34 protein-coding genes are annotated in these 45,738 nt (G+C 70.9%); 15 read left to right on the forward strand and 19 right to left on the reverse strand.

Annotated features, from left to right (window positions below; all coding sequences use genetic code 11):
* Positions 1 to 132: 132 nt before the first annotated feature.
* Complete coding sequence (locus Acy02nite_RS33045) at positions 133 to 1,104, reverse strand: Acg family FMN-binding oxidoreductase (protein ID WP_203749507.1); 972 nt, start codon at positions 1,102 to 1,104, stop codon at positions 133 to 135.
* Positions 1,105 to 1,260: 156 nt separating this feature from the next.
* Between Acy02nite_RS33045 and Acy02nite_RS33050 the strand changes: the two genes are divergently transcribed.
* A complete protein-coding gene (locus tag Acy02nite_RS33050) occupies positions 1,261 to 1,935 on the forward strand; it encodes an adenosylcobinamide amidohydrolase (RefSeq protein ID WP_203749625.1) in 675 nt (224 codons plus the stop codon).
* Positions 1,936 to 1,997: 62 nt separating this feature from the next.
* Here the strand turns inward: Acy02nite_RS33050 and Acy02nite_RS33055 are convergent, their stop codons facing one another.
* Entirely contained in the window at positions 1,998 to 2,582 is a 585-nt protein-coding gene (locus Acy02nite_RS33055) for a DUF1684 domain-containing protein (RefSeq protein WP_203749510.1), read from the reverse strand.
* Positions 2,583 to 2,755: 173 nt separating this feature from the next.
* Between Acy02nite_RS33055 and Acy02nite_RS33060 the strand changes: the two genes are divergently transcribed.
* Entirely contained in the window at positions 2,756 to 3,733 is a 978-nt protein-coding gene (locus Acy02nite_RS33060; protein WP_203749513.1) for a class I SAM-dependent methyltransferase, read from the forward strand.
* A 7-nt stretch (positions 3,734 to 3,740) separates the two neighbouring features.
* On the opposite strand, the gene Acy02nite_RS33065 is transcribed toward Acy02nite_RS33060, so the two are convergent.
* From Acy02nite_RS33065 to Acy02nite_RS33085, 5 genes are all read right to left on the reverse strand, one after another.
* Positions 3,741 to 4,820, reverse strand: coding sequence for a sensor histidine kinase (locus Acy02nite_RS33065; protein ID WP_203749516.1), 1,080 nt, complete (start codon positions 4,818 to 4,820; stop codon positions 3,741 to 3,743).
* Positions 4,820 to 5,482: a response regulator transcription factor gene (locus tag Acy02nite_RS33070; RefSeq protein WP_203749519.1), complete on the reverse strand. Its 663-nt coding sequence runs from the start codon at positions 5,480 to 5,482 to the stop codon at positions 4,820 to 4,822. The genes Acy02nite_RS33065 and Acy02nite_RS33070 overlap by 1 nt, the downstream gene beginning before the upstream one ends.
* A 45-nt stretch (positions 5,483 to 5,527) precedes the next feature.
* Entirely contained in the window at positions 5,528 to 6,724 is a 1,197-nt protein-coding gene (locus tag Acy02nite_RS33075) for a mannosyltransferase family protein (protein WP_203749530.1), read from the reverse strand.
* Positions 6,721 to 7,695, reverse strand: coding sequence for a glycosyltransferase family 2 protein (locus Acy02nite_RS33080; protein ID WP_239175436.1), 975 nt, complete (start codon positions 7,693 to 7,695; stop codon positions 6,721 to 6,723). The genes Acy02nite_RS33075 and Acy02nite_RS33080 overlap by 4 nt, the downstream gene beginning before the upstream one ends.
* Before the next feature lie 105 nt (positions 7,696 to 7,800).
* A complete protein-coding gene (locus Acy02nite_RS33085; RefSeq protein ID WP_203749531.1) occupies positions 7,801 to 8,595 on the reverse strand; it encodes an HAD family hydrolase in 795 nt (264 codons plus the stop codon).
* Positions 8,596 to 8,734: 139 nt separating this feature from the next.
* On the opposite strand from Acy02nite_RS33085, the gene Acy02nite_RS33090 reads away from it, so the two are divergent.
* From Acy02nite_RS33090 to Acy02nite_RS33100, 3 genes are read left to right on the forward strand one after another with little or no spacing between them, the layout of a single operon-like run.
* Positions 8,735 to 9,883: an NAD(+)/NADH kinase gene (locus tag Acy02nite_RS33090; protein ID WP_239175438.1), complete on the forward strand. Its 1,149-nt coding sequence runs from the start codon at positions 8,735 to 8,737 to the stop codon at positions 9,881 to 9,883.
* A 4-nt stretch (positions 9,884 to 9,887) separates the two neighbouring features.
* Positions 9,888 to 11,546: an NAD(P)/FAD-dependent oxidoreductase gene (locus tag Acy02nite_RS33095; protein ID WP_203749537.1), complete on the forward strand. Its 1,659-nt coding sequence runs from the start codon at positions 9,888 to 9,890 to the stop codon at positions 11,544 to 11,546.
* A 2-nt stretch (positions 11,547 to 11,548) separates the two neighbouring features.
* Positions 11,549 to 13,018, forward strand: a complete 1,470-nt coding sequence (locus Acy02nite_RS33100; protein WP_203749540.1) for an ATP-binding protein — start codon at positions 11,549 to 11,551, stop codon at positions 13,016 to 13,018.
* Positions 13,019 to 13,147: 129 nt separating this feature from the next.
* Here Acy02nite_RS33100 and Acy02nite_RS33105 read toward each other — a convergent pair whose 3' ends face one another.
* From Acy02nite_RS33105 to Acy02nite_RS33120, 4 genes are all read right to left on the reverse strand, one after another.
* Positions 13,148 to 14,014 (reverse strand): class I SAM-dependent methyltransferase, encoded by an 867-nt coding sequence (locus Acy02nite_RS33105; protein WP_203749542.1) that lies wholly within the window; start codon positions 14,012 to 14,014, stop codon positions 13,148 to 13,150.
* A gap of 155 nt (positions 14,015 to 14,169) precedes the next feature.
* Positions 14,170 to 14,682 carry a mycothiol transferase gene (locus Acy02nite_RS33110; protein ID WP_203749545.1) on the reverse strand — a complete coding sequence of 171 codons (513 nt, stop codon included), beginning with the start codon at positions 14,680 to 14,682 and terminating at the stop codon, positions 14,170 to 14,172.
* A 13-nt stretch (positions 14,683 to 14,695) separates the two neighbouring features.
* Positions 14,696 to 15,466: a hypothetical protein gene (locus tag Acy02nite_RS33115; RefSeq protein WP_203749548.1), complete on the reverse strand. Its 771-nt coding sequence runs from the start codon at positions 15,464 to 15,466 to the stop codon at positions 14,696 to 14,698.
* 11 nt (positions 15,467 to 15,477) lie between these two features.
* The gene (locus Acy02nite_RS33120) at positions 15,478 to 16,824 is read right to left on the reverse strand and encodes an MFS transporter (protein ID WP_203749551.1); all 1,347 of its coding nucleotides are present in this window, start codon (positions 16,822 to 16,824) and stop codon (positions 15,478 to 15,480) included.
* Between the two features lie 152 nt (positions 16,825 to 16,976).
* On the opposite strand from Acy02nite_RS33120, the gene Acy02nite_RS33125 reads away from it, so the two are divergent.
* Entirely contained in the window at positions 16,977 to 17,795 is an 819-nt protein-coding gene (locus tag Acy02nite_RS33125; RefSeq protein WP_203749554.1) for a Clp protease N-terminal domain-containing protein, read from the forward strand.
* Positions 17,796 to 18,133: 338 nt separating this feature from the next.
* Here the strand turns inward: Acy02nite_RS33125 and Acy02nite_RS33130 are convergent, their stop codons facing one another.
* From Acy02nite_RS33130 to Acy02nite_RS33140, 3 genes are read right to left on the reverse strand one after another with little or no spacing between them, the layout of a single operon-like run.
* Positions 18,134 to 19,912: a S9 family peptidase gene (locus Acy02nite_RS33130; protein ID WP_203749556.1), complete on the reverse strand. Its 1,779-nt coding sequence runs from the start codon at positions 19,910 to 19,912 to the stop codon at positions 18,134 to 18,136.
* Positions 19,913 to 19,922: 10 nt separating this feature from the next.
* A complete protein-coding gene (locus tag Acy02nite_RS33135; protein WP_203749559.1) occupies positions 19,923 to 21,695 on the reverse strand; it encodes an N-acetylglutaminylglutamine amidotransferase in 1,773 nt (590 codons plus the stop codon).
* Positions 21,695 to 24,277 (reverse strand): carboxylate--amine ligase/circularly permuted type 2 ATP-grasp protein, encoded by a 2,583-nt coding sequence (locus Acy02nite_RS33140; RefSeq protein WP_203749561.1) that lies wholly within the window; start codon positions 24,275 to 24,277, stop codon positions 21,695 to 21,697. Before Acy02nite_RS33140 ends, Acy02nite_RS33135 begins: the two co-directional genes overlap by 1 nt.
* 181 nt (positions 24,278 to 24,458) lie before the next feature.
* On the opposite strand from Acy02nite_RS33140, the gene Acy02nite_RS33145 reads away from it, so the two are divergent.
* Entirely contained in the window at positions 24,459 to 25,529 is a 1,071-nt protein-coding gene (locus Acy02nite_RS33145; protein ID WP_203749564.1) for an NAD-dependent epimerase/dehydratase family protein, read from the forward strand.
* Between the two features lie 256 nt (positions 25,530 to 25,785).
* On the forward strand, positions 25,786 to 27,954 hold the full coding sequence (locus Acy02nite_RS33150; RefSeq protein ID WP_203749567.1) for a bifunctional SulP family inorganic anion transporter/carbonic anhydrase: 2,169 nt from the start codon (positions 25,786 to 25,788) through the stop codon (positions 27,952 to 27,954).
* 356 nt (positions 27,955 to 28,310) lie between these two features.
* On the opposite strand, the gene Acy02nite_RS33155 is transcribed toward Acy02nite_RS33150, so the two are convergent.
* The 5 genes from Acy02nite_RS33155 to Acy02nite_RS47300 form a co-directional block, all read right to left on the reverse strand.
* Positions 28,311 to 29,429, reverse strand: a complete 1,119-nt coding sequence (locus Acy02nite_RS33155; RefSeq protein ID WP_239175440.1) for an amidohydrolase family protein — start codon at positions 29,427 to 29,429, stop codon at positions 28,311 to 28,313.
* Between the two features lie 140 nt (positions 29,430 to 29,569).
* Positions 29,570 to 30,787 (reverse strand): kynureninase, encoded by a 1,218-nt coding sequence (gene kynU / locus Acy02nite_RS33160; RefSeq protein ID WP_203749570.1) that lies wholly within the window; start codon positions 30,785 to 30,787, stop codon positions 29,570 to 29,572.
* A complete protein-coding gene (locus Acy02nite_RS33165; protein WP_203749573.1) occupies positions 30,784 to 31,635 on the reverse strand; it encodes a tryptophan 2,3-dioxygenase in 852 nt (283 codons plus the stop codon). Before Acy02nite_RS33165 ends, kynU begins: the two co-directional genes overlap by 4 nt.
* A gap of 33 nt (positions 31,636 to 31,668) precedes the next feature.
* Entirely contained in the window at positions 31,669 to 32,058 is a 390-nt protein-coding gene (locus tag Acy02nite_RS33170; protein WP_203749576.1) for a YchJ family protein, read from the reverse strand.
* 15 nt (positions 32,059 to 32,073) lie between these two features.
* Positions 32,074 to 32,583, reverse strand: a complete 510-nt coding sequence (locus Acy02nite_RS47300; protein ID WP_203749579.1) for a methyl-accepting chemotaxis protein — start codon at positions 32,581 to 32,583, stop codon at positions 32,074 to 32,076.
* Between the two features lie 313 nt (positions 32,584 to 32,896).
* Here Acy02nite_RS47300 and Acy02nite_RS33180 point away from each other — a divergent pair, with 313 nt between their 5' ends.
* The 7 genes from Acy02nite_RS33180 to Acy02nite_RS33210 all read left to right on the forward strand — a co-directional run bounded on the left by Acy02nite_RS33180 (position 32,897) and on the right by Acy02nite_RS33210 (position 45,371).
* On the forward strand, positions 32,897 to 33,892 hold the full coding sequence (locus Acy02nite_RS33180) for a LacI family DNA-binding transcriptional regulator (protein WP_203749582.1): 996 nt from the start codon (positions 32,897 to 32,899) through the stop codon (positions 33,890 to 33,892).
* A gap of 270 nt (positions 33,893 to 34,162) precedes the next feature.
* Positions 34,163 to 35,542, forward strand: a complete 1,380-nt coding sequence (locus Acy02nite_RS33185; protein ID WP_203749597.1) for an ABC transporter substrate-binding protein — start codon at positions 34,163 to 34,165, stop codon at positions 35,540 to 35,542.
* 56 nt (positions 35,543 to 35,598) lie between these two features.
* Complete coding sequence (locus tag Acy02nite_RS33190) at positions 35,599 to 36,537, forward strand: carbohydrate ABC transporter permease (protein WP_203749601.1); 939 nt, start codon at positions 35,599 to 35,601, stop codon at positions 36,535 to 36,537.
* A gap of 12 nt (positions 36,538 to 36,549) precedes the next feature.
* The gene (locus Acy02nite_RS33195) at positions 36,550 to 37,437 is read left to right on the forward strand and encodes a carbohydrate ABC transporter permease (protein ID WP_203749604.1); all 888 of its coding nucleotides are present in this window, start codon (positions 36,550 to 36,552) and stop codon (positions 37,435 to 37,437) included.
* A gap of 76 nt (positions 37,438 to 37,513) precedes the next feature.
* Positions 37,514 to 39,067, forward strand: a complete 1,554-nt coding sequence (locus Acy02nite_RS33200) for a glycoside hydrolase family 13 protein (protein WP_203749607.1) — start codon at positions 37,514 to 37,516, stop codon at positions 39,065 to 39,067.
* A 100-nt stretch (positions 39,068 to 39,167) separates the two neighbouring features.
* On the forward strand, positions 39,168 to 41,468 hold the full coding sequence (locus tag Acy02nite_RS33205; protein ID WP_203749610.1) for a discoidin domain-containing protein: 2,301 nt from the start codon (positions 39,168 to 39,170) through the stop codon (positions 41,466 to 41,468).
* A 78-nt stretch (positions 41,469 to 41,546) separates the two neighbouring features.
* On the forward strand, positions 41,547 to 45,371 hold the full coding sequence (locus Acy02nite_RS33210; protein ID WP_203749622.1) for a discoidin domain-containing protein: 3,825 nt from the start codon (positions 41,547 to 41,549) through the stop codon (positions 45,369 to 45,371).
* The last annotated feature ends 367 nt before the right edge of the window (positions 45,372 to 45,738 follow it).

Raw genomic sequence — 45,738 nt, forward strand, 5'->3', positions numbered from 1 at the left:
CCGGGAGGGTGACCGCGGCTGGGGGCGGACCCGCGGAGTGGCTGGCGGCCCCGGCCGCGTGGGGCCGGGCGCGGCGGCGGCTCCGGTCGGGTGAGGCCGGGGCGCGGCGGCGGCTCCGGGCGGGTGGGGTGACTACTCCTCGATGGTGATGACCTGAGTGGCGGGGAGGCGCGGGGTGTGCGGGGGAGCGGCCTGCGCCGCATCCTGCAGACCGAATCGGATCGCCAGGTACGGCACGCCGGTCCCGCCGAGCATCCGGGTCAGCGCCTCCCGGGTGAACGGCACCTCGACCGGCCCGCTGAACGGCAGCACACTCACGGCGTGCTCGGTGGCCGCCAGCCACAGTCGGCTCAGCGACTCCCCGGCCCGCAGCCAGTCGGCCTCGGTGTCCCCGGGGCCGTAGAGAACCGCGTACGTCGCGAACCGGTCGTGCCCACCCCCGGCCGGAACCGTCCCGGCGACCTGGAAGTCACGCTCCGCGACCGTGGTCAGCGGCACCTCGTCGGGCAGCGCCGACGACGGGATGCCGGTGCCGTCCGGCCGTTCGCCGCCGACCCAGCCGGCCAGCTCGGCCCGCGCCCGGTCGTCGGCCGCCTCCGCCGACTGCGCCCGTTCCACCGCGACCGCCAGGTCCAGCACCTGGTCGCGGCGCAGCAGGTGCAGCCGTGCCCCGAACTGCTCGGCCGCTTTCACCAGTTCGTTCAGCACCGCCTCGGAGACGGTCTCGTCCCGGACCGTACGCCGATCGGTGCGCCGCACCTGAAGCATCTGCAGGTGCCGGGTCGCCTCCGGGTCGGCGTCGCGCCGCTCACCGGCCGTGATCACCGCGAGCGGCGCGTCCGGAGTCAGCGAGCCGGGCCGTTCCACGGCGTACGCCCACCCCTGCGCGTCCAGCGCGACCTGCGCGTGGTGCAGCGCCGCCCCGCAGCTCACCAGCAGCATCCGGGCGTCCGGGTCGTGCGCGGGCAACTGCCGCTCGCCCGCCGCGAACAGCTCCAGCCGATCGCCGCGGACCACCCACCGCCAGGGCTGCGTGTTGTGGATCGACGGGGCGAATCGAGCCGCGTCCGCCGCTTGCGCCAGTGCCTGCTTGACCTCGCTCATAGGTCCATCGTCACCGCCCGGGCCGGATCCGGCTAAGGCCAAAGGTCCCCACTCGTCGCCCTCTCCGCTGCGGGCGTGACCGGATGACCGGTTCCGGCCGTGACCGTGGCGGCAGAATCGTCAGGAGTGGTCCCACTGATCCGGGAGCGGGTGCACATGTTCGCCGAGCCGTCGCTGACCCACCGCAAGGAGGACGGCGCGGAGGTGCCGTTGCTGCTCTGGCGCTTCCCGGAGCCGGTGCTCGCGGTCTCCACAGCCGTCCTCGGCGGTGGCGTGGGGACACGCGAGTGGCTGATCAACGCCAGTGTGCCGATGTCCTACGCCCGGCCCGACCCGTCGGCGCACCTCACCGAGCTGGCTGCCCAGCTCAACCTGAGCGGCCCGGGGATCGGCCTGCTCACCGGGGTGGACGTGCACGACGTGGTGTCCGCGTCCGAGGACGGTGTGCACGTCTACGCGACGGTCGGCCTGGGTGCCCCGATCCGTGCGGCCGAGCCCGGCGTGACCGGTTTTGCCCACCGGCCCGGCACCATCAACATCGTCGTCTGGATCCCGCAGCACCTGTCCGCCGGCGCCCTGATCAACACCGTCGCCACCGCCACCGAGGCGAAGGTCCAGGCGCTGGCCGAGCTCGGCCTGATCGCGACCGGCACGGCCACCGACGCGATCTGCGTCCTGTGCCCGGCGGCGGGGGAGCCCGCGGCCTACGGCGGCCCCCGGTCGCACTGGGGCGCCCCGATGTCCCGGGCGGTCTTCGCCGCTGTCCGTTCCGGTGGCGCCACGAACCTGGCCACCGGCCGCTCCTGGTCCGACCGCCACCACGCCCGCTGAACAGGGAAACGGTCGCTGCGCACCGTCGCGCCGGTCAGCGGCGGGCCGCACCTGAAGACCGCTCAGTGGTACGTCTTCTCGCCGGCCTCCACCGCGACCGTGATCCTGTTCTCCGGCGGGGCGAGCGGGCAAGCCCACCGCGGGTCGTACGCGCAACTCGGGTTGTACAGGTAGTTGAAGTCCAGACGCACCCGCGACGAGCCGAGCCGTTCGACGCCCCGCCCGTGGGTGCCCTTGACCGTGTCGGTCAGGTAGCGCCCACCGCCGTACGTCGTGGAGCCGGAGGTCCCGTCGCGGACCGGAAGGAACAGGCCACCACCGTAGGCGGCGATCCACCAGAGCGTGAGCTCGCCGAACGGTGTCTGGAGAATGCCGGCCCGGGTGTATCGCACGACGCCGTCCGGCCCGCCGGTGTCGATCGTCAGCTCGCCCGCGGCCTCGCGCACCGGCACGTCGACGATCATCGCCGGGTTCTCCGGGTAGTACCGCAGACCGGTGAACCCGGCCCGTTCCGGCGGCGGGATCGGCGACTGCGGGTGGGTTGCGAAGAGGTCGTCCCGGCGGGTGCGGAAATCCGACAGATCGGCCGCGTCGAGGTAGTTACGGGCGACCGCGGCACGGAAATCGGCCAGCTCCAGTGACTCCATGCCAGGAACCGTAGCCCGGGAACCGAGCGCGGCGAGAAGCGCGATCGGCCCGTCGCCCGGCGGGACCCGGTTGTTCTCCGGCCCCTCGGCATCGCCGCTGGTGGGATGAGATGCCGCCGAGTTGGGGCCCGACCATTAGACACAGCTCACACCAGGGCTGCATCCTGGGTGGCGTGCCGGAACGGATTAGCGAAGTCACCGCCCTGCTGGCCGAGGTCCTGGCCCCGCGTGCGCCGCTCACCGTGATCGTCGACGGGGGTGACCCGGGCGCGGCAGCGGCGTTCGCGGCCCGGCTCGCCGCGGCCTTCCCGCCCAGTTCCCGGGCGTGGAGCATCGACGCCGTGCTGGGGCTGACCGGCCCGGGCGGGGGCGGGTCCGACTCGGCGCTCAACGTGCTGGAGCCGGCCACCGATCAGGTCCTGGTCTACCTGCGCGGCGGCCCGCGCAACCGGTTCGCCGGCGGCGACGGCGAGCGGCGCGCGCAGGTGGTGATCGACCACCGTGATCCGGACTGGCCGGTGATCCGGCACGTCCACCCGTCGCTGGCCGACCCGGATCGGTGGTATCTGTCGGAGAGCCGGGCGTTCTTCACGGCCCGCGCCGCGAACTGGGACGTCAAGTTCGGCGACGATCTCCCGGCGTACGCGAAGGCGGTCGGCGAGGCCGGCGTGCGCCCCGGCGACACGGTGCTCGACGTCGGCTGCGGAACCGGGCGGGCTCTGCCGGCGCTGGCCGGGGCGGCCGGGCCGGCCGGGCGGGTGATCGGTCTCGACTGCACCCCGGACATGCTGGCCGAGGCGAGCCGGGCGGGCCGGGACAGCGCCGCGACCCTGCTCGTCGGCGACGCGCGCCGGCTGCCGATCGCGGACGCCACGATCGACGTGGTCTTCGCGGCCGGCCTGATCAACCACCTGCCCGATCCGGTCGCGGGCGTGACCGAGCTGGCCCGGGTCACCCGTCCCGGCGGGACGCTCGCGATGTTCCATCCGGTGGGACGGGCGGCGCTCGCGACCCGTCACGGGCGGACCCTGCGACCCGACGAGGCGCTCGGCGAGAGCCGCTTGGCGCCACTGCTCGCCGGTGCCGGGTGGGTGCTGACCTCGTACGAGGATGCGGATGATCGTTTCCTGGCCGTCGCGAGACGCCTCTGAGTGGGCGCTATCCCGGCCCGCGGCCGGCCTTGACGGCGTCGCTGCTGGTGGGCAGGTCGACGGTCACGCTCAAGCCGCCGTCGGGCAACGAGACTGCGGCGATCCGGCCGCCGTGAGCCCGCACGATCGAGCGGGCGATCGTCAGGCCCAGGCCGCTGCCGCCGCTGTGATCGATACGTCCGGTGGCGAGCCGGGTGAACGGCTCGAACAGCCGGCCCACGTCGGGCGGCGGGATCACCGGGCCGGTGTTCTCCACGGTCAGGGCGACGCCGGACGTACCGACCGACACCTTGACCGTGCCGCCGGGCCGGTTGTACTTGACGGCGTTGTGCACCAGATTGCGGACGAGGCGCTCCAGCAGCACGCCGTCGCCGACGACCTCGTACGGGCCGGCCTCGACACTGATCTTCACGTCGGCGTCGGCGGCGAGCCGGGCATGTGCCTCGGCCACGCCGGTGGTGATCTGGTCGAGGCTCTGCGGTGTCCGTGAAGCCAGGCCCTGGTCGGCCTGACTGAGCACGAGCAGGCCTTCGATCAGCCGCTCGTTGCGGGCGTTGGTCTCCAGCAGCTGACTCGCGAGCAGGGTCGACTGTTCCGGCGTCAGCGGCTCCGCCAGGCCGACCTCGATCAGCGTGCGCTGCAGAGCCAGCGGGGTGCGCAACTCGTGGGAGGCGTTGGCCGCGAAGCTGCGCTGGCCCTCGTAGCCGGCCGCGATCGCGTCCATCATCGTGTCGAGCGCCCGGCCCAGTTTCTTGATCTCGTCCCGGCCACGCCCGGGGCGGATGCGCTGACCGAGGTTCTGCGGCCCGAGCCGGGTGACGACCGGCAGCACCCGGCGCACCGGCGCGAGCACCCACCACACCACCAGCGGCACGAGCAGCGTCGCCGCCGCCAGCACGAACCCGTACTCCTTGAGGTTGTAGATGGGGATCTTGCGGCTGATCCGGCAGGGCAGACCGTTGATGTCGTGGAAGCACGGGTCGTAGTAGGGCTCCTCCCACCGGATCCGCCCGTACACGTACATGGCGACGAAGACGAAGGTCACCGTCGCGAACACCACGGCGACCAGACGTGCGCGCAGCCCCATCAGGGCAGCCCCACGCGGTAGCCGGCCCGGGGGACCGTCTGCACGATCTGCGGCTCACCGAGTTTGCGCCGCAGCGTCGAGACAGTCACCCGGACGACGTTGGTGAACGGGTCGGCGTGCTCGTCCCAGACCTGCTCGAGCAGGTCCTCGGTGGTGACCGCCTGCCCCTGGGCGCGCATCAGCGCGTGCAGCACGCCGAACTCCTTGTGGGTCAGCGGGAGTGGCCGGCCGTCCCGGGTCGCCGAGCGGGTCGCCACGTCCAGCACGAGGCCGTCGCGTTCCAGGACCGGTGGCAGTGCCGGGGCCGTGCGCCGGGCCAGTGCCTGCACCCGGGCCACCAACTCGGCGAAGGCGAACGGTTTGGTCAGGTAGTCGTCGGCGCCCAGGCCGAGCCCTTCGACGCGGTCGTAGATGCCGCAGGCCGCGGTGAGCAGCAGCACGCGAGGGCCGCTGCCGTGCGCGATGATCCAGCGGCAGACGTCGTCACCGGTGCCGTCGGGCATGTCGCGGTCGAGCACCGCAACGTCGTACCGGTTGACCTGGATCTTCTCGATGGCCTGCCGGCCCTCGTAGGCGACGTCGACCGCCATGGCCGCGCGCCGCAGGCCAACGGCGATCGTGTCGGCCAGCAACCGTTCGTCGTCCGCCACCAGAACTCGCACGCGCGCCATGCTGCCACGCCCGAGCTAAGGCGTGGATAAAGATCGTCAGGCGACCAGGAAAGAGCCGGACATGAAGACCACCAGCAGAACGGCGTGCAGAGACGCGCCGATCACCAGGACCGCCCGGTCGACCACCGGATTGGCGCCCATCCGGGCCAGCACCAGGAACATCGCCACGGCCTCCATCGCATACCGCGCGGCCGACTGCATCGAGCGCCCGGCCACCTCGGTCGACATCAGCATGATCAGCGTGACCCCGCCCTGGACCACCAGGTACAGCTGATCCCGGCGGAGCCGGAACGGGCCTCGCACGCACAGGATCAGCAGCACCACCGCAACCAGTACCGTCCCGGCGTCCAGCATCGCCCCGAGCGCGGTCTTGTCGAGCAGCCCGTGCCCGGCGATCTGCTGTACCGAGGTCACCCACGCCATGCCCGGGAAGGTGTACTGCCGCCCCCACTGGTCCTGGGCGATGCTGAACTGCAGCGGGCTGCCCAGGTCCACCAGGCAGTAGATGCTGTAGCCGACGACCCCGAGCGGCACCAGCGTCAGCGCCAGCACATCCGGCCGGGCCCGGCTCGGCCGCCACCCGATCTGGCGCAGGTACTCGATCGCCAGCGGGGCGATCAGCAGGAGACCGAACAGCCGGGTGGCCGACGACAACGCGCCCAGCATCCCCGCCAGCCACCAGTTCCCGCGGCGTGCGGCGTACAGGGATCCCACGATCAGCAGCAGGAACAGTGATTCGTTGTAGCCGATGAACAGGAAGAATCCGGTCGGGAAGACAGCCAGGTACCAGGCGGCGCGCCGGGCCACCTCGGCACCCAGCTCGAGCTCGGCGAGCCGGTACAGCACTGCCAGCGCGCCGAACGCGGCCGCGTTGGCCAGCACCAGGGCGCTGACCACGCCGTCGCCGGGCAGAACCGGGTTCACGACGTGGATCAGCATCGGGTACAGCGGGAAGAACGCCGGGTATCCCGGTCCCAGGTGGTAACCGCTCTCGGCGATGGTCACGTAGTGCATCGCGTCCCAGCCGTTCCAGCCGAGAGCGATCGACCACAGGTCGGGCGCCGGGCCGCGGCCGCGATAGGTCAACCAGGCGAGCGCGCCGACCAGGAGGTGAACCGCCAGCGAGGTCGACCACACCGCGAGAGCCGCCAGCATCGCCGGCCGCCACAGGCGGACGGGCGCCGCCGGCCGCGGGTCGCGCAGCTCGGCCACGCGGTCGGGAACGAGGATCACGACGGCACCCCGGCACGGCGGCGGGCGTCGGCGACCGCGGAGTCGTAGCTCACGACGTAGGCGGGCCGCCCCTGGATCGCGGTGAACGTGCGGGCCACGTACTCCCCGAGCAGACCCAGGCACAGCAGCTGCAGCGCGCCTAGGAAGAGCAACGCCACGAGCATCGAGGTCCACCCGGGCACGACACTTCCCCACAGATAGGCGGCCAGGACCGCCGCGCCCGTCACCAGGCACAGCACGATTCCGGCGCAGCCCAGCCAGGTCGCCACCCGCAGCGGCGCGGCCGAGAACCCGGTGATGCTGTCGAACGTGAGCCGCAGCATCTTGGCCAAGGGGTACTTGGAGTGCCCGGCGGCCCGGGTCTGACGTGCGTATCGGACCTCGCCGCTGGGCAGACCGAGCCAGGGCACCAGCAGGCGGTAGACCGGCGCCTGCTCGTGCAGCTCCGTGAGAGCGTCCACGGCGGTGCGGCTGAGCAGGCGGAAGTCGCCCGCGTCGGCCGGCACCTCGGCACCGGCGAGGCGCCGCATCAAGCGGTAGTACCAGCCGGCCGTCCAGCGCTTGAACGGGCTGTCCGTGTTGCGGTCGGTGCGCACCCCGTGGACGACGTCGAGCTGCTCGTCCCGGGCCAGGCGCAGCATGTCGGCGATCACCTCGGGCGGGTCCTGGAGGTCGACGTCGATGCTGACCACGTACCGGCCGCGGGCGCGGTGCAGGCCCGCGGTGAGCGCGTTCTGATGTCCGGCGTTCCGCCGCAGCCGGACGACCCGTAGCTGTGACCAGTCGCGCCGCATCGCTCCCAGCACGGCCGGGGTGGCGTCCCGGCTGCCGTCGTCGACCGCCAGCACCTCGTAGGACAGGCCGAGACCGTCGAGCACGGGTCGGATCCGCTCGGCGAACAGCGGCAGCACCTCCTCCTCGTTGAAGACCGGGACCACCACCGACAACTCCGGCATGGCGTCAACGCTCATGTGCCGTATCCCTTCGTTCACGGGACACACGTTGATCAGCCGGGCATAAGGCCTGGATAAAAGCGGACGGCGTGGCACGAATCCGGGAGTCGCTGCCGGGTCCGCCTACGAGCCGATCAGGCCCAGCTCGGTCAGGCAGCGGGCGAAGTGACCGAACGGCGCGTGCGCCGTCGCCGCGGCCCGGACGGCCGGATGCGCGTCGCCGACCGCGACCGAGTGCCCGACCAGCGCGAACATGCTCAGATCGTTGGGCATGTCCCCGAACGCGACGGCCCGTGCGGGCGGCACGCCGAGCCAGTCCAGTGCCCGGGACACGCCGGCGGCCTTGTCGACGCCGAGCGGCCCGGCCTCGATCAGGTGCGGCGCCGAGTAGGTCAGCGTGGCCCGCTCGGCGAAACCGGCGGCGGTCAGCTCGGCGATCAGCTGGTCCGAGGTGAGCGTGGCGTGGCGGATCGCGACGCCGTAGGCCGGCTGGTCCGCGATGCCACCGATGGTCACCTCGCGCCACGGCTCGGGCGGCGGCCGGCGGCGCAGCGCGAGGTACTCCGGCGTGATGTCCCAGGAGGCGACCCCGAAGACGGCCAGCCCGGCGCCGGGCCAGGAACCGGCGAACGCGGCGAGATCCCTGAGCGTGCCCGCGTCGAGCGTGCGCTGCCAGAGTGTCCGGTTTCCGGCCGGGAACCAGCCGAGCGCGCCGTTGTGGCAGACCGCGACGGCCAGGTGGCCGACGAGCGCGCTGAGGCGTTGCACCCCGTTGCGGGTCCTGGCGGTGGCGGCGAGCAGTGGAACGCCGCGATGGCGCAGCTGGGCGGCGGCGTTCAGGGTGGCCGGGTCGATCGAGTCGCCGGGGCCGACCACCGTGCCATCCAGATCCGTGACCACCGCGCGCCACTGCGTCATGTCCGGCATTCAACATCATGGGTACGGCGTTGCGCCGCCCCCACAAGTTTTCAAGTGCTTCCTGCCACGCTGACGAAGCTCGCCGACAGGGGCTGTGACATGGAAGGCTGGCACCGGACGAAGGGGGATCCTGATGGGCATGGTCAAAGTCGTCGGTCTGGTGCTGCACCCGCGCCGTGACTGCGGCTCGGCGGTCGACACCATCGTGAGCTGGGCGGCCGCCCGGGGCGTGACCGTGCTGGGCCTGCCCGACGAGATCACCCGGATCGACTGCAGCGCCGTCGCGGTCTCCGCCGAGGAGATGGTCGAGCGGGCCGGTCTGCTGGTCAGCCTGGGTGGCGACGGCACGATGCTGCGCAGCATGCGCCTGGTCGAGGGCCGCAAGACACCGGTCCTGGGGGTGAACGTGGGCCGCCTGGGCTTCCTCGCCGAGGTCGACCTGCCCGACCTGCAGGCCGCGCTGTCCGCGATCGACGACCACTCGTACCGGATCGAGTCGCGCACCGCCGTGCGCACGGTCCTGCCGGACGGGCGGCGGGTGACCGCGTTTAACGACATCGCGCTGGTCCGGGTGCCGGGCCACGGGCTGGCAGCGGTCGGGATCAGGGTCGAGGGCAAGCGGTTCGTCAACTACGCGGCCGACGCGGTGCTGGTGTCGACGCCGACCGGCTCCACGGCGTACAGCTTCTCGGCCGGCGGCCCGATCGTCTCGCCGAACGTGGAGGCCCTGATCGTCAGCGCCGCCGCCGCGCACTCGTCGTTCAACCGCTCGCTGGTGCTCGACACCTCCGAGCACCTCTGCCTGGACGTGCTGCCCACCAGCGGACGCCTGGCGATCGAGGTCGACGGCATCATCGAGGGCTACGCCGAGGCCGGCGCGTCGATCGAGATCGAGCCGGTCCCGGCCGCCGCACAGGTGATCCGTTTCGGCCGCACGTCGTTCTACGAGCGGGCCCGGCGCAAGCTGCGGGTCGAGGGCAGCGCCCAGGCCGGCGACTTCGACGCCGCCGACGCGACAGTGGTCGACAGCTTCGAGCAGCAGCGGTACGAGATCATGGTCGGCGGCGAGGTCGCCGGGATGCTGCACTACCGGCGCCGGGCCGACCGCGTCGAGTTGCTGCACACCGAGGTCGACCAGGCGTTCTCCGGGCGCGGGCTGGCCGGGCGACTGGCCGCCGCCGCGCTCGGCGACGCGCGCTCCCGGGCCGTCCCGGTCGTCGCCACCTGCCCGTTCGTGGCCGGTTATCTGGAACGTCACCCCGAGCTGAACGATGTGGAGCTGAGGTAACGACATGGGCCAAGCCGCCATCCTCACCGTCGACGACGACCCCTCGGTCTCCCGCGCGATCGCGCGTGACCTGCGCCGCCGTTACGGCGACCAGTACCGGGTGATCCGGGCCGGCGGCGCGTCGGAGGCACTCGAGGTCCTCAAGGAGCTGAAGCTGCGCGGCGGCCGGGTCGCCGTGATGCTCGCCGACTACCGGATGCCGCAGATGAACGGCATCGAGTTCCTGGAGCAGGCGATGGACCTGTTCCCGCATGCCCGCCGGGCGCTGCTCACGGCATACGCGGACACCGACGCCGCGATCCAGGCGATCAACGTGGTCGACGTCGACCACTACCTGCTCAAGCCGTGGGACCCGCCGGAGGAGAAGCTCTACCCGGTGCTGGACGCGCTGCTCGACGCGTGGCAGGCCACCGGCGACCAGGAGCTGCCGGACATTCGCCTGGTCGGCCACCGGTGGAGTGAGCCGTCCTTCCAGATCCGTGACTTCCTCGCGCGCAACCTGGTGCCGTACAAGTACTTCGGCGCCGACGAGCCCGAGGGCCGCCGTCTGATGGAGGCCGCTGACGCCGGGCCGGAGTCGATCCCGCTGGTGGTGACCGCTGACGGGCGCGCGCTGCCCCGCCCGAGCGTGCAGGAGGTCGCCGAGGCGGCCGGCCTGTCGACGAACCCGGGCCGCGACTTCTACGACCTGATCATCGTGGGCGGCGGGCCGGCCGGGCTCGGCGCCGCGGTCTACGGCGGCTCGGAAGGGCTCAAGACGCTGCTCATCGAGCGTCAGGCGGTCGGCGGCCAGGCCGGTCAGAGCTCCAGGATCGAGAACTATCTGGGCTTCCCGGACGGGATCTCCGGCGCCCAGCTCACCGACCGCGCACGGCGGCAGGCGGACAAGTTCGCCGCCGAGACGCTGAACACCCGCGAGGTGGTCGGGCTCCGGTCGGACGGCTCGGCGCGCACGCTGACGTTCGCCGACGGCGGCGAGATCTCCGCGCACGCCATCCTGCTCGCCACCGGGGTCTCGTACCGTCCGCTGGTGGCCGAGGGGGTCGCCGGCCTGACCGGCTCGGGCGTCTTCTACGGCTCGGCCTCGACCGAGGGGCCGGCCTGCGCGGGCAGCGACGTCTACATCGTCGGCGGGGCGAACTCGGCCGGCCAGGCGGCGCTGTTCTTCGCGAAGTATGCACGGAAGGTCACCCTGCTGGTGCGCGGTGACTCGCTGGAGTCGTCGATGTCGTACTACCTGATCCAGCAGCTCGCCCAGGTGGCCAACATCGAGGTCCGGACCAGGTGCGAGGTGGTCGGCGCGCACGGTGACGGGCACCTCCAGGCGATCACCATCTGTGACAGCAAGGGCGGCACGAAGGCCACTGTCGAGTGCGGTTACCTCTTCGTGTTCATCGGGGCGGAGCCGCGGACGGACTGGCTCGGTGACGCTGTCCTCAGGGACGGCAAGGGCTTCATCCGTACGGGGTCGGATCTGGTCGTGAATGGTGACCGCCCGCGGGGATGGGATCGGGACCGCGATCCGTTCTATCTGGAGAGCAGTGTTCCCGGCATCTTCGCCGCCGGCGACGTCCGGGCCAACTCGATCAAACGGGTGGCCTCGGCGGTCGGTGAGGGCGCGATGGCCGTCGCGCTGGTCCATCGCTACCTGGAGGCGCAGTAACCATGACCGTCGAAACGGAAGACATCAAGCTCCAGCCCTGCGAGCCCGGCCGGCTCACGGCGGAGGACCTGAAGGGCCTGTTCCTCTTCGAGAAGCTGACCGACGAGCAGCTGGCCTGGATCGCCGGGCACGGCTGCACGATGCGGGTGCCCGGCGGTGGTCTGGTGCTGCGCGAGGGCGACCCGGCCACCCAGTTCTTCGTGCTGCTCAGCGGCACGATCGCGCTGAGCCGGCGGGTCGGGCAGGACGACGTGCAGACCAGCCGGACCGAGCAGCGCGGCGTGTACATGGGCGCCACCAACGCGTACCTGCGCGACGACGGCGTGCCGCAGAAGTACATGGCCACCATGCGCGCGCTCTCCGACGCCGAGTTCTTCGTGCTCTCCGCGGAGGACTTCGGCCGGCTGATGCGCGATTGGTTCCCGATGGCGATCCACCTGCTGGAGGGCCTGACGCTGGGGATGCGCAGCTCCCAGGCGGCGATCGGCGAGCGGCAGCGGCTCCAGGCGCTCGGCGCGCTCTCGGCCGGCCTGATGCACGAGCTGAACAATCCGGCCGCGGCCGCCGCCCGGGCCACCGGCGCGTTGCGCGAGCGGGTCGCCGCGATGCGGATGAAACTCGGCAAGCTGGCCAAGGGCAAGGTCGCGCCGGATCGGCTGACCGCGCTGCTCGACCTTCAGGAGGAGGTCATCGAGCGGGCCGCGAAGGCGCCGGTCCGCACCGCGATGCAGATCGCCGACCTGGAGGACGAGCTCGGCGACTGGATGGACGAGCGCCGGGTGACGAACGCGTGGGACGTCGCCCCGGTCTTCGCCCAGGGCGGCATCGACACCGAGTGCCTCACCCAGATCCAGGCCCGGCTCGACTCGCCCGAGCTGCTCGACCAGGCCATCCACTGGATCGGGTACGCGCTGGAGACCGAGCAGCTGATGAGCGACATCGAGGACGCGACCGGTCGCGTGTCGTCGCTGGTCAACGCCGCCAAGCAGTACTCACATGTGGACCGTTCGGCGCACCAGTGGATCGACGTCCACGCCGGGCTGGACAGCACCCTGGTGATGCTCGGGCACAAGATCGGTGACGGCGTCCAGGTGGTGAAGGAGTACGACCGGTCCCTGCCGCAGGTCCCGGCCCACCCGGCCGAGCTGAACCAGGTGTGGACGAACCTGATCGACAACGCCGTCCAGGCGATGTCCGGGGCGGGGACGCTCACCATCCGGACGACCCGGGAGGACGACCGCGTCGTCGTCTCGATCGGGGACACCGGGCCGGGCGTGCCCGACGAGATCAAGAAGCGGGTGTTCGAGCCGTTCTTCACCACGAAACCGGTGGGCCAGGGGACCGGGCTGGGGCTCGACATCTCCTACCGCATCGTGGTCAACACGCACGGCGGGGACATCTCGCTGCAGTCCGCGCCCGGGGACACCAGGTTCCTGGTCCGGCTGCCGCTGAGCGAGCCCGCCTCGGCGTAAAACGGGTGGAGCCGCTCGACGCCGGTCACTAGGCTCGGGCTCGGTGATGGGCGGCTCCTGGCGGCGCTTCCTTCCGCACGTCTTGCTGAAAACGAGAATCCAGCGCCGCCGCTCTCCGCCCCTCACCGATCAGATGTCGGCGACGGCCACCCGGCCGGAGCGGGACGAGATGCCGTCCGGCTCGGGGTCCAGCAGGCCGGTGGCCAGCTCCCGCAGGTGGTTGTCCCGGACGACGGTGAAGCCGTGCCGCTCCAGCAGCCGGGCCATCTCCCGCGGCGCCCAGAGGGACCGCCACGGCTCGCCCGCCAGCGGGCTGGTGCGGCCGGCCACGAGGGACATGGCACGGGACAGTAACCGGCCGCTCCGGATGGCCCCCGACTTCGGCTGGTAGTTCACGACGAGCCGGCTGCCCGCGAAGGACGCCGAGGCGATCTGCCGCACGGTGACGCCGACCTGATCCCCGGTCAGATAGGGGACCACACCCTCCCAGACCCAGGTGGTCGGCTCGGCCGCCCGGTGCCCGGCAGCGGCGAGGGCGTCGCCGAGGCGGTCCCGCGCGAAGTCCACCGGCACGAACGTCGGCGGTTTGCCGTCCAGCGCCGCGGCCCGGTCGCGTTTGTCCTGCTGAGAGGCGGGCTGGTCGACCTCGTACACGTCGGCGCCGGCAAGTTCCGGCATCCGCCAGGCGCGCCCGTCCAGGCCCGCGCCGAGGATCACCACCTGCGCGTTGCGGCGTTCACGCACCGCGTCGTCGATCGCCACCGTCCGCGGGACCATCAACTCGGCGCAGCGCAGCACCATCTCGTACGCCATGCGGTCGCCCCAGCCGGCCGGCGTTTGACCGTCCCGCACCTGCTCGACAACGGCCCGCTCGTCGGCGGTGAGCAACGGCATCGCGGTCGGGTCCGCGAATCGGCCGGGCGCCAGGCGCTCGTGCGCCGCCGCCCGGCCCTGACACACCAGCACCGCGGTCCTGCTCGCCTGATATCCCGGCATGGACCGACGGTATCCCGCCGGAACGGACGAGATCACTGACACCTGTCACCGGCGCTGATCTCCCGCAGCGTCGCGGCCCGTCACGCGTTCCGGTCAGCCCCGCTGCCAGGCGCGTGCCGGGCCACGCCGCAGCCCTGGCCGCACTGCGACACCGCCTACGGCCTGTCGGGCAGCAGGCCTCGCAGGTAGGCGGCCTGGCCCGCGTGCTGGGCGTCGTCGTCGTACATGCTGACCAGGCGGACACCCAGGGTGACCGGCGGATCCCAGCGACGGTCCACGATCCGGTCCAGGTCGGCGTCGGTCAACCCCTTCAAGAACTCCACGGTCTTCGCATGTACGGCCTGGTAGTACTCGTCCAGCGCCGCCGCGCTCTCCGGCACGACCGCCGCGACGTCCGCCGCAGTGTGACCGTAACCGGTGTCCGACGGATCGGGCTTGCGGCCGAAGCGGGCGGCCCAGTCGCCGGTCACGTAGACCTGCTCGGTCTTCAGGATCTCGGCGAGGTGACTGTCCTGCACCCGGGTCAGGTGCCAGACGAGCCAGCCGATCGAGTTGGCGCCCGGGCGCGGAGCCCAGCGGAGCTGCTCCGGGGTGAGCCCGTCGATCGCCGTGCCGACCAGCTCGGGCAACCGCCCGAACGCCTCCTCGAGCACACCCTTCGCGTCCATCCTCGATCCCCTCCTACTGCTGCGGTTGGTCGGCGGCGCCCTGATCCTGCTGCTGGGTGGTGTCGCCGCCCTTGCCGGTGCCGGTGTCAGAGCCGTTGTCAGAGCCGGTGCCGGTGCCGTCACCGGATCCCGTTCCCGTGCCGGTGTCGCTGTCACCGGTCGGCTGCGGGTCGGCCGGGGCGTCGGTGGCCGTCTTCGCCGGCGCGGTCGTCGCCGTCCCCGCGTCGCTGGGCGCGTCGCCCGGCGTCGTCGTGGACGTGGTGGCCGGCGTCGGATCAGTATCGCCCGGCGTGGCCGAGGTCGCGGGAGCCGGCTTCGTGTCGTCCGAGTGCTTGCCGGAGAAGTTGAAGACGGTCGGCGCCCCGCCGTCCCGCCCACTCGTCGCATCCGCCGCGGATCGACCGGCGAACAGCTCGGCCGTGGTGAGGGTCAGCATCGCCAGCAGGAACAGGCCGCCGGCGACCATCGCGATCCGCTTCCAGCGGATCTTCACCGGGGTGCCGGACGGCGACTCGTCCTCGGCGGCGGCGACCTCGGGCGTGCCGACCGCGGCGGGCGCGGTCACGAACGCCGCCTGCAGTTTCTTCGTGCCCCGGTCCAGGTAGCGGTGGTAGATCTCGGTGCCGATCGAGCTGATCAGACTGGCCACCGCCGCGCCGACGAGTGTGCCGGCGACCCCCAGGAACGAGCCGACCACGGCGGCCGAGACCGCGGCGAGCGTACCCGCGATGGTCTTGGGTATGTCGATGCCACCCAGCGTCCGGGCTTGCGCGTGCTCAGTCATGTGCCCCCTTCTCAGTCGTGCCAGCCTTCCGCCTTAACCGCACGGCTCGCCGCCAAACCCCGTCGCTCCGCCAGGGCCACCCGAAGCGGGCGGATGACGATGCCCTCCTCGTCCTCCAGGCGGCGGCGGGCGAGCTTCCTCGTCCGCAGAATGCCCGCCAGACCGGCTGCGGCGATGAGGAACTGCACCGACATCGCGACCCGGAAATCGTCGATGTGATAGTCGGCACTGCCGCCGGTGCGCGCGTCCAGGATCAGGCCGACCAACTCGATCGTGAGCAGCGACGCGACGAACCCGCCGACGTTGACGACGCCGGTCGCGGTGCCGAGGCGGTGCGGCGGATTGAACGTACGCGCGTAGTCGAAACCGATCATGGAACCCGGACCACCGGAGCCGATCGCCACGACCAGCAGGATCAGCACGGGCAGCGGCGCCCGGCCAGGCCAGAGGATGACCAGGGCCCAGGCGCCCAGGTTGATCCCGACGATGCCGAGCACGAGCAGCGATCGGCGCAGCGGGTAGCGCTGGACGAAGACGCCCAGCACCGGGCCGGTCACCATCCCGACCAGCACGAAGAGCGTGAGCAGCGTGCTCGCCGTGCCACGGCTGACGCCCTCGCCCGCGATCAGGAACGGCACGCCCCACATCAGGGCGAAGACCGTGCCGGTGAACTGGGTGGTGAAGTGCGTCCAGAGCCCGAGCCGGTTGCCCGGGTGCCGCCACGCCTCCGCCACGTCGGCGCCGAGCTTGCGCAGGTTGATCGGATCGCCGCTGGTCACCCGGCGCTCCGGGGTGTCGCGCAGGGCGGCCAGCGCGGCCAGGGAGACGAAGACCCCGGCGCCGCCGGCGGCCAGGAACGCGGTGGACCAGCCCGGCCCGGCCAGCAGGGTGGCCAGCGGCACGGCGGAGAGCACCTGACCGAGCTGCCCGACGATGCCGGTGAGCTGGGTGAGAACCGGCACGCGACGGGGCGGGAACCAGTGCGGCACCAGCCGCAGCACGCTGATGAACGTCATCGCGTCACCGGCGCCGACCAGGACCCGGGCGACGACCGCGCCGGTGATCCCGTCCGTGAACGCCATCAGGGTCTGCCCCGCGGCCATCACCAGAGCCCCGGAGACGATCAGCCGCAGTGACCCGAATCGGTCGAGCAGCAGGCCGACCGGGATCTGCAGGCCGGCGTAGACGAGCAGTTGCAGCACGGCGAAGCTGGCCAGCGCGCTCGCGCCGACGTCGAACCGGTGCTGCGCGTCGAGCCCGGCGACGCCGAGCGAGGTGCGGTTGAGGACCGCGACGACATACGCGGCGAGGCCGGCGGCCCACACCGCCCAGGCCCGGGCTCCGGGTCGCAGGGACATGTGGCGCCTTCCACTAGCGGTGCTCATTCGTACTTTTCAAGCCTTCTCCGCAGCTCTGTGAGGTGCAACGTGCGCTTGCCCACTGATCAGCTTTACCATAACCCCAGTGGGGGTATAGCTTTATAACCCCATGACTCACGGAGGAGTGTGCGATGCCGAAGATCAATGTGTATCTGCCGGACGAGCTGGCCGAGGCGGTCAAGGAGACCGGCCTCCCGGTCTCGGCGATCTGCCAGCGCGCGCTGGAACAGGCGGTCCGCCGGGTCACCGCGATCCGGGAGACCTCGCTCGCCGAGCTCTCCGGCGCCGACCTGGAGGAGCGCTTCCCGCTGATGACCGGCCGCAGCCGCACGGTGCTGGGGCTCGCCGTCGAGCGGGCCGGCGCCGCGTCCCGCACCTCGGTCAGCAGCGCCGACCTGCTCGGCGCGATGATCCAGGAGGGGGAGAATCTGGCCATGCACGTGCTCCAGGCGCTGGAGATCGAACCCGCCCGGCTCGCCCGCGACCTCGAGCGGCAGACCGGCGACGAGACGGCCGGCCCGGGCGGCGGCGTGCACTTCAGCGTCCCGGCCGCCGGCGCGCTGGAGCTGGCGGTGGGTGAGGCGGTCGGGCTCGGCCACAACTACGTGGGCTGTGAGCACCTGCTGCTCGGCCTGGTCACCGAGCCCGACGGGGCGGCCGGTCAGGTCCTGCGGGCGGCCGGCGCCGAGCCGCGCCTGACCCGTCGCGCGGTGGCGTCGGCGCTGGCCGGTTACCGGCACCTGCGGGCGAACACGGCGGCCGCGCAGGGTTACTCGGAGCTGCGCAACGCGGGCGACGCGGCGGGAGCCGGCAGCGACGCGGCGGGAGCCGGCAGCGCCGCGGGCGCGGGGGGCTACGGCGACCCGGCGGCGCTGCTGGCGGCGGCGCTCCAGCCGCTGATCACCCGCATCGAGCGTCTGGAGCAGCGCCTCACCCCGTCGGAGGAGTGATGCGTGCGGCCCTGGCAACCCTGATTCTGCTGCTCCTGGCCCTGTTGTCCTTGATCGCCTGACCGGTTTCACGGCCCACCCGCCCTGGGGGAGGGCCCGCTGAACAGTGTGGCGGAAACCGGCGCGTCGCGCCGAAGCCCTGTGAACAGAGCATCGGTGTGGATGACCCAGGAAGCACCGGCACCTGCGGGCGACGCACCGGAAGCGTCGCCGCAGACATGGTGCCGGCCGCGGTCACTCGCACGTCTGGCGGGCCGCGGTCACTCGCACGTCTGGCGTGCCGCGGTCACCCGCAGGGCCGGCGTGCCGCGGTCACCCACACGTCCGGCGTGCCGCCGTCACTCGCACAGATACCGGGTCAGCCACTCGATCGTCGCGCCCAGGAACTCGGCCCGTGACGTCCGGTGCAGCAGCTCGTGGCCTTCGCCGGGGAAGAGCAGGTACCGGTGCGGGGCCCCCCGGGCGGCCAGCGCCTCCGCCACCTGCGACGCTTCGATCACCGGCACGTTGCTGTCGTTCTCGCCGTGGACGATCAGCAGTGGCGCCCGCAGCCGGTCGATCCGGTGGATCGGGGACAGTTCGCGCAGCAGGGCGGCGTCCGCGACGGGGTCGCCGTACTTGCTGATCGCGGCGGCCGCGATCCACGGCTCGGTGTGCTGGTAGAACGTGGCGAAGTCGGACATCCCGCAGATGTCGATGCCGACGTCGAACAGGTCGGGGTGGGTGACCAGCGCGGCCAGGGTGAGGTAGCCGCCGTAGGAGCGGCCCATCACCCCGACCCGCCCGGCGATCCCGGAGTCCCGCAGGTACCTGACGCACGACCGGACGTCTTCGATCGCGTCGTGGCGCAGCGGCCCGTTGTCCGCGTTGACGAAGGTGCGGCCGAAGCCTGAGGAGCCGCGCACGTTCGGCGCGAAGACGGCGATGCCCCGCTGGACGAGGGATTGGAAGAGCGGCCCGTGTCCGGGGCGTTCCTGCGCTTCCGGCCCACCGTGCAGCCAGATCACGGTGGGGTGCGGGCCGGGGCCGGGCGGCGTGAACAGCCAGCCGGTCAGGGTGAGCCCATCGTGCGCGCTGAGCTTCTCCAGCGTGGGATGCACGGCGCCGGGGTCGGCCGGTTCCGCCGAGACGGCCCGCAGGTTCGACCCGTCGCGGTCGCAGACCCAGACGCCGTGCGGCTGTCCCGGGCCTTCGGCGGTGAACGCCAGGGTGGAGCCGTCGAAGCTCCAGGACAGGCCGGAGATCACGGCGCCGGGCAGTGGCACGGTCCGGTTGGCGGCGGGCGTGCCGTGGTCCAGGTCGAGCAGTTCCAGGGCGGACTCGCCGCCACGGACGTTCCAGAGGACGGCGGCGGTGCGCCCGTCGGTGGTCACGGCGAACGCCTCGACCTCGGCGGGGTCCTCGAAGGCGGCGGCCGAGCCGGCTAGCACCTCGCTCGTGTCCTCGGTGACGCGCACCACCGTGGTGAGCTCGCCGTCCTCGCTGCGCGCGTACACACAGCCGCCACCCGGGCTGAAGATCGCCTGCTCGCCGCGGGTGAGGGGCTCCTCCGTACCGGAGATCAGGTCTTTGAGAAGGATCCGGCGGTCGCCGCGGGGCCCTTGCCGCAGCAGCGCGAACCGCCCCGCCGGGTCGACGTCGCAGAGCGAGATCAGCTCGCCGGACGTGATCACGGTCCGGGTGCCGACGACGACGTCGATCAGGATGGCGTCGGTGAGGTTCTCGGTGAGCGCGAGCACCGGCCGGCCCGGCAGCCACCGCATGTTGTCGGCGGTGTCGTTGCCGAAGCCGGCCACCTGGTGGGGGTCCGACCCGTCCGGCCGGACCAGCCAGATCTCCTGCCGGGGCGCGCCGCCGGGGGCGATCTGGCAGGCCAGCCAGCCGCCGCCGGAGGACCACGCGACCTCGCTCACCGGTTCCGGGAACGGGACCTGGAAGGCCAGCTCGCTGTCGATCGGCTGTACCCAGACGCCGGGGGTGCCGGCCCGGTCGGAGACGTACGCCGCGTGCCGCCCGTCCGGTGACAGCGTCACCGACCAGTTCCCGGCGACCGCCGAGGTGAACAGCGAGAACGACGGCAGCACTGTCACGTCGACGCGATGGAGCTGGCCCTCCAAGACGTACCTCCTAAAGCTTCTTGTCCTGCAACCACATCTCCAGCAGCGCGAGTTGCCACAGCTGGTTGGCCCCGAGCGTGGTCCGCGGCGTGTTCGGGTCGGCGAGCAGCGCCTGCACGTACTCCGGCCGGAACAGCCCGCGGTGCCGCGCCTCGGGGGCGTGCAGCGCGTCGCGCACTTTCGCCAGCATCTCGCCCTCCAGATGCCGGATCCCGGGAACCGGGAAATAGCCCTTGGTGCGATCGATCACTTCGTCCGGCACGAGCCCGCGGGCCGCGTCCTTGAGCACCCCCTTGCCGTCCGACGCCAGTTTCAGCTCGGGCGGGCAGGCCGCGGCGAGCTCGACCAGCTCGTGATCGAGGAAGGGTACGCGAGCTTCCAGGCCCCACGCCATCGTCATGTTGTCGACTCGTTTGACCGGATCGTCGACGAGCATCACCTGCGAGTCGAGCCGTAGCGCCGCATCGACCGCGGTCTCGGCGCCGGGCCTGCCGAAACTCGTCGCGACGAACTCCCGCGCGTGGTCGCGGTCGAGGTGCCAGGCCGGGTTGAGCTGCCGGGCCAGATCGCGGTGCGGACGATCGAAGAACTCTTGCGCGTACGCGTCCACGGCCTGCTCCCGCGGCACCCCGGCCAGCGGCGGGTACCAGCTGTAGCCGGCGAAGATCTCGTCCGCGCCCTGCCCCGACTGCACGACCGTGACGTGCTTCGCCACGTCCTCGCTGAGCAGGTGGAACGCGATGCAGTCGTGACTGACCATCGGCTCGCTCATCGCCGCGACGGTGCGATCCACGGCCGGCAGGAAGCGATCGTGTCCGATCCTGATCTGGTGGTGCTCGGTGCCGAACTCCTTGGCGATCAGATCGGAGTAGACGAACTCGTCGCCGCTCTCGCCGCCGGCCGACTCGAACCCGATGCTGAACGTGGTGAGCCCGTGCTGCCCCTGACCGGCCAGCAGCGCCACGATCAGGCTGGAGTCCAGGCCCCCGGAGAGCAGCACGCCGACCGGCACGTCCGCGACCATCCGGCGTCGTACGGCGACGTCCAGCTTCGCGCGCACGGCCGCGGCCCACTCGTCCGCGCCGATCGATCCCGTACGCCGGAAGTCGGCTTCCCAGTAGCAACGGTCGGTGACCATGCCGTCGGCCCGGATGACCCGCACGGTCGCCGGCGGCAGTTTCCGGATCCCGGAGAGGATGGTCCGCGGCGCCGGCACGACCGAGTGGAACGTCATGTAGTGCTGCAGGGCGACCTTGTCGATGGTGGTGTCCACGCCGCCGGCCGCGAGCAGCGCCGGCAGCGTCGACGCGAACCGCACCCCGCCCGGCGTCTCGGCCAGGTAGAGCGGTTTGATCCCGAGCCGGTCGCGGGCGAGCACGACCGTCCCGCTGTCGTGCTCGGCGACCGCGAACGCGAACATCCCGAGGAAGCGCGTGACGCAGTCGGCGCCCCACCGGTGGTACGCCTTGAGGATCACCTCGGTGTCCGACGTGGAGAAGAAGCGGTAGCCGTGGCCCTGGAGCTCCTCGCGCAGCTCCCGGTAGTTGTAGACGCAGCCGTTGAAGACGACGGTCAGGCCCAGCTCGTCGTCGGTCATCGGCTGGGCGCCGTTCTCGCTCAGGTCGATGATCTTCAGGCGGCGGTGACCGAAAACGATCCGGTCGTGCTCCCAGATCCCCGCACCGTCCGGCCCGCGGGACTCCATGGTGGTCAGCATCCGGCGGACCGCCTCGGCGTCCGCGGCGCGCTCGCCGTACCGGATCTCTCCGGCTATGCCACACATCATTCGCCTCCCAGTAGCCAGGTGTCCTTGGACCCGCCGCCGCGCGACGAGTTGACGATCATGGAGCCGGCCGGCGCGACCCGGGTCAGCGCGGCCGGCGCGACGACGGACTCGGCCGCGCCGGCCTCGCCCCTGCCGGTGAAGACGAACGCGCGCAGGTCGACGTGCCGCGGCGCGAGCTGGTGGCCGTCGAAGACCGGGTGGGTGGAGAGCCGGACGAGCTCCTGCGCGACCCAGCGGTGCGGGGCGGCCCGGATCTGCCGGCGCAGCGCGTCCAACTCGTCGGCGCTCGCGTGCGGGCCGATCACGATCCGGTCCCCGCCGTAACCGTCGACCGGCTTGCAGACCAGCTCGTCCAGCCGGGACAGCACCTCGCCGAGCTGGTCCGGCAGCCCGCACAGGTAGGTCGGCACGTCCGCCAGCAGCGGCTTCTCGCCCAGGTAGAACTCGATCATCTTCGGCACGTACGCGTAGACGGCCTTGTCGTCCCCGATCCCGTTGCCCAGCGCGTTCGCCAGCGTCACCGTCCCGGCGTGCAGCGCGGCGACCAGGCTCGGCCCCAGGGGCATCCCGTCCGCGCCGGGGGAGTGCACCAGGCTGTCCTCGCCCAGCCGCAGGTAGATGACGTCGACCGGGTAGCGCTTGCCGTCGCGCAGCCGGTGCACCCGGCCGTCCTCGACGAACAGCTCGGTGCTGCGCACCACCGGCACGCCCATCGCCTCGGCCAGCATCCGGTGCTCGAACCAGGCCGAGTCGTCCGGGCCCTGGCTGAGCACGACCAGCGCCGGATCGTCCACGGCGGCCGCGGCGAGCAGTGCCTCCCTCAGCAGGCGCGGGGTGTCCTCGACCGGGATCAGGCCGTCCGGGCTGGGCAGTTCGGGCAGGATGCTCTCGGTCAGGCGACGGTTCTGCATCGCGTACGCGATCCCGGACGGCACCCGCAGGTTGTCCTCCAGCACGCACCACTTGCCGTCCGCGTCCCGGACCAGGTCGACGCCCGCCACCTGGGCCCGCACCGCCGTCCCGGACACCAGCGCGCCGCTGGCCCGCAGCTCGGGGGAGCCGTCGATCACCCACTCCGGCACGACGCCGTCCGCGACGATCTGCCGCTGGTCGTAGACGTCGGCCAGGAACGCGTTCAACGCCCGTACGCGCTGGGTCAGACCCGCCTGCAGCCCGGCCCAGTCGCCGGCCGGGACCACGCGCGGGACCAGGTCGAACGGGAACAGCCGGGTGGCGGCCTCGCCGGCCACGCTGAACGTGACGCCGTTGGCCCGCTGCTCCTCGTCCCGCGCGTCCTCGCGGTGCCGCAGGCCGGTCGCGCCGAGCGCGGTCAGGACGCCGACGATGCCGGTGTACTCCGCGGCGACCGGGCCGGGGAACGCCTCGTCGCCCTCGGCCGCGTAGGGGCTGACCCCACCGAGCGCCACCGGGCTGCTCGTCGCGGCGCCGCCCCGGGTCTCGGCCACCAGCAGGTCCACGACGTCCGCGATCCGGCCGCGCCGGGCCAGTGTGCGCCGCTGGCGGGAGGCGGAGCTGCCGGCGCTCAACGCCCGTGCCGACAGGTCGAAGACCTGCTCCCAGTCGCCGAGCGCCTCCAGGTGCGGCCGCAACTCGCCGACCAGGTGCTCGACGGCGACGGCGGCCGGCACCGGGACGGGCGAGCGGGGCAGGTCCAGCAGGTCGCCCTCCAGCCCGGAGCGCGCGGCCCGCCACATCGCGGCCCGGTGCAGCGGCGGACGGGCCGGCGGCAGCGGCCTCCCGGCCCGGTGGTCCTCCTGCGCGCGCCGGACCAGCGCCCGGAACAGGCCGGCCAGCAGCACCACGGTGTCCACGTCCGGGCAGGCGTCGGTGACCCGCAGCTCCACGGTGGGCACGTGCGCGGACGGGCGCACGTCGAAGTAGACCATCTTCGGGTCGCTGATCGTCCCGGACGCGATCAGGTCGTTGACCAGCACGTCGAACTCCTCGGCGGAGTGCAGCGCGCCGCTGTCCCCGGCGGTCGGCCAGCGCGTCCAGACCAGGGAGCGGGAGCTGGCGTACCCGGAGTCCTCGCCCATCCAGAACGGTGAGCTGGTGGAGAGTGCCAGCAGCACCGGCAGCGACGGGGAGACCCGCTGGGCGACCGAGACGGCCTCGTCCCGGTCCGGCACGCCGACGTGCACCTGGGCGCCGCAGATCAGCTGCTCACGGACGAGCATCTGGTATTCGCTGAGCATCCGGCGGTACCTGGTGGTCGGGGTGACCTCCAGCGCGTCCAGGTCGACCAGCGGCACCGTCCCGGCCGCGACCAGGCCCAGCCCGAGGGACTCGGCGACCTCGATCGCGGCCCGGCGCCGGGCCGTGATGCCCGCCCGCAGACCGTCCAGCGTGGTGCTGACCGGCGTGTTCGTCTCCACCACCGACCGGTGCAGCTCGGCCGAGAAGTGCTCCGGGTCGAGCCGCGCGAGCACCTCGGGCGCGCGCGGCACGAGCTCGCGCGTGGCCAGGTCGACCACGTGCAGCTCCTCCTCGGCACCGAGAGTGAGCGAACCGGGAGTGCCGGGCGTGGGGGATTCGAGAGCCGGAAGGGACTCCGTCATAGCGACCGCCTTCATGTGGTGAACTCCCGCCAGCGTTTCGATCAGTTGTGGCAGATGTGTGACGTGCCCATTTCCGGCGATCGCCAAGCATGGTGATCGTTACGGCCGACACCAGTGCCCGGAAGGTTTCGTCGCTACCGGTAACCTCCTGTGCTGGCACCCTCAACCAGCGGAGGTCTCGATGGGCAGCGTCGTCGTCATCACCGGGTCGGCCGGATTGATCGGATCCGAGTCGGTCCGCCACTTCGCCGCCCTCGGCATGGACGTGGTCGGGGTCGACAACGACATGCGCGGCTACTTCTTCGGCGCCGACGGCTCCACCAAGTGGAACCTGGACCGCCTGACCAAGGACATCGGCGCCAAGTACACGCACTACTCGCTGGACATCCGCGACCGCGAGGGCCTCGGCCGGCTCTTCGCTGAGTACGGGAAGAACATCGGCCTGGTCATCCACGCCGCCGCGCAGCCGAGCCACGACTGGGCCGCCCGCGAGCCGTTCACCGACTTCGACGTGAACGCGGTCGGTACGCTCAACATGCTGGAGGCGGCCCGCCGTCACGCGATCGACGCGCCGTTCATCTTCACCTCGACCAACAAGGTGTACGGCGACACGCCGAACTCGCTGCCGCTGGTCGAGAAGGAGACGCGCTGGGAGCTGCCCGAGGACCACAAGTGGTACCAGGGCATCGACGAGACCATGTCGATCGACAGCAGCCTGCACTCGATCTTCGGCGCCAGCAAGGTGGCCGCGGACGTGATGGTCCAGGAGTACGGGCGGTACTTCGACATGCCCACGGCGGTGTTCCGCGGCGGCACGCTGACCGGTCCCGGTCACTCGGCGGCCGAGCTGCACGGCTTCCTGGCGTACGTGATGCGCTGCGTCATGGAGGGCCGGCTCTACAAGATCTACGGCTACAAGGGCAAGCAGGTCCGCGACGCGATCCACTCGCACGACCTGGTCTCGGCGTTCGAGGTGTTCCAGAAGGCGCCCCGGGTCGCCGAGGTCTACAACATGGGCGGCGGCCGCCACTCCAACTGCAGCGTGCTCGAGGCGTTCACCATCGCCTCCGAGATCACCGGCATCGAGGCGAACACCGAATACGTCGACGAGAACCGGATCGGCGACCACCAGTGGTGGATCAGCAGCACCGCCCGCTTCGAGGAGCACTACCCGGAGTGGAAGCTGACCTACGACGTCCCGGCGATCCTCCGCGAGATGCACGAGTCGAACCAGGATGTCTGGAAGGCCTGATCAGGTCGTTTATCGCTGTTCCCGGGAGGCGCCGCGTCATCGGGCCGCCCGGGCTCGCCGGGGACGTTCCCGGATTCCGCTGACGGAAAAGGGCCGTGAGGCCCTTTTCCCATTTCCGGAGCACGTTTTCCGCGCTGCCGCACACGCTGTGCGACATTCTCCCGCTGGCTGAGAATGTGTCGGCAAATCGCTGTGTTTTACCTGGAAGTGCGCGTCTGCTAATCCGCAGTTAATGACTTTTAGGTATTTTTACCTAATGTCCGACTTGACGCAGTTGTTGCGCCGGGACTTGCCGGCGTCCATCGTCGTGTTCCTGATCGCCATCCCCCTGTCGCTCGGCATCGCCGCGGCATCCGGGGCCCCGCTGCTGGCGGGGTTGGTCGCCGCGGTTGTCGGCGGCATCGTCGCGGGCGCGCTCGGAGGCGCCCCGTTGCAGGTCAGCGGCCCGGCCGCCGGTCTGACCGTGATCGTGGCGGGAGCCGTGGCGGACTTCGGGTTCGCCGGCACCGCCGCCATCGTGGCCGTCGCCGGAATCGTCCAGATCCTGCTCGGCGTCTCCCGCCTGGGACGCGCCGCCCTCGCCCTCTCACCCGCCGTCGTGCACGGCATGCTGGCCGGCATCGGCCTGGTCATCGCGCTCAGCCAGATCCACGTGCTGCTCGGCGGAGCACCGCACAGCAACGCCTGGGACAACCTCAGGCAACTGCCCGCCCAGATCGTCGACCACCACGGGCCGGCCGCCCTGCTCGGCCTGCTCACCGTGGCGATCCTCGTGCTCTGGCCGCGCGTCGTGAAGGTCTCCGTCCTGCCGGCCGCCCTGGTCGCTGTCGTCGGGGTGACCACGCTCGCGGCGGTGTGGGGCGCCGACGTGGCCCGCGTCAACCTGCCCGACGAGCCGCTCGCCGAGCTGATCACCCCGGTCTGGCCGGACGCCCCGATCCACAAGATCACCATCGCGGTGCTCACCATCGCGCTGGTCGCCAGCGTGGAGTCGCTGCTCTCCGCGGTCGCGGTCGACAGGCTGCACGACGGGCCGCGCGCCCGGCTCGACAAGGAGCTGGTCGCCCAGGGCACCGCGAACACCGTCTCCGGCCTGCTCGGCGGTCTGCCGGTGACCGGGGTGATCGTCCGCAGCTCGACGAACGTGGCGGCCGGCGCCAGGACCCGGGCGTCGGCGATCCTGCACGGCGTGTGGGTCGCGGTGTTCGTGCTGCTCTGCGCGTCGCTGCTGGAGATGATCCCGATGGCGGTGCTGGCCGCGGTGCTGATCGTGGTCGGGGTGAAGCTGATCAACCTCGCGCAGATCCGCACCTACGCCCGGCACGGAGAGCTACCGACGTACGCGGTGACAGCCCTGGGGGTGGTCTTCGTCGACCTGCTCACGGGCGTGGCGCTCGGCATGGCCACCGCCGCGGTCATGATCCTCTGGCGCCTGACCCGATGCGAGATCCGCACCGTGCAGCGCGGGCCCGACCAGTGGCTCGTCACGATCAGCGGCACCCTCGCGTTCATCGAGTCGGCACGGATGACCCGGGAGTTCGGCGCGATCCCGCCGGGCGGGGACGTCGACGTCGAGCTGCACCTCGACTACCTCGACCACGGCGCGTTCGAGACGATCAAGAGCTGGGAGACCGGGTACGTACGATCGGGCGGCCGCGTCCACATCCACGAAGTGCACGACTCGTGGTTCCACCGGGCCACCTCCGGGCGGCTCGGCGGTGGCCGGAGCACCCCGCGCCTGCTCGGCTCGTGGTCACGCTGGCAGGGCATCAACGAGCAGCGCCGCGACGCCATGGCGGCCGGGATCGCCGAGTTCGAGCGCAACGTCGCCCCGATGGTCCGCCCGCACCTGGCCGCCCTCGCCCGCGACGGGCAGCGCCCCGAGCAGCTCTTCATCACGTGCGCGGACTCCCGCCTGGTCCCGAACCTGATCACCGCGAGCGGCCCGGGCGACCTGTTCTGCGTCCGCAACGTCGGCAACCTCGTCCCGGCGCACGCGTCGGCGGAATCGCAGCGCCCGCGCGGCTCGGCGGCGCCGCCCACTGCCGGCGACGCGTCGGTCGGCGCGGCCGTCGAATACGCCGTCGACGTCCTCGGCGTCACCACGATCACGATCTGCGGCCACTCCGGCTGCGGCGCCGTCCGGGCGCTGATGTCCGGCGCGGCGACTCCCGGCTCGTCCCTCGGGGACTGGCTCAGCCTGTCCGGAGTCCACTTCAGCGACGTGACCGACGAGGAACGCTGCTGCACGGAGAACGTGGTCCAGCAACTGGCGAACCTCCGGACGCACCCGAGCGTCCGGGCCGCCGAGTCGGCCGGCAACCTGCGCCTGATCGGCATGTACTTCGACATCGCGGAGGCACGCATGTACGAGGTCGACCCGATCCTCGGCGTACACCGTCCCGTGGACACGCCCGCGGCCTGACCGTTCCCGCCCATCGACGGCGCCCGTCCCGGCTCAGCCCGGGCCGGGCGCCGTCCGCTCTCCGCCCCCGCTTCCCCAACCCCTCCCGCAGTACGGCCGCACCCCCACCCACCCACGTCGCTCCCGAGCCTCGCGGCCGTCCGGCGCGCGAGGTGTCGCCGAGCCCAGCCGGACGCGAGCCTGGCGGCCGTCGGGCGCGTGAGGTGTCGCCGGGCAGCACGCGAGCTTGACCGCCGTCCGGGGCGCGAGGTGTCGCCGGGTCAGGCAGCCGGCACCGTGACCGCGCCGCTTCGGTGACCAACGGCCTCCCTCGCGGATCTCACCCGGTCAGCGCGGGCGCGTGCCACCGCCCGGGGTCAGGGCTCGCGGGGGTGGATCGTGTCGTCGAGGACCCGGGCGGTGGCCAGCGCGTCGGCGAACGTCTCGGGGGACAGGTCCAGGCCGGCGGGGAGCCAGGTGATCGTCGGGCTCGTGGGCTCGGTCATGGACAGCAGGATCTCGTCGGGGGTGAGGCCGGCCGCGCGCAGCGCACGCAGTTCACGCGGGTTGACGCCCGGGATCAGCGGGCCGTTGCCGAGGTCGGTGCCGTAACGGACGGTTCCGCCGTGTTCGACGAAGCGCCGCAGGTTGTCGAGGGCGACGTCACGGAACGGATCGGGGTCGCCCCAGCCATGGATGTCGAGGGTGCTGATCCAGGTCATCCGGGCGGCGCAGGCGCGGATCAGGGCGTCCGGGAGCGGCTCGGTCCACGGGGTGTGTGCCAGCAGGTCGGCGCCCGCTTCGAAGGCCGCGGCGACCGTGCCGGGACCTTCGGCGTGGACGACCACCTCGAGCGAGGCGGCGTGCGCGGCGTCGACCAGGGCGCGCAGGGTGGGCTGCGGCAGCATCGGGCCGCCGGCGTGGGCGGTGACCTTGATCAGGGTGGCTCCGGCGGACCAGGCCTCGGCCACGGCGACGCCCGCGTCGGCGGCCGAGGTGATCTCCCGGCAGCTTCCGGCGGGTGCCCAGGCGCGGTCGCTCGGGTAGCCGCCCGGAGCGATCAGGAACGGTCCCGCGTAACGGATCCGCGGAAGCCTCGGCCACCCGGACCCAGCGGCCCGGCCCGGCTCGGCGTGGGCGCGGGCGATTTCATCCGGGCCGGTGGGAGCGGTGCCGGCGGGCTCGGCCGGGCCGGTGGGAGCGGCGCGGGCGGCGAGCTGCCGGAGGGTGGCCGGGTTGCCGCCGAGGTCCCAGACCTCGGCGATGCCGCCGGCCCGGACGGTGGCGAGGTCGGCCAGGGCGGAGTGCACGTGGGCGTCCATCAGGCCGGGCAGCAGGGTGCCCGGGAACCGGCGGAGCCCGTCGGCCGGGGCCATCTCCGCGGGGACGGGTTTGACCACGCCGTCCGTGCCGGCCCGCAGGGCGACGCCTTTGCGGAGGCGGCCGCCCCACCAGATCGAGTCGGCGGCCAGCCACTGGACGCGGGGCTCCGGCACCCGGGTGACGGTGGGGCGGGGCTCACCGGGGCGCGCGGCCCGGGCCGTACGGGAGAAGCACATCTCGCCGCCGCAGCCCGCGCCGCCGCAGGGGCTCGCGGGTGAGGCCGGAGTGCAGGTGTCAGGTTCGGCAGGTGTGGTCACTGGTGCTTCTCCACCAGGTCGCGGAGGACGGCGAGGCCCTGGTAAACCTCGGTGAAGCTGGTGCTCAGCGGCGCCGGCCCGATCCGCAGCCCGTCGGGCCGGCGGTAGTCGGGGATGACGCCGGCGGCCCAGAGCGGCTCCAGCAGCTGCTCGAACCCGGGCCGCCGCAGGGTGACGTGACCGCCACGGCGCTCCGCGGAACGGGGGCTGACGACCTCGACGCCGAGCGGGACGAGCCACTCGTCGGCCAGCTCCAGCACGAAGCCGGTGAGCAGCAGCGACTTGGCGCGGACCGCCTCGATGCCGGCGGCGGCGAGCATGTCCAGGTTGGCGTGCGCCGGGACCATCGCCAGGATCGGCGGGGTGCCGCTGAGCAGCGCGCGGATGCCGGTCGCCGCCTCGTATCCCGGGCCCATCTCGAACGAGGCGCGGTGCCCCATCCACCCCTGGATCGGCTGGCGCAGCGAATCCTGCAGCGAGTGGCGCAGGTAGGCGAACGCGGGCGCGCCCGGGCCGCCGTTGAGGTACTTGTACGAGCACCCGACCGCGAGGTCCACCCCCCACTCGTCGAGCGCGATGGGGACCGAGCCGGCCGAGTGGCACAGGTCCCACAGGGTCAGCGCGCCGGCCTCGTGCGCGATCCGGTTGATCTCCGGCACGTCGGCGAGCCAGCCCGACCGGTACGCCACGTGGGAGAAGAGCACCAGCGCGGTGTCGGCGTCGACCGCTTCCGCGACCTGGGCGGGCTCGATGCCGGTGACCGGGTCGGTCTCGATCCAGTGCAGGGCGAGCCCGCGCTCGGCGGCGATGCCCTCCAGGACGTACCGGTCGGTGGGGAAGTTGTCGGTGTCGAGGACGACCTTGCGCCGCCCGGGCCGCGCGTCGACAGCGGCCCGCGCCAGTTTGTAGAGCAGCACCGTGGTCGAGTCCGCGACGACGGTCTGGCCGGGCGCGGCGCCGAGCGCGATCGCGCCGAGCCGGTCACCGAGGGTGAGCGGCCACTCCAGCCAGCCGTCGGTCCAGCCCTGGATGAGCCGGCCGCCCCACTGATCGCGGACGAAGTCGTCCATCAGGTCCGCTGTCGCGGCGAGCGGCCGGCCGAGCGAGTTGCCGTCGAGGTAGGAGACGACCGACGGGGCCGGCAGGAACCTGTCCCGGTACGACGCCAGCGGGTCGGCGGCGTCCAGGGCGGCGGCCCGATCGAGAAGGCTCAACGGGGGACTCCGATCTCGGTGCGCACGGCATACAGCTCCGGGAAGAATGTCAGATCGAGGGCCGCCTTCAGGAAGTTGACCCCGCTGGAGCCACCGGTCCCGCGCTTGAAGCCGATCGTGCGTTCCACCGTCTTGAGGTGCCGGAAGCGCCAGAGCTGGAAGTTCTCCTCCAGGTCGACCAGTTCCTCGCAGGCCTCGTAGGCCTCCCAGTGCTGCTCGGCCTTCTCGTAGATCGTGGTGAAGACCGGAACGAGCTCCTCGGCGAACGACCAGGCCTCGGTCACGTCCCGTCCGATGAGCGCGGCGGGGACCGGGTGCCCGTGCCGGGCCAGGTAGCGCAGGAACTCGTCGTACACGCTGGGCGTGCCGAGCAGGTCCGCCAGCAGCTCACGGGCGGCCGGCTGGTCGTCGAAGATCCGCAGCATCCGGCGGTCCTTGTTGCCGAGCAGGAACTCGACGGCCCGGTACTGGTAGGACTGGAAGCCCGACGACGTGCCGAGGAAGCTGCGGAACTGCGCGTACTCCGTCGGGGTCAGCGTCGCCAGCACCGACCACTGCTCGGTCAGCGTGCGCTGGATGTGCTTGACCCGGGCCAGCCCCTTGAGCGCCGGTTTCAGCTCGTCCTTCGCGAGATGGGCGAGCACCGCGCGCAGCTCGTGGATGATCAGCTTCAGCCAGAGCTCGGACGTCTGATGCTGCAGGATGAAGAGCAGCTCGTCGTGGTGCTCGGGCACGCTCACCGGGTGCTGGGCGTTCAGGATCTCGTCGAGGTGCAGATACTCCCCGTACGAGAGATTGACCTTGAAGTCCTTGACGATGCCGTCCTCGATCGGCCGCGTTGCCGACACAGTGATCACCTACCTCTTGTCCGGATCAGGAGATCACACCGGACCGTGGTAGACCCAGCGGGCGTTGTGCCGGACGAACCTGCTCGTCTCGTCCAGCACGCCCGGGGTGCCGTTGTCCCGGAAGTGTGCACGGAACGTGACGGTTCCCTCCGCGTCGAACAGGGTGCCACCGGTGCTCTCCTGCACCTCCAGGCGTACCCAGCGCAGGCCGGGATCACTCTCCAGGGTCGCGGGCCGGGTGTCCGGGTGCCAGGTGTCGAGAACGTAATCGGTCAGGTCGAGGGCGAACGCGCTGAAGCGCGATCGCATCAGGGCCTCCGGGTTCTCCGCCGGCTTGCCGTCGTGCAGGGGACCACAACATTGCGCGTACGTCGGTGAGCCGCACGGACATGCCCTCGCGCGCGGTGTTCGCTTGCCAGCCATGCCGGACAGTCTTCCTCAGCCGGCCTGCTGCTCCACGACGATCCCGCTGATCACCTTCTGGCACCGGTCCAGTTCCTCGATGAGGCCCTGCATCTCCTCGATCGCGTCGACCGCGTTCTGCGTGTCGGCGCGGATCCCGCCGACCTGGGTGCCGATCTCGCTGGTGGCGGTGGCGGTCTCGTTCGCCAGGTCCTTGACCTCGCTGGCCACGACGGCGAAGCCGCGGCCCGCCTCGCCGGCCCGCGCCGCCTCGATGGTGGCGTTGAGCGCCAGCAGGTTCGTCTGCTTGGCGATCGTGGCGATCAGCTGGACGACCTTGCCGATCTCGGTGCTGCTCGCCTCGAGTCGCTGGATCACCTGCACGGCGGTCTCCGCCGCGCGCACCGCGGCCTGGGTGGCGGTGGCCATGTCGTTGCTCACGTTGGCCAACCGGTGCACCGAGTCCCGTTGCCGGTCCTGCGCCGACCAGTCGGTCTGGGCGCCGCCGCCGGACGACCAGCTGTCGTTCTGATCCCAGTTGGTCATATCGTGGTGATCCCTCTCTTACCGGTAGCTCACAACATGCCATCCGGCGCACCCGTCGCGGAGCGTTTTCCTCTTTCTCGTGGGGGACAGTGCGGCGCCGTTATGGAAGCGTGAGGTAAGCGCCGTCAGCACGAAGCGCGACGACTGAACCGGGTAAGTCCGGGAGGGGCGGCGGCCGGACGCTCACCGGGCGTGAGGCATCGACGGAATGCTGCCGACGATCCTGCAAGCCACGGTAAGGATTGCCAACTGTTTCAGAAGATGGCGCAAACCGCTGTTCAGTTCTTGCAACAGGTTGACGTAGGATTCCGTCGTGACCAAACGTCTTGCCGAGGTGGCGAAGAAGGCCGGGGTCAGTGAGGCGACCGTCAGCCGGGTGCTCAACGGGCGCGACGGCGTCTCCGAGGCCACCCGCGCGTCGGTTCTCACCGCCCTCGATGTCCTGGGCTACGAGCGACCCACCAAACTGCGCGGTGAGCGCGCCCGCCTGGTCGGCCTGGTGCTGCCCGAGCTGCAGAACCCGATCTTCCCGGCCCTGGCCGAGGTGGTGACCGCGTCGCTGGCGCAGCGCGGCTTCACCCCGGCCCTGTGCGCCCGGACCATCGGCGGCGTCCCGGAGTCGGACTATGTCGAGATGCTCCTGGACCATCAGGTCTCCGGCGTGATCTTCGCCGGCGGGTCGTATGCGCTGGCCGACGCCTCGCACGAGCACTATCGGCGGCTGACCGATCGGGGCCTGCCGGTCGTGCTGGTCAACGCGGGGGTCGACGAGCTCGGCTTCCCCCGGGTGTCGACCGACGACGCGGTCGCCGTCGAGCAGGCGTTCGGCCATCTGCGCTCGCTCGGTCACGAGCGCGTCGGCATGGTGCTCGGCCCGGAGGGGCACATTCCGTCGCGCCGCAAGGTGGCCGCGATGATCCAGGTCGCGGGCTGGGGCGACGATGCCTGGGTGGAGCGCTCCAGCTTCTCCATGGAGGGCGCGCGGGTCGCCGCCACGAAGCTGATCGAGCGTGGCGCGACCGGGATCATCTGTGCCAGCGACGTGCTCGCGCTGGGCGCGATCCGGGCCGCGCGCCGCCTCGGCAGGTCGGTGCCGGGCGACGTCTCGGTGGTCGGCTTCGACGACTCCGCGTTCATGACCTGCACCGATCCGCCGCTGACCACGGTTCGCCAGCCGATCGAGACGATGGGCCAGGCCGCCGTCGACATCCTGGTCAGCCAGATCGAGGAGGCCGGCGTGCTGCACGACGAGCTGCTCTTCGAGCCGGAGCTGGTGGTCCGCGGCTCCACGGGGCCCGCTCCGAGGTAAGCGCTGCAAGAACCGGACGGCCGTCAATCGCATCTTGCGGTTGGCGGCCGTCTTTTCTTGTCCGCGGGACGGACGAATCCCGGCAAAGGTGGGCTAATGCTCGTACCGTCGATATCTGCCATGTCGTTGTCGTGTCTTTTCAGTGCGCGATCGAAACCTTGCGGAAACGTGTCGGTCTGGCTACGGTGACTCCACTCACAGAGGTGACTCCGTGAACACCGAAGCAGATCGATGAACGTCCTGGATAACCGTTCCCGAAGGGATGGACAGATGTCCGCACCGCAGTACCGGAGGGTCGCGGCGTTTGCGCTGGCGGCCGGCCTGGGACTCAGCCTCGCGGCGTGCTCCACGAAGAGCGACGACGACGGCGCCAGTGCCGACGGCAAGGTCACCATCACGGTCGACTGCATGCCGGTCGGCACCGAGAAGGACCTGCTGGCGAACTGGAACGCTGACGTCGCCGCGTTCCAGCAGGCCAACCCCGACATCACGGTCAAGAGCGTGAGTGTCGGCACCCAGTGCAACAACCCGCCGGACTTCACCGCCCGTCTCGCCGGTGGCACCACCACCGACGTCTTCTACGGCTACATGACCGACCTCCAGCAGGTGCTGGACTCGGGTCAGGCCGCGGACATCACGCCGTACCTGAACAAGGACACCATCAGCACCTGGGACGACGTCGACCCGGCGCTCAAGAGCGTCTTCACCGACGGCGGCAAGACCTACGCCGTGCCGGTGAAGAACTACTCGATGGGCCTGGTCTACAACAAGGTCCTGTTCCAGAAGGCGGGCCTGGACCCGGCGAACCCGCCGAAGACCTGGGCCGAGGTCCGCGCCGCGGCCAAGAAGATCGTCGCGGCCGACCCGGGCGTCGCCGGTTACGCGGACTACAGCGCCGGTAACACCGGTGGCTGGCACTTCACCGCCGAGATCTACTCGCAGGGCGGCCAGATCCTGAGCGCGGACGGCAAGAAGGCCGACTTCAACAACGCGACGGGCAAGCAGGTCCTGCAGAACCTCAAGGACATGCGCTACACCGACAACAGCATGGGCTCGCGCCAGCTGCTGCAGTGGGGCGACCTGCTGACCAACGCCGCGGCCGGCAAGGTCGGCATGTTCATCGGCGCGCCGGACACCACCCAGGCGATCGTCTCGCAGTTCAAGGGCAAGTACGAGGACTGGGCCGTGGCCCCGCTGCCCGGCCAGGACGGTCTGGCCAAGGCCACCCTCGGCGGCGGTGAGGGCTACTTCTTCAAGAAGGGCCTGTCCGACGCGCAGATCAAGGCCGGGCTCAAGTGGGTCGCCTACGAGAAGCTGACGGTCGGCAAGGGCCAGTTCGACTACCCGCGGGCCAAGCCGCAGAACTACCCGGTCGGTGTGCCACAGCCGCTGCTGTTCGCGAAGGACAGCGCGACCGCCAAGGCCGAGTACGACCTGCGCAAGGCCAACGCGAACGTCGACCCGGCGATCTACTCGCAGTTCGAGGCGCAGCAGCTCCCGATCAAGGGTGAGCCGGCCAACGCCCAGGCGATCTACGCGGTGCTCGACTCGGCCATGTCGGGTGTCCTGACCGACCCGAACGCCAACGTCGACGCGCTCCTCAAGACCGCCGAGGAGAAGGTCAACCAGCTGCTGGCCGCCGGCAGCTGATCCGAGCGGGACGGGAGCCCCGGGCTCCCGTCCCCGATCAACCCAGGAGTCCTCCCTTGGCGATCATCACCGCCACCCGGCCGGTGGACGCGAGCTCGGCGGCGGCGCCGGCCACGACCCGGCGCGGTCGCAAGCTCCGTGACAACCTCACCGGGTACACGTTCCTGGCCGGAGCCATCCTCTGCTTCGCCGTCTTCACCTGGTACCCGATGGTCCGCGGGATCATCATGAGCTTCCAGCGGACCAGGCGCGGCGTGACCACCTGGGTCGGCTGGGACAACTACACCCGGATCTTCGCCGACCCGAGCTTCTGGCCGGCCTGGAAGAACACCGTCTACTTCACCGTGCTGGCCCTGGTCATCGGGTACGCGGTGCCGTTCTTCGTGGCGATCCTGCTCAACGAGCTGCGCCACGCCAAGGGCTACCTGCGCATCCTGGTGTACCTGCCGGTGATGCTGCCGCCGGCCTCCGCGCTGTTCCTGTTCAAGTTCTACGCGTACGACCCGAGCGACGCCGGCCTGTTCAACGCGGTCCTGAAGTTCCTGCACCTGCCCACGTCGCAGTGGATGCAGTCGCCGAGCGCCACGATGCCGGCCATGGTGATCGCCTCCACCTGGATGAACATGGGCAGCGCGGTGCTGATCTACCTGGCGTCGCTGCAGAACATCCCGGGTGAGCTCTACGAGGCGGCCGAGCTGGACGGCGCCGGGCTCTGGCGGCGGATCTGGAACGTGACGATCCCGCAGACCAAGCTGATCCTCGGCCTGCTCGCGATGATGCAGATCGTCGCCACCATGCAGGTCTTCGTCGAGCCGCTGATCCTCGCCAACGGGGCCGGCACGCAGGACTCGGCGACCACCGTGGCGTACCTGATCTACCAGCACGGCTTCTTCCAGAACGATCTCAACGGCGCGGCGGCGCTCGGCGTGGTCATGCTCGGGGCCCTGGCCGTCTTCTCGGCGTTCTACCTGCGCCTGACCACCAAGAACGACTGAGGACGGTACGTCATGGCTCAAGACTCCGGTTCACGCACGCTGATCTCGGCGGCCCAGCTCCGTCGGGGCAAGGGCAAGTATCTCTACTGGACGCTGCTGACGCTCGTCGTCCTCGGGTTCACCCTGGTCTTCATCGGGCCGCTGTACTGGATGGTGACCGGCGCGCTGAAGACCGGTCAGGAGGTCGCGCAGACCCCGCCGACGTTGTGGCCGCGGCATCCGAACTTCAGCAACTACGTCAGCGCCTGGCAGAACCTGAACCTGAGCAAGCTGCTGTTCAACACGTTCTACTACGCGGCGGGCGCGGTGCTGTTCCAGCTGGTCCTGGACACCGCGGCGGCGTACGCCTTCTCCAAGCTGCGCCCGGCGCTGGGCAACGTGATCCTCGGCGCGATGCTGGCCACCCTGATGATCCCGACCATCGTCCTGGTCGTCCCGCAGTACGTGACGGTGATCGACCTGCCGATCCTGCACCTCAACATGCTGGACTCGCCGTTCGCGATCTGGCTGCCGCTGGTCACCAACGCGTTCAACATCTTCCTGTTGAAGCGGTTCTTCGACTCGATCCCGGAGGAGCTGATGGCGGCCGCGCAGGTGGACGGCGCGGGCCCGCTGCGCACGCTCTGGTCGATCATCCTGCCGATGTCGCGCCCGATCCTCGGCGTCGTCTCGATCTTCGCGGTGACCTACGTCTGGAAGGACTTCCTCTGGCCGAAACTGGTCATGCCGTCCCCGGAGACGCGGACGGTCAGCGTCGGCATCTACGCCTTCTCGGGCGGCTCGTCGCAGAACGAGATCATCGCGGCCTCGGTCATCGCGGCCATCCCGACCGTGATCATCTTCCTGCTCTTCCAGCGCAACATCATGTCCGGCCTGACCGCGGGCAGCGTCAAGGGCTGAGCGGGGCCCGGAAAAGCACACCCTCGCCCCTTGAAGCGCAAAAAATGCTGCAATAACACGCAGAAAGAGAGTTTTCGTGTCCGCAAAAGACAGTGAGTGGTGGCGCGACGCGGTCATCTACCAGGTGTATCCCCGGAGTTTCGCCGACTCCGACGGTGACGGCGTCGGCGACATCGACGGCATCCGCGCCCACCTGGGCCACCTCCGCGATCTCGGGGTGGACGCGATCTGGATGAGCCCGTGGTACCCGTCGCCGATGGCGGACGCCGGCTACGACGTGGCGGACTTCCGCGACATCGACCCGGTCTTCGGGACCCTGGAGGGCGCCGAGGCGCTGATCGCCGAGGCACACGCGGCCGGGATCCGGATGATCGTCGACATCGTCCCGAACCACATCTCCTCCGAGCACCCGTGGTTCAAGGCCGCCATCGCCTCGCCGGACGCGCCCGAGCGGGACTACTTCTGGTTCCGGCCCGCCTCGGATCGGATGCCGACCGGCTGGACCGGCGAGTTCGGCGGGACGACCTGGTCGAAGGCGCCCGACGGCTCCTGGTACCTGCACCTGTTCACCCCGGAGCAGCCCGACCTCAACTGGGAGCACCCTGACGTGCGGGCGGAGTTCGAGGACATCCTGCGGTTCTGGTTCGACCGGGGCGCCGACGGCATCCGGATCGACTCGGCCGCGCTGCTCTTCAAGGACACGGCGTTCCCCGAGGTCCAGGACGGCAAGCCGCACCCATTCCACGACCTGGACGCGGTGCACGACGTGTACCGGGCGTGGCGGCGCGTCGCCGACGAGTACCAGGGCCGGGCGCTGATCGGCGAGGTGTGGATGCCGGAGGTGGAGCGCTTCACGAACTACCTGCGGCCGGACGAACTGCACGCGGCGTTCAACTTCGACTTCCTCGGGTGCGCCTGGGATCCGTACCTGATGAGGGCCTGTATCGATCGGACCCTCGACGCACACGCCAAGATCGGCGCGCCACCGACCTGGGTCCTGTCGAACCACGACGTGACGCGGCACGTGACCCGGTACGGCCGCACCGACACGACGTTCAGCTTCGAGAACAACCTCGACGGCACCCCGGTCGACCTGGAGCTCGGCACGCGCCGCGCCCGGGCCGCCGCCCTGCTCTCCCTCTCGCTGCCCGGCTCCACCTACGTCTACCAGGGTGAAGAGCTCGGCCTCTGGGAGAACGAGAACATCGCAGAAGACCAGATCCATGATCCGATGTACGCCCGCAGGGGCCACACCCGCGACGGATGCCGGGTGCCGTTGCCGTGGGCGGGCGACGAGCCGCCGTACGGATTCAGCACCGCCACGCCGTGGCTTCCCCAGCCCGCGGAGTGGAAGGACCGCACGGTCCAGGCACAGACCGGCGACCCCAGCTCGATGCTGGAGCTCTACCGCTCGGCGATCCGGCTCCGCCGTACCCAGGAAGCCGGTTTTGCCTGGTCGGACCTCGGCGACGGGGTGCTCGCCTGGACCCGGGGCGACCACTTCGCCTGCGTGCTCAACCTCTCCGGCGCTCCCGTTCCCCTGCCGGAGCACCAGACCATCCTGCTCGCCAGCGGCCCTCTCGACGGTGACCTCCTCCCCCAGGACACCGCGGTCTGGCTGCGCCTCTAGAAACCTGGCGACGGGCGTCACCGGTTCCACCGCCGGCGGCGCCCACGAGCAGGACGAGAAAACGAAACACCGGGGGCTGGCCACACCAAGGAAGGGACCCATGGCCAACCGCACCGCCCCACTCGCTGTCGCAGCCGCCGTCCTCGCGGCTGCCGTCACCACGGTGGTGACCTGGCAATCCACCCCGGCCCAGGCCGCCGGGCTCTCCCCGTTCGACGTCGCCGGCCGGGGAGCCACCGTGCCGTTCACCGAGATCGAGGCCGAGCGGGCCGCGACCAACGGCACGTCGACCGGCACCGACCGGACCTACGGCACGCTCTCCTCCGAAGCCTCCGGCCGGGAGGCGGTCACCCTCGACGCCGCGGGTGAGTACGTCGAGTTCACCCTGACCAAGCCGGCCAACGCGGTCACGTTCCGCTACAGCGTCCCGGACGGCCGGAGCGCCTCGCTGGACCTGCGCACCGGCTCCACGCTGATCAAGACCGTGCCGGTGACCTCGAAGTACGGCTGGTACTACGGCTACTACCCGTTCACCAACAACCCCGGGGACGGGCGGCCGCACCACTTCTACGACGAGGCCCGAGCGCTGCTCGGAACGACGTACGCGGCCGGCACCAAGATTCGGATCCAGGTCGCCTCGACCGCGCAGTCACCCAGCTTCACCATCGACCTCGCCGACTTCGAGAACGTGCCGGGCCCGATCGGCAAGCCGTCCGGCGCGATCGACGCGGTGGCCGACTACGGCGCCGACCCGACCGGCGCCACCGACTCCACCGCGAAGATCCAGGCCGCGGTGAACGCCGGCTCGGCGGCCGGCCGGGTCGTGTACCTCCCGCAGGGCAACTACACGCTGTACAGCCACGTGATCGTGGACCGGGTCACGCTCGCCGGGGCCGGGCCCTGGTACACCGTGCTCGGCGGGCGCCACCCCACCCAGCGCAACCTGGCCGCCGGCATCTACGGCAAGTACAACGGTCAGGGCGGCCCGAGCCAGAACGTCACCGTCAAGGACCTCGCGGTCATCGGTGACATCCAGGAGCGGGTCGACGAGGACCAGGTCAACGCGTTCGGCGGCGCCATGTCGAACTCGACCATCGACAACGTGTGGATGCAGCACACCAAGGTCGGCGCCTGGATGGACGGGCCGATGGACCGGTTCACGATCAGGAACAGCCGGATCCTCGACCAGACCGCCGACGGCGTGAACTTCCACATCGGGGTGACCAACTCGACGGTGACCAACACGTTCGTGCGCAACACCGGTGACGACGGCCTGGCCATGTGGGCCGAGAACACGCCGAACGTCGGCAACTCGTTCACCCACAACACCGTGGTCGCGCCGATCCTGGCCAACAACATCGTCAGCTACGGCGGCCGGGACATCACGATCAGCGACAACGTGATGGCCGAGACCCTCACCAACGGCGGTGGCCTGCACGTCGGCAACCGGTACCCGGGCGTGCAGGGCGCGACCGCGGTGGCCGGCACCTGGACGATGGCCCGGAACACCCTGATCCGGACCGGCAACTCCGACTACAACTGGAACTTCGGCATCGGCGCGCTGTGGTTCTGGCCGGACTCGGGCGCGATCACCGGGGCCACCCTCAACGTGACCGACACCGACATCCTGGACAGCTCGTACGCCGGGATCCAGTGGATCGGGAACAGCACCAGCGGGCTCAACCTGACCAACGTGACCATCGCCGGAGCCGGCACGTTCGCGTTGCAGGCGCAGGCCCCGGTCACCGCGACGTTCACCGGCGTGAAGGCCACCGGGATCGCGCAGAACCCGCCGACGTACAGCTGCGTGGGCTCCGGGCTGGCGATCACCGACGGTGGTGGCAACTCGGGGTGGCAGACGGCCAACCCGTACTGCGGGCCGTGGCCGGCGCCCCGCTGGACCAACAGCAGCACGCCCCCGTCGTCGCCCCCGTCCTCGCCGTCCTCGCCGTCTCCGAGCGCGAGCGCCAGCACTCCGACGCCGACCGGCAACCTCGCCGCGGGGCGCCCGGCCAGCGCCACCGGCCAGGCCGACGTCTACGGCCCGGGCAACACCACCGACGGGAACGCGAACACCTACTGGGAGAGCACCAACAACGCGTTCCCGCAGTCGATCACGGTCGACCTCGGTCAGAACCGGCCGGTCGCCCGGCTCGTGCTGAAACTCCCGCCGGCCACGGCGTGGGCGACCCGGACCCAGACGCTGTCCGTCCTCGGCAGCACCGACGGGTCGACCTACAGCACGGTCAAGGCGAGCGCCGGCTACGTCTTCAACCCGGCGAGCGGCAACACGGTCACCGTCCCGGTGACGACGACGCAGCGCTACCTGCGGCTCACCTTCACGGGGAACACGGGCTGGCCGGCCGGTCAGCTCTCCGAGTTCGAGGTCTACGCCTCCTGAATCGTCCGGGCGGGCGGCTCCCACCGATGCCGCCCGCCCGGCGTCTCACCTCTCCAGGGAAGAAAGGTGCGCTCCCGCATGTCCAGATTCAGGCTCATAGTGGCTGCCACGGCAGCCGCGAGCGTGGTCGCCGCGCTCGTCCACGCCCCGGCCGCGCTCGCCGCCGGGCCCAACCTCGCCGCCGGCAAGACGTTCAGCGCGTCCAGCTACACCGACGTCTATTCGGCCGGCAACGCCGGTGACGGCAACGCGAACACGTACTGGGAGAGCAACAACAACGCGTTCCCGCAGTGGCTGCAGGTCGACCTGGGCACCGCCACCTCGGTCAACCAGGCAGTCCTCAAGCTGCCGCCGGCCACCGCCTGGAGCACCCGCACCGAGACGCTGTCGATCACCGGCAGCACCGACGGCTCCAGCTTCAGCCAGCTCAAGGCGAGCGCCGGGTACACGTTCAACCCGTCCTCGGACAACACGGTGACCGTCGACTTCACCGCGGTCAGCGCGCGCTTCGTCCGGCTGAACTTCACCGCGAACACCGCGTGGCCGGCCGGTCAGCTCTCCGAGCTCGAGGTCTACGGCCCGGTCACCGGGGACAGCCAGGCGCCCAGCGCGCCCGGCGGCCTCGCCTACAGCCAGCCCGCGAGCGGGCAGATCCGGCTGACCTGGAACGCGTCGACCGACAACACCGGCGTGACCGGATACGACATCTACGCCAACGGCCAGCTCCGGACGAGTGTCGCCGGGAACGTCCTCACCTACACCGACAGCCAGCCGGACTCGGCCACCGTCGCCTACTACGTGCGGGCCAGGGACGCGGCCGGCAACGTCTCCGGCACCAGCAACACCGTGACCCGTACCGGCGCGACCGGGGACACCCAGGCACCGACCACGCCCGGGACGCTCTCCTACACCACGCCGGCCGCCGGGCAGATCCGCCTGGCCTGGGGCGCGTCGACCGACAACGTGGGCGTCACCGGCTACAACGTGTACGCCAACGGGACCCTGCGGACGACGGTCACCGGGACCACGTACACCGACAGCCAGGCCGACACCGCGACCGTCTCGTACTACGTGAAGGCGCGTGACGCGGCCGGCAACGAGTCCGCGGCGAGCAACACGGTGACCCGGACCGGCACCCCCGGCACCGGCACGAACCTCGCGGTCGGCAAGCCCATCGAGGCGTCGTCGTCGATCTTCACCTTCGTCGCCGCCAACGCGAACGACAACGACACCGCCACCTACTGGGAGGGTTCCGCCTACCCGGCCAACCTGACCGTCAAGCTGGGCGCCAACGCGACCGTCTCCTCGGTCGTGGTCAAGCTCAACCCGGCGACCGACTGGGGCACCCGGCAGCAGACGTTCGCGGTTCTCGGCCGGGAGCAGTCGTCGGGCAGCTACACCACGCTGGTGGGCTCCGCGACGTACACCTTCAATCCCTCGTCGCAGAACACCGTGACCATCCCGGTCTCCGCGACCACCGCTGACGTCCGGCTCTCCTTCACCGCGAACAGCGGCGCGCCCAGTGGACAGGTCGCGGAGCTGCAGGTCATCGGCACCGCGGCGCCGAACCCGGACCTGACCGTCACCGGGTTGTCCTTCTCGCCGGCGTCGCCGGTCGAGACCGACGCGATCACGCTGTCCGGCACGGTCCGCAACGCCGGCACGGCCGCCTCACCGGCCTCGTCGATCACCTTCTACCTGGGTACGGCGAAGGCCGGCACCGCCACGGTCGGCGCCCTCGCCGCCGGAGCCAGCGCGACCGTCTCGGCGTCGATCGGCGCCCGGGACGCGGGCAGCTACGCGCTGTCCGCGAAGGTCGACGAGGCGAACACGGTCGTCGAGACCAACGACGCGAACAACTCGTACACCAATCCCTCGAACCTGGTCGTCGCGCCGGTCAGCAGCTCCGACCTGGTCGCCTCGGTCGTCTCGTGGTCGCCCGGCAACCCGTCGGCGGGCCAGACGGTCAGCTTCTCGGCGACCCTCAAGAACCAGGGCACCGCGGCCTCGGGCAGTGGGGCGCACACCGTCACGGTGACCGTGCTGAACGGCTCGGCGACAGTGAAGACGTTCACCGGGTCGTACACCGGCACGCTGGCCGCCGGCGCCTCCTCGCCGTCGATCAGCCTGGGCACCTGGACCGCGGTGAACGGCAAGTACACGGTCCGCACGGTGGTCGCCGCCGACGCCAACGAGCTGCCGGTCAAGCAGGCCAACAACACCAGTGAGAAGCCGTTCTTCGTGGGTCGCGGCGCCAACATGCCGTACGACATGTACGAGGCCGAGGACGGCACGACCGGTGGCGGCGCCGCCGTCGTCGGGCCCAACCGCACGGTCGGCGACCTGGCCGGTGAGGCGTCCGGGCGCAAGGCCGTGACGCTGAACCAGACCGGTTCGTACGTCCAGTGGACCACCCGCAACGCCACCAACACGGTCGTCGCGCGGTTCTCCATCCCGGACGGCACCACCAGCTCGATCAACGTCTACGTCAACGGGTCACTGAACAAGACCCTGCCGCTGACCTCGAAGTACGCGTGGCTGTACGGCAACGAGACCGCGCCGCAGAACTCCGGCACCGGCCCGCGCCACATCTACGACGAGGCGAACATCATGCTGACCGGCTCGTTCCCGGCCGGCAGCACGATCAAGCTGCAGAAGGACTCCGGCAACAGCGGCGCGATCGCGATCGACTTCATCAACCTGGAGCAGGTCACGGCCATCGCGAACCCGGACCCCGCCAAGTACGTCGTGCCGACCGGCTTCGACCAGCAGTCGGTGCAGAACGCGCTCGACACCGCGCGGCAGGACAGCACCAAGGTCGGCGTCTACCTGCCCGCCGGTGACTACCAGACCGCCAACAAGTTCCAGGTGTACGGCAAGGCCATCAAGGTCGTCGGCGCCGGCCCCTGGTACACCCGCTTCTTCACCCCGTCGACCCAGTCGGAGACCGACGCCGGTTTCCGGGCCGACGCCACCGCCAACGGGTCGACGTTCGCGAACTTCGCGTTCTTCGGCAACTACACGATCCGGATCGACGGCCCGGGCAAGGTGTTCGACCTCGCCAACGTCAGTGGGATCACGATCGACAACATCTGGGCCGAGCACGTGGTCTGCCTGTACTGGGGCGCGAACACCGACAACATGGTGATCAAGAACTCGCGCATCCGGAACACGTTCGCCGACGGCGTCAACATGACCAACGGCAGCACCGGCAACCTGGTCGACAACAACGACGCCCGGGCCACCGGTGACGACTCGTTCGCGCTGTTCTCCGCGATCGACGCGGGCGGCTCCGACGAGATCAACAACACCTTCTCGAACCTGTCCAGCACGCTGACCTGGCGGGCCGCCGGCATCGCGGTCTACGGCGGGTACGCCAACACGTTCAAGAACATCTACATCGCCGACACGCTCGTCTACTCCGGCATCACGGTGAGCTCGCTGGACTTCGGCTACCCGATGAACGGCTTCGGCGCCAACCCGCCGACCGTGCTCGACAACATCTCGATCGTCCGGGCCGGCGGCCACTTCTGGGGCCAGCAGGTCTTCCCGGCCATCTGGATGTTCAGCGCGTCCAAGGTGTTCCAGGGCATCCGGATCAGCAACGTGGACATCGTCGACCCGACCTACTCCGGCATCATGTTCCAGACCCAGTACGACGGCGCCGGCCGGCCGGTCAACCCGATCACCGACACGATCTTCACCAACGTCACCATCACCGGCGCGCAGAAGAGCGGTGACGCCTTCGACGCCAAGTCCGGTTACGGCATCTGGGCCAACCCGCTGCCCGAAGCCGGTCAGGGCCCGGCCGTCGGCTCGGCCACCTTCACCAACCTCACCCTGAGCAACAACTACCGCGACATCGAGAACCCGACCAGCACGTTCACGATCATCCGCAACTGACGATCAGGTGGTTCCGTGCCCGCTGTCGCTTCCCGGCGGCGGGCACGCCCAATTCCCCAACCATGCCGCAGTACGACATTCTCGGCGCCCGTTCACAGGCGACACGACCAAGCCCCCTGCGTGTCCGCGCGATCCTCGCTCCCCACCAGCTCCGGCCGCGGTGCGGCGTCCCAGCTGGTTCTCATGGGCGTTATTCGTGCCTCATAACGCCCATGAGAACCAGCCGGAACCGCAACCCGCGGCCGGGACGTCGAGTGGTCGCGGTCTCGCGCCGCGGGGCTCGCGGGGCTCGCGGGGCTCGCGGGGCTCGCGGGGCTCGCGGGGCTCGCGGGGCTCGCGGGGCTCGCGGGGCTCGCGGGGCTCGCGG

This window comes from Actinoplanes cyaneus (genome assembly GCF_016862095.1).
Lineage (GTDB): Bacteria > Actinomycetota > Actinomycetes > Mycobacteriales > Micromonosporaceae > Actinoplanes > Actinoplanes cyaneus.

Excerpts from the sequence above, each read along its gene's own strand:
- Acy02nite_RS33045 (WP_203749507.1), bottom strand. The coding sequence starts at position 1,104 with ATGAGCGAGGTCAAGCAGGCACTGGCGCAAGCGGCGGACGCGGCTCGA.
- Acy02nite_RS33050 (WP_203749625.1), top strand. The coding sequence starts at position 1,261 with ATGTTCGCCGAGCCGTCGCTGACCCACCGCAAGGAGGACGGCGCGGAG.
- Acy02nite_RS33055 (WP_203749510.1), bottom strand. The coding sequence starts at position 2,582 with ATGGAGTCACTGGAGCTGGCCGATTTCCGTGCCGCGGTCGCCCGTAAC.
- Acy02nite_RS33065 (WP_203749516.1), bottom strand. The coding sequence starts at position 4,820 with ATGGGGCTGCGCGCACGTCTGGTCGCCGTGGTGTTCGCGACGGTGACC.
- Acy02nite_RS33080 (WP_239175436.1), bottom strand. The coding sequence starts at position 7,695 with ATGAGCGTTGACGCCATGCCGGAGTTGTCGGTGGTGGTCCCGGTCTTC.
- Acy02nite_RS33085 (WP_203749531.1), bottom strand. The coding sequence starts at position 8,595 with ATGACGCAGTGGCGCGCGGTGGTCACGGATCTGGATGGCACGGTGGTC.
- Acy02nite_RS33090 (WP_239175438.1), top strand. The coding sequence starts at position 8,735 with ATGGTCAAAGTCGTCGGTCTGGTGCTGCACCCGCGCCGTGACTGCGGC.
- Acy02nite_RS33095 (WP_203749537.1), top strand. The coding sequence starts at position 9,888 with ATGGGCCAAGCCGCCATCCTCACCGTCGACGACGACCCCTCGGTCTCC.
- Acy02nite_RS33100 (WP_203749540.1), top strand. The coding sequence starts at position 11,549 with ATGACCGTCGAAACGGAAGACATCAAGCTCCAGCCCTGCGAGCCCGGC.
- Acy02nite_RS33105 (WP_203749542.1), bottom strand. The coding sequence starts at position 14,014 with ATGCCGGGATATCAGGCGAGCAGGACCGCGGTGCTGGTGTGTCAGGGC.
- Acy02nite_RS33110 (WP_203749545.1), bottom strand. The coding sequence starts at position 14,682 with ATGGACGCGAAGGGTGTGCTCGAGGAGGCGTTCGGGCGGTTGCCCGAG.
- Acy02nite_RS33115 (WP_203749548.1), bottom strand. The coding sequence starts at position 15,466 with ATGACTGAGCACGCGCAAGCCCGGACGCTGGGTGGCATCGACATACCC.
- Acy02nite_RS33120 (WP_203749551.1), bottom strand. The coding sequence starts at position 16,824 with ATGTCCCTGCGACCCGGAGCCCGGGCCTGGGCGGTGTGGGCCGCCGGC.
- Acy02nite_RS33125 (WP_203749554.1), top strand. The coding sequence starts at position 16,977 with ATGCCGAAGATCAATGTGTATCTGCCGGACGAGCTGGCCGAGGCGGTC.
- Acy02nite_RS33135 (WP_203749559.1), bottom strand. The coding sequence starts at position 21,695 with ATGTGTGGCATAGCCGGAGAGATCCGGTACGGCGAGCGCGCCGCGGAC.
- Acy02nite_RS33140 (WP_203749561.1), bottom strand. The coding sequence starts at position 24,277 with ATGACGGAGTCCCTTCCGGCTCTCGAATCCCCCACGCCCGGCACTCCC.
- Acy02nite_RS33145 (WP_203749564.1), top strand. The coding sequence starts at position 24,459 with ATGGGCAGCGTCGTCGTCATCACCGGGTCGGCCGGATTGATCGGATCC.
- Acy02nite_RS33150 (WP_203749567.1), top strand. The coding sequence starts at position 25,786 with ATGTCCGACTTGACGCAGTTGTTGCGCCGGGACTTGCCGGCGTCCATC.
- Acy02nite_RS33170 (WP_203749576.1), bottom strand. The coding sequence starts at position 32,058 with ATGGCTGGCAAGCGAACACCGCGCGCGAGGGCATGTCCGTGCGGCTCA.
- Acy02nite_RS47300 (WP_203749579.1), bottom strand. The coding sequence starts at position 32,583 with ATGACCAACTGGGATCAGAACGACAGCTGGTCGTCCGGCGGCGGCGCC.
- Acy02nite_RS33185 (WP_203749597.1), top strand. The coding sequence starts at position 34,163 with ATGTCCGCACCGCAGTACCGGAGGGTCGCGGCGTTTGCGCTGGCGGCC.
- Acy02nite_RS33195 (WP_203749604.1), top strand. The coding sequence starts at position 36,550 with ATGGCTCAAGACTCCGGTTCACGCACGCTGATCTCGGCGGCCCAGCTC.
- Acy02nite_RS33205 (WP_203749610.1), top strand. The coding sequence starts at position 39,168 with ATGGCCAACCGCACCGCCCCACTCGCTGTCGCAGCCGCCGTCCTCGCG.
- Acy02nite_RS33210 (WP_203749622.1), top strand. The coding sequence starts at position 41,547 with ATGTCCAGATTCAGGCTCATAGTGGCTGCCACGGCAGCCGCGAGCGTG.